This window comes from Streptomyces bicolor (assembly GCF_000719285.1).
GTDB lineage: Bacteria > Actinomycetota > Actinomycetes > Streptomycetales > Streptomycetaceae > Streptomyces > Streptomyces bicolor.
The window spans coordinates 171,490-229,160 of record NZ_JOFS01000030.1; the positions used below are offsets into that span (position 1 = coordinate 171,490).

53 protein-coding genes and 1 tRNA gene (2 of these 54 only partly in view) are annotated in these 57,671 nt (G+C 69.9%); 46 read left to right on the top strand and 8 right to left on the bottom strand.

The features are described 5' to 3' along the window. On the bottom strand, window positions 1–878 hold the 5' portion of the coding sequence (locus IF78_RS0132450; protein WP_031486788.1) for an SCO7613 C-terminal domain-containing membrane protein. The gene continues 1,573 nt to the left of window position 1, outside the view; only the first 878 of its 2,451 coding nucleotides appear in the window; it begins with the start codon at window positions 876–878; its stop codon lies off the left edge, out of view. A 101-nt stretch (window positions 879–979) separates the two neighbouring features. On the opposite strand from IF78_RS0132450, the gene IF78_RS0132455 reads away from it, so the two are divergent. Both IF78_RS0132455 and IF78_RS0132460 read left to right on the top strand, forming a co-directional pair. After that, window positions 980–1,438: an SRPBCC family protein gene (locus IF78_RS0132455; protein WP_031486789.1), complete on the top strand. Its 459-nt coding sequence runs from the start codon at window positions 980–982 to the stop codon at window positions 1,436–1,438. Window positions 1,439–1,477: 39 nt separating this feature from the next. After that, window positions 1,478–1,549: transfer RNA gene (locus tag IF78_RS0132460), tRNA-Val, on the top strand. Window positions 1,550–1,680: 131 nt separating this feature from the next. Here the strand turns inward: IF78_RS0132460 and IF78_RS0132465 are convergent. Beyond that, window positions 1,681–2,406: a 3'-5' exonuclease gene (locus IF78_RS0132465; RefSeq protein ID WP_031486790.1), complete on the bottom strand. Its 726-nt coding sequence runs from the start codon at window positions 2,404–2,406 to the stop codon at window positions 1,681–1,683. Between the two features lie 167 nt (window positions 2,407–2,573). Between IF78_RS0132465 and IF78_RS0132470 the strand changes: the two genes are divergently transcribed. The 3 genes from IF78_RS0132470 to thrS all read left to right on the top strand — a co-directional run bounded on the left by IF78_RS0132470 (window position 2,574) and on the right by thrS (window position 6,579). Then, the gene (locus IF78_RS0132470) at window positions 2,574–3,194 is read left to right on the top strand and encodes a DUF4365 domain-containing protein (RefSeq protein ID WP_031486791.1); all 621 of its coding nucleotides are present in this window, start codon (window positions 2,574–2,576) and stop codon (window positions 3,192–3,194) included. Beyond that, complete coding sequence (locus IF78_RS0132475; protein WP_031486792.1) at window positions 3,191–4,420, top strand: hypothetical protein; 1,230 nt, start codon at window positions 3,191–3,193, stop codon at window positions 4,418–4,420. The genes IF78_RS0132470 and IF78_RS0132475 overlap by 4 nt, the downstream gene beginning before the upstream one ends. A gap of 182 nt (window positions 4,421–4,602) precedes the next feature. After that, on the top strand, window positions 4,603–6,579 hold the full coding sequence (gene thrS, locus IF78_RS0132480) for a threonine--tRNA ligase (protein ID WP_031486793.1): 1,977 nt from the start codon (window positions 4,603–4,605) through the stop codon (window positions 6,577–6,579). A gap of 27 nt (window positions 6,580–6,606) precedes the next feature. Here the strand turns inward: thrS and IF78_RS0132485 are convergent, their stop codons facing one another. Continuing rightward, window positions 6,607–7,266 (bottom strand): potassium channel family protein, encoded by a 660-nt coding sequence (locus tag IF78_RS0132485; RefSeq protein ID WP_031486794.1) that lies wholly within the window; start codon window positions 7,264–7,266, stop codon window positions 6,607–6,609. 78 nt (window positions 7,267–7,344) lie between these two features. Between IF78_RS0132485 and IF78_RS0132490 the strand changes: the two genes are divergently transcribed. After that, window positions 7,345–7,893 (top strand): HIT family protein, encoded by a 549-nt coding sequence (locus tag IF78_RS0132490; protein WP_031486795.1) that lies wholly within the window; start codon window positions 7,345–7,347, stop codon window positions 7,891–7,893. Window positions 7,894–7,966: 73 nt separating this feature from the next. On the opposite strand, the gene IF78_RS0132495 is transcribed toward IF78_RS0132490, so the two are convergent. Next, window positions 7,967–9,628 carry a hypothetical protein gene (locus IF78_RS0132495; RefSeq protein WP_031486796.1) on the bottom strand — a complete coding sequence of 554 codons (1,662 nt, stop codon included), beginning with the start codon at window positions 9,626–9,628 and terminating at the stop codon, window positions 7,967–7,969. 228 nt (window positions 9,629–9,856) lie between these two features. After that, window positions 9,857–12,055, bottom strand: a complete 2,199-nt coding sequence (locus IF78_RS0132500) for an elongation factor G-like protein EF-G2 (protein WP_031486797.1) — start codon at window positions 12,053–12,055, stop codon at window positions 9,857–9,859. Window positions 12,056–12,333: 278 nt separating this feature from the next. On the opposite strand from IF78_RS0132500, the gene pgsA reads away from it, so the two are divergent. From pgsA to IF78_RS0132575, 15 genes are all read left to right on the top strand, one after another. Further along, window positions 12,334–13,068, top strand: coding sequence for a phosphatidylinositol phosphate synthase (gene pgsA, locus IF78_RS0132505; protein WP_031486798.1), 735 nt, complete (start codon window positions 12,334–12,336; stop codon window positions 13,066–13,068). Continuing rightward, the gene (locus IF78_RS0132510; protein ID WP_031486799.1) at window positions 13,065–13,973 is read left to right on the top strand and encodes a phosphatidylinositol mannoside acyltransferase; all 909 of its coding nucleotides are present in this window, start codon (window positions 13,065–13,067) and stop codon (window positions 13,971–13,973) included. The genes pgsA and IF78_RS0132510 overlap by 4 nt, the downstream gene beginning before the upstream one ends. Next, window positions 13,970–15,148 carry a glycosyltransferase family 4 protein gene (locus IF78_RS0132515; RefSeq protein WP_031486800.1) on the top strand — a complete coding sequence of 393 codons (1,179 nt, stop codon included), beginning with the start codon at window positions 13,970–13,972 and terminating at the stop codon, window positions 15,146–15,148. The genes IF78_RS0132510 and IF78_RS0132515 overlap by 4 nt, the downstream gene beginning before the upstream one ends. A gap of 140 nt (window positions 15,149–15,288) precedes the next feature. Continuing rightward, the gene (locus IF78_RS0132520) at window positions 15,289–15,831 is read left to right on the top strand and encodes a LemA family protein (RefSeq protein ID WP_031486801.1); all 543 of its coding nucleotides are present in this window, start codon (window positions 15,289–15,291) and stop codon (window positions 15,829–15,831) included. 126 nt (window positions 15,832–15,957) lie between these two features. Next, window positions 15,958–16,863 carry a pyridoxal 5'-phosphate synthase lyase subunit PdxS gene (gene pdxS / locus IF78_RS0132525; RefSeq protein WP_031486802.1) on the top strand — a complete coding sequence of 302 codons (906 nt, stop codon included), beginning with the start codon at window positions 15,958–15,960 and terminating at the stop codon, window positions 16,861–16,863. 17 nt (window positions 16,864–16,880) lie between these two features. After that, window positions 16,881–17,486, top strand: coding sequence for a pyridoxal 5'-phosphate synthase glutaminase subunit PdxT (pdxT, locus tag IF78_RS0132530; protein WP_031486803.1), 606 nt, complete (start codon window positions 16,881–16,883; stop codon window positions 17,484–17,486). 48 nt (window positions 17,487–17,534) lie between these two features. After that, window positions 17,535–18,287, top strand: a complete 753-nt coding sequence (locus IF78_RS0132535) for a YebC/PmpR family DNA-binding transcriptional regulator (RefSeq protein WP_031486804.1) — start codon at window positions 17,535–17,537, stop codon at window positions 18,285–18,287. Between the two features lie 115 nt (window positions 18,288–18,402). Further along, the gene (ruvC, locus tag IF78_RS0132540) at window positions 18,403–18,942 is read left to right on the top strand and encodes a crossover junction endodeoxyribonuclease RuvC (RefSeq protein WP_031486805.1); all 540 of its coding nucleotides are present in this window, start codon (window positions 18,403–18,405) and stop codon (window positions 18,940–18,942) included. Continuing rightward, on the top strand, window positions 18,939–19,544 hold the full coding sequence (gene ruvA / locus IF78_RS0132545; RefSeq protein ID WP_031486806.1) for a Holliday junction branch migration protein RuvA: 606 nt from the start codon (window positions 18,939–18,941) through the stop codon (window positions 19,542–19,544). Before ruvC ends, ruvA begins: the two co-directional genes overlap by 4 nt. 25 nt (window positions 19,545–19,569) lie before the next feature. Continuing rightward, entirely contained in the window at window positions 19,570–20,640 is a 1,071-nt protein-coding gene (ruvB, locus tag IF78_RS0132550; RefSeq protein WP_031486807.1) for a Holliday junction branch migration DNA helicase RuvB, read from the top strand. Window positions 20,641–20,815: 175 nt separating this feature from the next. After that, window positions 20,816–21,313 (top strand): preprotein translocase subunit YajC, encoded by a 498-nt coding sequence (gene yajC, locus IF78_RS0132555; RefSeq protein WP_031486808.1) that lies wholly within the window; start codon window positions 20,816–20,818, stop codon window positions 21,311–21,313. 133 nt (window positions 21,314–21,446) lie between these two features. Next, complete coding sequence (secD, locus tag IF78_RS0132560; protein WP_031486809.1) at window positions 21,447–23,198, top strand: protein translocase subunit SecD; 1,752 nt, start codon at window positions 21,447–21,449, stop codon at window positions 23,196–23,198. Window position 23,199: 1 nt separating this feature from the next. Next, window positions 23,200–24,324: a protein translocase subunit SecF gene (gene secF, locus IF78_RS0132565; RefSeq protein WP_031486810.1), complete on the top strand. Its 1,125-nt coding sequence runs from the start codon at window positions 23,200–23,202 to the stop codon at window positions 24,322–24,324. Then, window positions 24,321–24,860 (top strand): adenine phosphoribosyltransferase, encoded by a 540-nt coding sequence (locus tag IF78_RS0132570; RefSeq protein WP_031486811.1) that lies wholly within the window; start codon window positions 24,321–24,323, stop codon window positions 24,858–24,860. Before secF ends, IF78_RS0132570 begins: the two co-directional genes overlap by 4 nt. A 507-nt stretch (window positions 24,861–25,367) precedes the next feature. Next, complete coding sequence (locus IF78_RS0132575) at window positions 25,368–27,902, top strand: RelA/SpoT family protein (RefSeq protein WP_031486812.1); 2,535 nt, start codon at window positions 25,368–25,370, stop codon at window positions 27,900–27,902. An 81-nt stretch (window positions 27,903–27,983) separates the two neighbouring features. Here IF78_RS0132575 and IF78_RS0132580 read toward each other — a convergent pair whose 3' ends face one another. Both IF78_RS0132580 and IF78_RS0132585 read right to left on the bottom strand, forming a co-directional pair. Further along, complete coding sequence (locus IF78_RS0132580; protein ID WP_031486813.1) at window positions 27,984–29,213, bottom strand: DUF349 domain-containing protein; 1,230 nt, start codon at window positions 29,211–29,213, stop codon at window positions 27,984–27,986. Window positions 29,214–29,348: 135 nt separating this feature from the next. Then, window positions 29,349–30,194, bottom strand: coding sequence for a peptidylprolyl isomerase (locus tag IF78_RS0132585; protein ID WP_031486814.1), 846 nt, complete (start codon window positions 30,192–30,194; stop codon window positions 29,349–29,351). Window positions 30,195–30,374: 180 nt separating this feature from the next. On the opposite strand from IF78_RS0132585, the gene IF78_RS0132590 reads away from it, so the two are divergent. The 19 genes from IF78_RS0132590 to nusB all read left to right on the top strand — a co-directional run bounded on the left by IF78_RS0132590 (window position 30,375) and on the right by nusB (window position 49,304). Further along, on the top strand, window positions 30,375–31,082 hold the full coding sequence (locus IF78_RS0132590) for an MBL fold metallo-hydrolase (RefSeq protein WP_031486815.1): 708 nt from the start codon (window positions 30,375–30,377) through the stop codon (window positions 31,080–31,082). Window positions 31,083–31,094: 12 nt separating this feature from the next. Next, complete coding sequence (gene hisS / locus IF78_RS0132595; protein ID WP_031486816.1) at window positions 31,095–32,357, top strand: histidine--tRNA ligase; 1,263 nt, start codon at window positions 31,095–31,097, stop codon at window positions 32,355–32,357. A 198-nt stretch (window positions 32,358–32,555) separates the two neighbouring features. Continuing rightward, the gene (locus IF78_RS0132600) at window positions 32,556–33,212 is read left to right on the top strand and encodes a vitamin K epoxide reductase family protein (protein WP_031486817.1); all 657 of its coding nucleotides are present in this window, start codon (window positions 32,556–32,558) and stop codon (window positions 33,210–33,212) included. 80 nt (window positions 33,213–33,292) lie between these two features. Next, the gene (locus tag IF78_RS0132605) at window positions 33,293–34,648 is read left to right on the top strand and encodes a replication-associated recombination protein A (RefSeq protein WP_031486818.1); all 1,356 of its coding nucleotides are present in this window, start codon (window positions 33,293–33,295) and stop codon (window positions 34,646–34,648) included. A 294-nt stretch (window positions 34,649–34,942) separates the two neighbouring features. Continuing rightward, window positions 34,943–35,557 (top strand): 30S ribosomal protein S4, encoded by a 615-nt coding sequence (gene rpsD / locus IF78_RS0132610; protein WP_015661793.1) that lies wholly within the window; start codon window positions 34,943–34,945, stop codon window positions 35,555–35,557. Between the two features lie 217 nt (window positions 35,558–35,774). Beyond that, window positions 35,775–36,203, top strand: a complete 429-nt coding sequence (locus IF78_RS0132615; protein WP_031486819.1) for a DUF948 domain-containing protein — start codon at window positions 35,775–35,777, stop codon at window positions 36,201–36,203. 16 nt (window positions 36,204–36,219) lie between these two features. Further along, window positions 36,220–36,567, top strand: a complete 348-nt coding sequence (locus IF78_RS0132620) for a hypothetical protein (RefSeq protein ID WP_031486820.1) — start codon at window positions 36,220–36,222, stop codon at window positions 36,565–36,567. Continuing rightward, complete coding sequence (gene alaS / locus IF78_RS0132625) at window positions 36,567–39,239, top strand: alanine--tRNA ligase (RefSeq protein WP_031486821.1); 2,673 nt, start codon at window positions 36,567–36,569, stop codon at window positions 39,237–39,239. Before IF78_RS0132620 ends, alaS begins: the two co-directional genes overlap by 1 nt. Before the next feature lie 35 nt (window positions 39,240–39,274). After that, window positions 39,275–39,739, top strand: coding sequence for a Holliday junction resolvase RuvX (ruvX, locus tag IF78_RS0132630; protein WP_051828336.1), 465 nt, complete (start codon window positions 39,275–39,277; stop codon window positions 39,737–39,739). A gap of 124 nt (window positions 39,740–39,863) precedes the next feature. Beyond that, window positions 39,864–41,570 carry an endolytic transglycosylase MltG gene (gene mltG, locus IF78_RS0132635; protein WP_037641770.1) on the top strand — a complete coding sequence of 569 codons (1,707 nt, stop codon included), beginning with the start codon at window positions 39,864–39,866 and terminating at the stop codon, window positions 41,568–41,570. Beyond that, window positions 41,551–42,390, top strand: a complete 840-nt coding sequence (locus IF78_RS0132640; protein ID WP_031486824.1) for a shikimate dehydrogenase — start codon at window positions 41,551–41,553, stop codon at window positions 42,388–42,390. Before mltG ends, IF78_RS0132640 begins: the two co-directional genes overlap by 20 nt. Before the next feature lie 54 nt (window positions 42,391–42,444). Next, window positions 42,445–42,843: a hypothetical protein gene (locus IF78_RS0132645; RefSeq protein ID WP_031486825.1), complete on the top strand. Its 399-nt coding sequence runs from the start codon at window positions 42,445–42,447 to the stop codon at window positions 42,841–42,843. A 184-nt stretch (window positions 42,844–43,027) separates the two neighbouring features. After that, a complete protein-coding gene (gene aroC, locus IF78_RS0132650; RefSeq protein ID WP_031486826.1) occupies window positions 43,028–44,212 on the top strand; it encodes a chorismate synthase in 1,185 nt (394 codons plus the stop codon). Further along, window positions 44,209–44,727 (top strand): shikimate kinase, encoded by a 519-nt coding sequence (locus IF78_RS0132655; RefSeq protein ID WP_031486827.1) that lies wholly within the window; start codon window positions 44,209–44,211, stop codon window positions 44,725–44,727. The genes aroC and IF78_RS0132655 overlap by 4 nt, the downstream gene beginning before the upstream one ends. Then, window positions 44,724–45,815, top strand: a complete 1,092-nt coding sequence (aroB, locus tag IF78_RS0132660) for a 3-dehydroquinate synthase (protein WP_031486828.1) — start codon at window positions 44,724–44,726, stop codon at window positions 45,813–45,815. The genes IF78_RS0132655 and aroB overlap by 4 nt, the downstream gene beginning before the upstream one ends. Window positions 45,816–46,015: 200 nt before the next feature. Further along, window positions 46,016–46,927, top strand: coding sequence for a Pro-rich N-terminal domain-containing protein (locus IF78_RS0132665; RefSeq protein ID WP_031486829.1), 912 nt, complete (start codon window positions 46,016–46,018; stop codon window positions 46,925–46,927). A 216-nt stretch (window positions 46,928–47,143) separates the two neighbouring features. Next, window positions 47,144–48,250 carry an aminopeptidase P family protein gene (locus IF78_RS0132670; RefSeq protein WP_031486830.1) on the top strand — a complete coding sequence of 369 codons (1,107 nt, stop codon included), beginning with the start codon at window positions 47,144–47,146 and terminating at the stop codon, window positions 48,248–48,250. A gap of 51 nt (window positions 48,251–48,301) precedes the next feature. Continuing rightward, the gene (gene efp, locus IF78_RS0132675) at window positions 48,302–48,868 is read left to right on the top strand and encodes an elongation factor P (RefSeq protein WP_031486831.1); all 567 of its coding nucleotides are present in this window, start codon (window positions 48,302–48,304) and stop codon (window positions 48,866–48,868) included. Window position 48,869: 1 nt separating this feature from the next. Next, a complete protein-coding gene (gene nusB, locus IF78_RS0132680; protein ID WP_031486832.1) occupies window positions 48,870–49,304 on the top strand; it encodes a transcription antitermination factor NusB in 435 nt (144 codons plus the stop codon). Window positions 49,305–49,491: 187 nt separating this feature from the next. Here nusB and bldD read toward each other — a convergent pair whose 3' ends face one another. Then, a complete protein-coding gene (bldD, locus tag IF78_RS0132685) occupies window positions 49,492–49,995 on the bottom strand; it encodes a transcriptional regulator BldD (RefSeq protein WP_019757325.1) in 504 nt (167 codons plus the stop codon). 256 nt (window positions 49,996–50,251) lie between these two features. Here bldD and pyrR point away from each other — a divergent pair, with 256 nt between their 5' ends. The 6 genes from pyrR to carB all read left to right on the top strand — a co-directional run. Continuing rightward, window positions 50,252–50,824 carry a bifunctional pyr operon transcriptional regulator/uracil phosphoribosyltransferase PyrR gene (gene pyrR / locus IF78_RS0132690; RefSeq protein WP_031486833.1) on the top strand — a complete coding sequence of 191 codons (573 nt, stop codon included), beginning with the start codon at window positions 50,252–50,254 and terminating at the stop codon, window positions 50,822–50,824. Window positions 50,825–50,927: 103 nt separating this feature from the next. Continuing rightward, entirely contained in the window at window positions 50,928–51,905 is a 978-nt protein-coding gene (locus IF78_RS0132695; RefSeq protein ID WP_031486834.1) for an aspartate carbamoyltransferase catalytic subunit, read from the top strand. Between the two features lie 5 nt (window positions 51,906–51,910). Continuing rightward, entirely contained in the window at window positions 51,911–53,197 is a 1,287-nt protein-coding gene (locus IF78_RS0132700) for a dihydroorotase (RefSeq protein ID WP_031486835.1), read from the top strand. After that, a complete protein-coding gene (locus IF78_RS0132705) occupies window positions 53,194–53,781 on the top strand; it encodes a PH-like domain-containing protein (protein WP_031486836.1) in 588 nt (195 codons plus the stop codon). The genes IF78_RS0132700 and IF78_RS0132705 overlap by 4 nt, the downstream gene beginning before the upstream one ends. After that, window positions 53,778–54,920 (top strand): glutamine-hydrolyzing carbamoyl-phosphate synthase small subunit, encoded by a 1,143-nt coding sequence (gene carA / locus IF78_RS0132710; RefSeq protein WP_031486837.1) that lies wholly within the window; start codon window positions 53,778–53,780, stop codon window positions 54,918–54,920. Before IF78_RS0132705 ends, carA begins: the two co-directional genes overlap by 4 nt. Then, window positions 54,913–57,671, top strand: the 5' portion of a protein-coding gene (gene carB, locus IF78_RS0132715) for a carbamoyl-phosphate synthase large subunit (RefSeq protein ID WP_031486838.1). 550 nt of this gene lie beyond the right edge of the window; the window shows 2,759 of its 3,309 coding nt (coding positions 1–2,759); it begins with the start codon at window positions 54,913–54,915; its stop codon lies beyond the right edge, outside the window. The genes carA and carB overlap by 8 nt, the downstream gene beginning before the upstream one ends.

Sequence of the window (57,671 nt, forward strand, 5' to 3'; positions counted from 1 at the left end):
GTGACCGTGAGGCCGCCCGCGTGCTTCTCGGCGGCCTGCTGCCGGGCCGCCGTCAGCGCGACGCCCGCCGCGAAGAGGAGGAGCGCCGCCGCACGGGCGGCGGCGCTCGGGCCGGTGGCCGTCCAGGACAGCCAGCCGGCGGCCCACACACCCCAGGCGCCCATGCCGTACGCACCGATCGCGGCGGTGATGCGCACGGACCCGGCGGGCACCCGGAGCGCCACGCCCGTGTCGAACCCGGCGGTCACGAGCACGGCGGCCGTGATCCAGTACGGGCCCGCGTCGGCCGCCACCGCCCAGAGGGCGAGGGGCAGTTGGGCCACGACCAGTGCGGCGGGCAGGGGCAGACGCAGCCCGGACGTGCGCGGCAGCAGGCCGTACGCCGTCCACAGGGCCGCCAGTACGGCGGAAGCGGCCGCCACGTAGCCCGTGGCGTCCACGTCGGCGAGCCCGACCTGGTGCAGCGCGTACGCGTCGAGCACGGTCAGGGCGAGCCCGATGCCTGCCACCGACTCGGCCGTCGACCGCAGTCCGCGCTTCAGCAGCGGCACCGGCACGGCGAGCACCGCCACCGTGACTCCGCCGAGCACCACAGCCCGCCCGGCGATCCCCATGTGCCCCCAACTGACCAGCGTGAACGCCATCGCGGCGATGGTGAGCAGGACACCGCCGAGCACCAGCAGGACGTTCTGGACCCGGGGTGCCGAGGCCTCCGGGCGTGGCGGTGCGACGGGCGCCGGGGTCGGTCGTGCCGCAGTGTGCAGCGCGGTGACCAGCCAGGCCCGGCGGTGCAGCAACTGGGCCCGGCGGGCGTCCAGTTGGCGCAGCTCGAGGTCGAGGAGCCGCAACTCCTCGGCCGGTGGCGGAAAGTGCGTCATGCCTGGAGTGTGGCCCGCGTCACGTCGTACGGCATGAGTGCGCGTACTCAGAACGTACTCAGGTGCGGCGGAAACCCGCCGCACGCGGGCAGACTCGGCCCATGGACTGGAGCCACTACCGCTTCCGCAGCCTGTGGGCCCTGCCCGCGGCGCCGGCCGCCGTCTACGACGTGCTGGAGCAGGCCGAGGACTACCCCCGCTGGTGGCCCCAGGTGCGCGAGGTGAACAAACTCAGTGACACCACCGGCGTGATCACGATCCGCTCCGTACTGCCGTACGGCATGGTCTTCAGCGCACGTGAGGTGCGGCGGGACCGGGAGGCCGGAGTGCTGGAGATCGCGCTGTCCGGGGACATCGACGGCTGGGCGCGCTGGACTCTCACGCCGCACGGTGCCGGGACCATGGCCCGCTACGAGCAGGTCGTCGATGTGAACAAGCCGCTGCTGAGGCGGTTCGCGGTGCCGGGGCGGCCGGTCTTCCGGGCCAATCACTGGCTGATGATGCGGTCCGGGCGGCGAGGCCTGGTGGCCTACTTGGCCGGCGGTCATCAAGCGGTTTGATGGAGACCCGCCGGGACCTGTATTGTTCAGTCCGTTCCCGGGCGATTAGCTCAGTGGGAGAGCGCTTCGTTCACACCGAAGAGGTCACTGGTTCGAACCCAGTATCGCCCACGATCGCGAGAGCGACGTGTGTCCGCAGACAGCGCGGACCACGTCGCTCTCTTCGTGTTGTGCACGGCTTCGCCGCGCGGTGTGGGGGCTCCGCCCCACAGCGGCGTTGTCGTCGGCCGGAGCCGGAAGGCCTACGCCGCCGCCGGCAGATCAGGTCGCAGTGGCCACGCCGGGTCCACCGCCTCCTCGCTGCCGCTGCGGGCGAACCACGCCTGCAGGCCACGTGCCTGTGCCGCGTGCCACACCGCCTGGAGCGTGTGCAGCTCCGCGGGGGACAGGCGCTCCAGACGGCCTGCGAAACGGCGGCCCACTGCCCGTACGACCTCCAGCGAGGCCAGTGCGTCGGCCCCCGCGTCGTGCGCGCCGTCCAGCGTGACGCCGTAGTGCGCGCACAGGTCGGTCAGGGTGCGACGGCCCTTGCGATAGCGGTCCAGATGCTTGTCGAGGACGCGCGGGTCGAGCACCAACATGGGCGACGTCTCGAACCATCGGTCCAGGGACGACGCGCGATGGCGCCGCAACTCGCGGTCCAGCAGCGTCAGATCGAACGGCGCGTTCATCACCACTATCGGCCGGCCCACCGCCGCCTGACCGGCCAGTTCCTCGACTATCTCCTGCATCACCGGCGCCGGCCAGCGGCCGTTGCGCTGGAGATGTTCCTCCGTCAGTCCATGCACTGCCGTCGCCGCTTCCGGCACCGGCACGCCCGGGTTCACCAGCCACCGGGTCACCCGTGGCCGGGTGCCCGGGGCGTCCTGGACGACGACGGCCGCCGAAACGATCCGGTCGGTCTCGACGTCCACGCCTGTCGTCTCCGTGTCGAATGCCGCCAGCGGGCCTTCATACCAGCACGCCATACCTACACAACCCCTCGTTCACCCACGGCAGCTGACGTACCGTCTTCTGCCCGTTTGGTGATACCCGGGCCGTTTGCGGCGTACGCCGGGAGGACACAACAGGAGTGCGGGTCTTTGCAGTTCAGCGGCCCGGACGGGGATTCACTTGGCGTGGAAGGCTGTTCGTCATGGCGATAGCGCAGCCCGAGCGGGGCGGGCTGCTGCCCGAACGCACGGGCCCCCATCGCGGTTCACTCGCCACCACCGCCTGCATGGAGACACTGCAGGTGGGTTATCTGCATGCCGTCGCGGCGGCGGCCGGATGCTCGCTGTCCCAGCCGTTCCCGGACAACGGCATCGACTGGCACGTCAGCCACAGCGCGCCCGGCCACACGGTCGACGACGAGGTCACCATCAAGGTCCAGCTCAAGGCGACGTACCAGCTCGCGCCGAACCCGCCCGCCCGTCTCCCACCACCCTCAACGGAGGGGGCTGCGCCCCCGCCCCTCCAGTTCCGCCGCTTCTTCTCGTTCACGCTCGACAACGACCACCTGGCGAAGCTCGCCCGCACCCCGGTCTCGGTGCACAAGATCCTGGTCGTGATGATCGTTCCGCGGTCGCAGGAGCAGTGGCTGCGGGCCGGCCACGACCGGCTCGATCTGCGGCACTGCTGCTACTGGGTCAACCTGGCCGGGCACCCGATCACCGGGCGGCGCCGCACCACCGTGCGGATACCGACCTCACGCATCTTCGACGACCGGGCGCTCTGCGAGATCATGACGCGGGTCGGAACGGGAGGCAAACCGTGACGCATCGCCCCCTGGAGGAGCCGGTACGACCAGTGCGGCCGCACCCGGTCGACGCGTCCTGGGACCGTCCCCCCGAGCCCGGCGAGGTCGACCCCGCCGTGCTGAGCGCCCTGCTGCACCGGCACGGCTGGCAGCGGCGCGGCGGAGCGGCGGGCCGCTACGGCCGCTGGACCCCGCCGGGGCCGGGCGGCAACGGCACGAGTCTGCTCGTCCCCGAGTCCCGCGCCTTCCCCGACAGCGACGACCTGCTAGGCGAGGCGCTCGTCGCCCTGTCCCGCAGCGGCATGCCCTCCGCACGTGAGGTGCTGGTCGGGCTCGCCGTGCCCAGCGACGAGATCCGCTGGTGGCGGGACGCGCCAAGCGGGCCGGCCGGGGCCGCGCCCTGGACCGTCGAGGAGGAACAGCGCAGCGCCGCCCGCCAGATGCTCCTCGCCGCGGCGCTCGCCACGCGCGCGCGTGCCGGCTACTACGGCGCCCGGCACCGCCGCTCGGCCGCCGCGATGCTGGAGAGCGTGCTCGTCGGCCCCGCCGCGGCCGGGCACGGCCTCACCGCCTTCGTGCCCGTCAGTACGGGGCGCCCGCTCGCCGTACGCCTCCACCAGGCGCTGTACGCCGCCCGCGAGGCCATCGACTACCAGCGGGCCACCGGCGGCATGGACGCCTTCGACGGCGCCGTCGAGGCAGGCGTCAGCCGCGAGCTCACCGAAGCGCTGGTGGCGTTGGTGCGCGGCACCGAGGGCGCCCGCATCGCCGTCGAGTGGGCGCCCGCCGCCGGGGTGCCCGAGGACTGCGCGGCCGGTGTCGAGCCGGTCGAGTTCTCGCCGGGCGACCTGCCCGCGCTGCGCGAGGCCGGGGCCCGCTATCTGCGCGAGGAGCCGTCCGTGCCGGTCAGGCTCACCGGCGCGGTCGTACGGATGCGCAGGTCGGGGCCGCGCGGAGAGGGCACCGTACGGCTGCGCGTCCTCGCGGGCGCCGAGGTGCCGCACGTCCGGCTGACCCTGGACGAGGAGGCGTACCGCATAGCCGGCCACGCGCACCTCGTCGGGCTGCCGGTGCGGGTGCACGGCCGTCTGGAGAGCCGAGGCGGCTTCCGCAAGGTCACGGGGGCCTCTGGCGTCGTACCGGTACAGGTGGACGACGCCGAGCGGGACCGGCTGATGAAGTCGCTGCAGGAGGATCTGGACTTCTTTGAGGAGGCTTGCGGCGCGGAGGAGCGGGACGACTGAGGGGCGGTCTCCCGAGAACTGGGGGAGGTCGGGCGGGACCGGGGATGCGCCCCGGTACTGCGGGGATGCGTGCCGGTACTGAAGGTGACCGTTTCGCGGTCAGCCGTCCTGGGTCGGTACGATCGCGTAATGCGCGCGCTCCTGGTATGGCGCCGCACCCCACCTTCAGTCAGGAGAGACCGGTGTCAGACGTCCGTGTGATCATCCAACGCGATTCCGAGCGGGAAGAGCGCGTGGTGACGACGGGCACTACGGCCGCCGACCTCTTCGCCGGCGAGCGCTCGATCATCGCCGCGCGCGTGGGCGGCGAGCTCAAGGACCTGTCGTACGTGCTCTCCGACGGCGAGGAGGTCGAGGGCGTCGAGATCTCCTCCGAGGACGGTCTGGGCATCCTGCGCCACTCCACCGCGCATGTGATGGCGCAGGCCGTGCAGGAGCTCTTCCCCGAGGCCAAGCTGGGCATCGGCCCGCCCGTCAAGGACGGCTTCTACTACGACTTCGACGTCGAGAAGCCGTTCACGCCCGAGGATCTCAAGGCCATCGAGAAGAAGATGCAGGAGATCCAGAAGCGGGGGCAGCGCTTCTCCCGCCGTGTCGTGACCGACGAGGCGGCTCGTGAGGAGCTGGCTTCCGAGCCGTACAAGCTGGAGCTGATCGGCCTCAAGGGCTCCGCCTCCTCCGAGGACGGCGCGGACGTCGAGGTCGGCGCCGGTGAGCTGACGATCTACGACAACCTGGACGCCAAGACCGGCGACCTGTGCTGGAAGGACCTGTGCCGCGGTCCTCACCTGCCGTCGACCCGCGCGATCCCGGCGTTCAAGCTGATGCGCAACGCGGCCGCCTACTGGCGCGGCAGCGAGAAGAACCCGATGCTCCAGCGCATCTACGGCACCGCCTGGCCGTCCAAGGACGAGCTGAAGGCGCATCTCGACTTCCTCGCCGAGGCCGAGAAGCGCGACCACCGCAAGCTGGGCAACGAACTCGACCTCTTCTCGATCCCCGAGCAGATCGGTTCCGGCCTCGCCGTCTTCCACCCCAAGGGCGGCATCATCCGCCGCGTGATGGAGGACTACTCGCGGCGCCGCCACGAGGAGGCGGGCTACGAGTTCGTCTACACCCCCCACGCGACCAAGGGGAAGCTCTTCGAGACCTCAGGTCACCTGGACTGGTACGCCGAGGGCATGTACCCGCCCATGCAGCTCGACGAGGGCGTGGACTACTACCTCAAGCCCATGAACTGCCCGATGCACAACCTGATCTTCGACGCGCGCGGTCGCTCGTACCGTGAACTGCCGCTGCGCCTCTTCGAGTTCGGGACCGTGTACCGGTACGAGAAGTCGGGCGTCGTGCACGGCCTCACGCGCGCGCGTGGCTTCACCCAGGACGACGCGCACATCTACTGCACCCGCGAGCAGATGTCCGACGAGCTCGACAAGCTGCTCACCTTCGTCCTCGACCTGCTGCGGGACTACGGACTGACCGACTTCTACCTGGAGCTGTCCACCAAGGACCCGGAGAAGTTCGTCGGCTCCGACGAGGTCTGGGAGGAGGCGACCGAGACCCTGCGCCAGGTCGCCGAGAAGCAGGGCCTGCCGCTGGTCCCGGACCCGGGTGGCGCCGCCTTCTACGGTCCGAAGATCTCCGTCCAGGCCAAGGACGCCATCGGCCGCACCTGGCAGATGTCGACCATCCAGCTCGACTTCAACCTGCCGGAGCGCTTCGACCTGGAGTACACCTCCGCGGACGGCTCCAAGCAGCGTCCGGTCATGATCCACCGGGCCCTCTTCGGCTCGATCGAGCGGTTCTTCGCCGTGCTCCTGGAGCACTACGCGGGCGCCTTCCCGGCGTGGCTGGCCCCGGTCCAGGCGATCGGCATCCCGATCGGCGACGGGCACGTGGACTATCTGGAGAAGTTCGCCGCGGCCGCCAAGAAGAAGGGCCTGCGCGTCGAGGTCGACTCGTCCTCCGACCGTATGCAGAAGAAGATCCGCAACGCCCAGAAGCAGAAGGTGCCCTTCATGGTCATCGCGGGCGACGAGGACATGGCCAACAACGCCGTCTCCTTCCGCTACCGTGACGGCTCGCAGGAGAACGGCATCCCGTTCGACGAGGCCATCGCGAAGATCGCGCAGGTGGTCGAGGAGCGGGCGCAGGTCTGATCGCACCTGACGGGGCCCTCGGGGAGTTCAGCTTCCCGGGGGCCCTTCGTCGTCGTCGCGGGAGAAGGCCTGCAACAGCCACGAGGCGAAGGTGCCGGTCACCGCACCGAGCAGGCCGAGCCCTACGGCCATGACCCCGACGCCGACCAGCCGCCCGCGCGGCGTGACCGGGGTGATGTCGCCGTAGCCGACCGTGGCGAGGGTCGAGCAGGTCCACCACACGGCGTCCCCGAAGGTCCGCATGGTCGCCCCCGGTGCGCCGCGCTCCTGGTGGTAGACCGACAGGGCACCGGTGAAGCCGAGAAGCACGGTGGACAGACCGGCGTAGACGATCACGCGCGCGTGCACGGTGAGCCGGGCCCGCCCGTGCCGGCGCTGAATGGCGTCGTGCGCCTTCACAATCTGGAGTGGCCGCAGCAGGGGCAGAAACAGAACCAACGTGTCCAGCGGGTGCTTCCGTACGAAGCTCCACCGTTGCCTGCTGAGCAGCCAGCGCCCGGCGTAGTCGACAACGAACAACGCCCAGGCGGCGAACGTCAGCGCGAGGCAGAGGTCGAGCACGGTGTCCGTGAGCTGACCATGGCCCAGGACGCGAATCGCGTACGAGGCGAGGAAGATCATCGACGCCACGCCGAGAGGGATCTCGGCGCGCTGCTGCCAGCGGGCCAAACGGCTGTCATCGTCCACCGGCCCAGCTTGGCGCGGGCCGACCGGAGGCGAGCCCCGGCGACACGCCGCGAACGGACGAAGCCATATGCTGCACGCATGACGAGTGAGCCGGAGCAGCAGTGGGGAGTGGGGATCCAGGACGCGTTCCAGCGCCTGTGGACGCCCCATCGGATGGCCTACATCCAGGGTGAGAACAAGCCGACCGGCCCCGGAGCCGAAGACGGCTGCCCCTTCTGCTCGATCCCGGCCAAGTCCGACGAGGACGGGCTGATCGTCAAGCGCGGCCAGCAGGTGTACGCGGTCCTCAACCTGTACCCGTACAACGGCGGCCACCTCATGGTCGTGCCCTACCGTCACGTCGCCGACTACACCGACCTCACCGAGCCGGAGACCATCGAGCTCGCCGCCCTGACCAAGCAGGCGATGACGGCCCTGCGCACCGCCTCCGGCGCCCACGGCTTCAACATCGGCATGAACCAGGGCACGGTCGCCGGCGCCGGCATCGCGGCCCATCTCCACCAGCACATCGTCCCGCGCTGGGGCGGCGACACGAACTTCATGCCGGTGGTGGGGCACACGCGGGTGCTGCCGCAGCTGCTTGCCGATACGCGGAAGATGCTGGCGGAGGCCTGGCCGACGGTTTGAGCCTGGGGAACGCTCTCGAGCCAGCCTGAGCCTGCGGGCAGTCGTGCCGCTGGGGGCACGGCTGGGCGCAGGCCTACGCGTCGTACACGTCCGCCTTCCGCGGTGACGGATCCTGCACTGCCGTACTCAGGAACGCCGACCGCGTACCGAACTTCTCGGTGTCCACGCCGTTCTCCTCCAGCACCTTGATCGCCGAGGCATGCACCACCCGCAGCACCGGCGTAGCAGCCCGCAGGGCATCGTCGGCCATGAACCGGTGCCGCCACGGCTGATCCGCCCACGCGTGCCGCAGCCCGAACGGCTCGGGCAGCCCTATCGTCCCGCCGAGCCAGTTCAGCAGCGGCGGATACCAGGAGATCGGGGCGCGCACCGCAAGCCGCACCACCTCGTCGGTGTTCACCAGCGGAAGCTTCACCTTGCGGGTCTCCCACGGCTTCAGCGACTTGCTGACCTCCTTGGTCGGCGCCTCGGGCTTCTCCTGGAAGAGCCCGTTCACCGGGCCGAGCGCATGCCCCGTCACCTCGATGCGCAACGTCTCGTGCAGCACGGTCACCGTGATCAGCATGGTGATGATCAACTGCCCGTCCCAGAGCGTCCACTGGACGCCCAGGTAGTGCCGGTCGCCGCTGCCGAACTGCTGCTTGTTGCAGATGTCCTGTATCGCGTGCGACTTGACGACATACGCCTCGACGTCCGTGCCCTCCGGCCGGGACACCGCCTTCGCGCCCTCGGCGATCGGCGTGACCACCCAGTGGCGTATCGAAGGCTTGGGAAAACCGCCGGTGTTGAGCGGACCGCGCTCCAGCATGCGCAGCTGGTCGTGGATCGAGCGGATGACGTCCCAGCTGCGGAAGGGGTGGATCTCCCGGGTCGGGTCGGCGGGCACCAGGTCCTCGGCCAGCTGCCAGCTGCCCCAGCGGGTGCCCATGCCGAGTATCCCCTTGGGGCCGGCGTAGAAGACGGAGTTGGACTGCTGCTCGGCGCTCAACTTGGCGAGAGACTGGCGCAGTTGCTCGGCCGCGGTCTCGCCGGGGCTGCTCGGCACCGCCTCCGGGACCTTCGCGCCGACGCTGCTGCCGGCCAGCAGACTGTCCCACCGCTCCCGCAGGTCCCTCGCCGTGCGCTCGCAGACCTGCTTCGCCCAGAACCAGCCGACCACGGGCATGAGGACCGAGGCCCGCGCATACCAGGCCCAGAAGCCGGTGAACGGCATACGGATCAGGAAGATCACGGCGAGCGCGCCCGCTGCGACGAGCAGCGCGGAGGCGAGCGCGCCGCCCCGCTTCTCGTCCCGCTTGACGATGGTGGTGCGCAGTTGGAAGATCAGCAGCCACACCAGCAGGCCGGGCAGGAACAGCACGCCGCAGAGCACCATGATGGCGCTGAGCATCCGGTCGCGGGCCTTGCGGATGTTGTTGGCCGCCAGACAGTGCTCGACGACGACCTGCGGCTCGGTGCCGAATGACTGGATCAGGGGCTTGCGGCCGCTGCCGAGCATGCGGTCGACCACGGCCCGTGAGAAGGCCTCACCCAGGTTGGGACGGAAGATCTTCGCCCAGCTGCGGCCTGCCTTGACCTCGGTCTGATGCCATTCGTTGTCGGCCTTCTTGATGTCCTCGTACGGATTGTCCCGATAGGCCGCCGAGGCCAGCGCGAAGGTAGCCGTCTGCCCCTCGCCGGCCGTGCGAGGCACCTGCGGACCGAAGATGTCCGCGTAACCGCTCTCAACGGTCATTCCCGCCCCCGATCGCCGCACTGTCGCTTCTGCGGCCTTTCCCGACTTCCGTACTGCGCACACCTGTTGATCAATGATCAGAGTATCTCCCGCCACCGACAATCGTCGGCGGACGGCCGAAGCCGCCCGCCGACGGGAGGGGAGCGTTCCACAAGGGCCGGTTGGTGGCGCCGGCGCCAACCGCCGGGCGCCGCGCGCCTGTTCCCTTGAGGCGCTGCGCGCCTGTACCTACGAGGCGGCGCGCGTCTCTTCACGAATCCTTTCGGCGACCTGCGGCGGCATCGGTTCGTGCCGCGCGTAGGAACGGTTGAAGCGAGCGGTGCCGTGCGACAGCGACCGCAGATCGACGGCGTACCGGCCGATCTCGATCTCGGGCACCTCGGCCTTGATGACCGTGCGGCCACCGCTGGTCTGCTCGGTGCCGAGGACACGCCCACGCCGCCCGGACAGATCGCTCATCACGGCGCCGACGTAGTCGTCGCCGACGAGGACGGAAACCTCGGCCACCGGCTCCAGCAGATGGATCTTCACGTCGGCCGCCGCCTCCCGCAGCGCGAGCGCGCCGGCCGTCTGGAACGCGGCGTCGGAGGAGTCCACGGAGTGCGCCTTGCCGTCGAGCAGCGTCACCCGGATGTCGACGAGCGGGTAGCCGGCCGCGACTCCCTTGGCCGCCTGGGCCCGTACGCCCTTCTCCACCGAGGGGATGAACTGCCGCGGCACCGCCCCGCCGACGACCTTGTCGACGAACTCGATGCCCGAGCCGCCCGGCAGCGGCTCCACCTCGATCTCGCAGATGGCGTACTGCCCGTGCCCGCCGGACTGCTTCACATGCCGCCCGCGTCCCGCCGACTTGCTCGCGAACGTCTCCCTCAGGGAGACCTTGTGCGGCACGACGTCGACCTGGACGCCGTAGCGGCTGCGGAGCCGTTCGAGGGCGACGTCCGCGTGCGCCTCTCCCAGGGCCCACAGCACGACCTGGTGGGTGGCCTGGTTCTGTTCCAGTCGCATGGTCGGGTCCTCGGCGACGAGCCGGGACAGTCCCTGCGACAGCTTGTCCTCGTCGGCCTTGCTGTGCGCCTGGATGGCGAGCGGCAGGAGCGGGTCGGGCATCTGCCAGGGCTCCATCAGCAGCGGGTCGTCCTTGGCCGAGAGCGTGTCGCCGGTCTCCGCGCGGCTCAGCTTCGCCACGCACGCCAGGTCACCGGCGATGCAGTGGCTGAGCGTGCGCTGCTGCTTGCCGAAGGGCGCGGACAGGGCGCCGATCCGCTCATCGACGTCATGGTCCTCGTGCCCGCGGTCGGCCAGCCCGTGCCCGGAGACGTGCACCGTCTCGTCGGGGCGCAGGGTGCCGGAGAAGACGCGCACCATCGACACCCGGCCGACGTACGGGTCGGACGCCGTCTTCACGACCTCCGCGACCAGCGGTCCGTTCGGATCGCACAGCTTCAGCTCGCGCGGCTTGCCGTCCACGGTGGTGACCCGGGGCGCCTCGCGTTCCAGCGGTGTCGGGAAGCCCCGCGTGATCAGCTCCAGCACCTCGACCGTGCCGAGGCCCTGCCGGGCACCGTCGGCGGCGGGAGCGGCGGCCAGGACCGGGAAGAACGTGCCGCGCGCGACGGCTCGCTCCAGGTCCTCGATCAGCGTCTTGACGTCGACCTGCTCGCCGCCCAGATACCGGTCCATGAGGGTCTCGTCCTCGCTCTCGGCGATGATCCCCTCGATCAGCCGGTTGCGGGCCTCCTCGATCTCCGGCAGCTGGTCCTCGCCGGGCTCGGACTCCTTGCGCTCCCCGGACGAGTAGTCGAACAGCTTCTGCGACAGCAGCCCGGTCAGGCCGGTCACGGGCGCGTGCCCGTCCGGGCCCTGCGGGCCGTGCAGCGGCAGATACAGCGGGAGCACGGCGTCGGGGTCGTCCCCGCCGAAGGCCTCCGCGCAGATCCGCGTCATCTCCTCGTAGTTCGCCCGGGCGGCCTCGAGGTGCGTGACGACGATCGCGCGCGGCATGCCGACGGCCGCGCACTCCTCCCACACCATGCGGGTCGAGCCGTCCACGCCGTCCGAGGCGGAGACGACGAAAAGGGCCGCGTCCGCCGCACGCAGACCGGCCCTGAGCTCCCCGACGAAATCGGCGTATCCGGGGGTGTCCAGAAGGTTGACCTTGATGCCGTCCCATTCGACCGGCACCAGGGAGAGCTGCACCGAGCGCTGCTGCCGGTGCTCGATCTCGTCGTAGTCGGAGACGGTGCCGCCGTCCTCCACACGGCCCGCCCGGTTCACTGCCCCCGCGGTGAGCGCGAGAGCTTCCACCAGAGTCGTCTTGCCCGATCCGGAGTGGCCGACCAGCACCACATTCCGTACGGACGCGGGGTGGTCGGCCGCCGTAGCCCTGCCGGCGGCTCCGGGATGTGCGTTCGCCTTGTCGCCCATGATCCTGCCTCCCGTGCACGGTGAGGTCACTGTGGGCGCGGACATACGGATCCGCGTGCGATTGGCGGCTCCGTTGACGCCCGCGGTTCTTCGAGCTTTCCACTCCCGTCACGGTGCGTCCATACGGCGGACGTGATCGCGCCGTCCGACCGTGGTGAACCGGGCCGCCCGACCCGGGTACGAGTGCCCGGCGGTCGCACTCACGCGCGCGTGGCTACGATGGGCCAGCCGGTGGCCAGCAAGGGCCGCACGGCGCCACACCGACCCTCGGGAAGGCCATGCTGAACAAGTACGCGCGTGCGTTTTTCACGCGTGTCCTCACGCCGTTCGCCGCATTTCTGATCCGGCGGGGCGTCAGCCCCGACACCGTGACGCTGATCGGCACCGCCGGTGTGGTCGCGGGCGCGCTGGTCTTCTACCCCATGGGCGAGTTCTTCTGGGGCACGGTCGTGATCACGCTCTTCGTGTTCTCCGACCTCGTCGACGGCAACATGGCCCGCCAGCTCGGCCGCTCCAGCCGCTGGGGCGCCTTCCTGGACTCGACACTCGACCGGGTCGCCGACGGCGCGATCTTCGGCGGGTTCATCCTCTGGTACGCCGGTGGGGGCGACGACCTCGTCCTGTGCGCCGTCTCGATCTTCTGCCTGGCCAGCGGCCAGGTGGTGTCGTACACCAAGGCCCGTGGCGAATCGATCGGCCTGCCCGTCGCGGTCAACGGCCTCGTCGAGCGCGCCGAGCGCCTGGTGATCTCGCTGGTCGCGGCCGGTCTCGCGGGGCTGCACAAGTTCGGGGTACCCGGCATCCAGTACCTGCTGCCCGTCGCCCTGTGGATCGTCGCCGTCGGCAGCCTCGTCACGCTGATCCAGCGGGTCGTCACGGTCCGTCGCGAGTCCGCGGAGGCGGAGGCCGCGGCGGCCGCGCAGGAGACGCCGCAGAACACCTCTCAGCAGAACACCTCTCAGCAGAACACCTCTCAGCGGAACGCCTCTCATGGGAGCGAGGCAGCGAAGTGAGTGCCCAGGAGCGGCTCACGGACGCGCTGTACGGCCTCGGCTGGGGCACCGTCAAGAAGCTTCCCGAACCGGTCGCCGTACGGCTCGGCCGCACCATCGCCGACCTCGCGTGGAAGCAGCGCGGCAAGGGCGTCCAGCGGCTCGAGAGCAACTACGCGCGCGTGGTGCCCGACGCGAGCCCGGAGCGCCTCGCCGAGCTCTCGCACGCGGGCATGCGCTCGTACCTGCGCTACTGGATGGAGTCCTTCCGGCTGCCCGCCTGGAGCGCCGAGCGCGTCAAGGGTGGCTTTGAACCCAAGGACATCCACTATCTGACCGACGGCCTGGCCGCCGGCAACGGCGTGATACTCGCCCTGCCGCACCTGGCCAACTGGGATCTCGCGGGCGCCTGGGTCACCACCAAGCTCGAGACGCCGTTCACCACCGTCGCCGAACGTCTCAAGCCCGAGACGCTCTACGACCGCTTCGTCGCCTACCGCGAGGGCCTCGGCATGGAGGTCCTGCCGCACAGCGGCGGCACCGCCTTCGGCACGCTGGCCCGCAGGCTGCGCGACGGCGGCCTGGTCTGCCTGGTCGCCGACCGCGACCTGTCCGCCTCCGGCGTCGAGGTGGACTTCTTCGGCGACACGGCCCGCATGCCCGCGGGACCGGCGCTGCTGGCCCAGCAGACCGGGGCGCTCCTGCTCCCCGTGACGCTCTGGTACGACGACTCCCCGGTGATGCGCGGCCGGGTTCATGCCCCGGTCGAGGTCCCCGAGACAGGTACCCGGGCCGAGAAGACGTCTGTCATGACACAGGCGCTGGCCGATGCCTTCGCCTCGGGGATCGCCGAACATCCGGAGGACTGGCACATGCTTCAGCGTCTGTGGCTCGCTGATCTGGACCCCACGAAGGGATCCTCGTGAGGATCGGCATCGTCTGCCCGTACTCCTGGGACGTCCCAGGAGGCGTCCAGTTCCACATCCGCGATCTCGCCGAGTACTTCATCCGGCTCGGCCACGAGGTGTCCGTCCTCGCCCCCGCCGACGACGACACGCCCCTGCCGCCGTACGTGGTCTCGGCGGGTCGCGCCGTCCCCGTCCCGTACAACGGCTCGGTCGCCCGCCTGAACTTCGGCTTCCTGTCGGCGGCCCGCGTACGCCGCTGGCTGCACGACGGCCGGTTCGACGTGGTGCACATCCACGAGCCGGCCTCGCCGTCGCTCGGCCTGCTGACCTGCTGGGCGGCACAGGGCCCGATGGTCGCCACGTTCCACACCTCCAACCCCCGGTCCAAGGCGATGATCGCCGCGTACTCGATCCTCCAGGCCGCCCTGGAGAAGATCAGCGCGCGGATCGCGGTGAGCGAGTACGCCCGCCGCACGCTGGTCGAGCACCTCGGCGGCGACGCGGTCGTCATCCCGAACGGCGTCGACGTCGACTTCTTCGCCAAGGCCGAGCCGAACCCGGAGTGGCAGGGCGACACGATCGGCTTCATCGGCCGCATCGACGAGCCCCGCAAGGGCCTACCGGTGCTGATGAGGGCCCTGCCGAAGATCCTCGCCGCCCGCCCGCAGACGAGGCTGCTGGTGGCGGGCCGGGGCGACGAGGAGGAGGCGGTCGAGTCCCTGCCCGCCGAGCTGCGCTCCCGCGTCGAGTTCCTCGGCATGATCAGCGACGAGGACAAGGCCCGCCTCCTGCGCAGCATCGACCTGTACGTCGCCCCCAACACGGGCGGTGAGAGCTTCGGCATCATCCTGGTCGAGGCGATGTCGGCCGGTGCCCCGGTCCTCGCCTCGGACCTGGACGCCTTCGCCCAGGTCCTCGACCGGGGCGCGGCCGGCGAACTCTTCACCAACGAGGACGCCGACGCCCTGGCCGAGACCGCGGTACGCCTCCTGGAGGACCCTGCCCGCCGAGCGGAGCTGCGGGAGCGCGGGAGCGTGCATGTGCGCCGCTTCGACTGGTCCACGGTCGGCGCGGACATCCTGTCGGTGTACGAGACGGTGACGGCGGGGGCGGCCGCGGTGGCGGCGGACGAGCGGGCCGGTGGTGGCGGGGCCGGCGGGCTGCGCGCGCGGTTGGGGTTGGCGCGGGACTGACGGCCACGGCTGCACCGGTGACATCGCAGCACTGGTGACATCGCAGCACCGGTGATACGTAGGCACCAGTGCTGCGGCGGACCGTGGCACTCCAGGGCAAGTGGTCCACCTCATTTGGCGCCCCCGTAGGCTTTCCGCCCGTGACCGCAACCCTCATCTGGATCCTCGTCGCCCTCGTCGCCATCGGTCTCTACCTGAGCTGGACCGCCGGCCGCCTCGACCGGCTGCACGCCAGGATCGACGCGGCCCGCGCCGCGCTCGACGCACAACTGCTGCGTCGCGCCTCCGTGGCCCAGGAACTGGCCACCTCAGGGGTACTGGATCCAGCCGCGTCGATCGTCCTGTACGAGGCCGCCCACGCCGCCCGGCAGGCCGAGGAGGAGCAGCGGGAGGTCGCCGAGAGCGAGCTGAGCCAGGCGCTGCGGGCCGTGTTCGCCGAGTCCCAGCAGGTGGAGGTGGTACGGGAGGCACCCGGGGGAGAGGAGGCGGCCCGAGAGCTGACCGAGGCCGTCCGCCGGGTACCGATGGCCCGCCGCTTCCACAACGACGCCGTACGCGCGGCCCGCGCTCTGCGCCGGCACCGCAAGGTCCGCCTGTTCCGCCTGGCCGGGCACGCGCCGTTCCCGATGGCGTTCGAGATGGACGACGAGCCGCCCATGGCACTGGTCGACAGGGCCGCCTGACCAGCGTGTTCACGCCCGGAGCCAGGAAAAGGATCCACCGGCTCCCTATTGGCCCTTGCAGTGGACTGGTCCACTCCCGTTTCCTCGGTGCTTGCAGTAACCCTTCTTCACCGTGTGAGGTCACCCGTGTCCATCTCCGAAAACCAGGCTCCCGAGACTGGCACCGCGCGCGTGAAGCGCGGCATGGCCGAGCAGCTCAAGGGCGGCGTGATCATGGACGTCGTCACGCCGGAGCAGGCGAAGATCGCCGAGGATGCGGGCGCCGTCGCCGTCATGGCCCTGGAGCGGGTCCCCGCCGACATCCGCCAGGACGGCGGCGTGGCCCGGATGTCCGACCCGGACATGATCGAGGGCATCATCGACGCCGTCTCCATCCCGGTCATGGCGAAGTCCCGTATCGGCCACTTCGTCGAGGCCCAGGTCCTGCAGTCCCTCGGCGTCGACTACATCGACGAGTCCGAGGTCCTCACCCCGGCCGACGAGGTCAACCACTCCGACAAGTGGGCCTTCACGACCCCCTTCGTCTGTGGCGCCACCAACCTGGGCGAGGCCCTGCGCCGTATCGCCGAGGGCGCGGCCATGATCCGCTCCAAGGGCGAGGCCGGCACCGGCAACGTCGTCGAGGCCGTCCGCCACCTGCGCCAGATCAAGAACGAGATCGCCAAGCTGCGCGGCTTCGACAACAACGAGCTGTACGCCGCCGCCAAGGAGCTGCGCGCCCCGTACGAGCTGGTCAAGGAAGTCTCCGAGCTCGGCAAGCTCCCGGTGGTGCTGTTCTCCGCCGGCGGTGTCGCCACCCCGGCCGATGCCGCGCTGATGCGCCAGCTCGGCGCCGAGGGCGTCTTCGTCGGCTCCGGCATCTTCAAGTCCGGCGACCCGGCCAAGCGCGCCGCCGCCATCGTCAAGGCGACCACCTTCTACGACGACCCGAAGATCATCGCGGACGCGTCCCGCAACCTCGGCGAGGCCATGGTCGGCATCAACTGCGACACCCTCCCCGAGGCCGAGCGCTACGCCAACCGCGGCTGGTAAGCACAGGTAACCCACCCATGAACACTCCTGTCATAGGCGTCCTGGCCCTCCAGGGCGACGTACGGGAGCACCTCATCGCCCTGGCCGCGGCCGACGCCGTGGCCAGGCCGGTGCGGCGCCCCGAAGAGCTCGCCGAGGTCGACGGCCTGGTCATCCCCGGCGGCGAGTCCACGACCATCTCCAAGCTGGCCGTCCTGTTCGGCGTGATGGAGCCGCTACGCGCGCGCGTGCGGGCCGGCATGCCGGTCTACGGCACCTGTGCCGGCATGATCATGCTCGCCGACAAGATCCTCGACCCGCGCTCGGGTCAGGAGACGATCGGCGGCATCGACATGATCGTGCGCCGCAACGCCTTCGGACGACAGAACGAGTCCTTCGAGGCAGCGGTCGACATCAAGGGCGTGGACGGCGATCCTGTGGAGGGCGTCTTCATCCGCGCCCCCTGGGTCGAGTCCGTCGGCGCCGAGGCAGAGGTCCTCGCCGAGCACGACGGCCACATCGTCGCGGTCCGCCAGGGCAACGCGCTGGCCACGTCGTTCCATCCGGAACTGACCGGTGACCACCGTGTGCACGGCCTGTTCGTCGACATGGTGCGCGCCAACCGGACAGCGGAGTCCTTGTAGGATCTCTGGCGTTCGTTCATAGATGGGTTACGCGAAGGAGACAGGCAGATGTCCGGCCACTCTAAATGGGCCACGACGAAGCACAAGAAGGCCGTGATCGACGCCAAGCGCGGCAAGCTCTTCGCGAAGCTGATCAAGAACATCGAGGTCGCGGCGCGCATGGGCGGCGTCGACCTCGACGGCAACCCGACGCTCTATGACGCCGTCCAGAAGGCCAAGAAGCAGTCGGTGCCGAACAAGAACATCGACTCCGCGATCAAGCGCGGTGGCGGTCTCGAGGCCGGTGGCGCCGACTACGAGACGATCATGTACGAGGGCTACGGCCCGAACGGCGTCGCCGTGCTCATCGAGTGCCTGACGGACAACCGCAACCGCGCCGCCTCCGACGTCCGCGTCGCCATGACCCGCAACGGCGGCAACATGGCCGACCCGGGCTCGGTGTCGTACATGTTCAGCCGCAAGGGCGTCGTCATCGTCCCCAAGGGCGAGCTGACCGAGGACGACGTTCTGGGTGCCGTCCTTGACGCGGGTGCCGAGGAAGTCAACGACCTCGGCGAGTCCTTCGAGGTCATCAGCGAGGCCACCGACCTGGTCGCGGTCCGCACCGCCCTCCAGGAGGCCGGCATCGACTACGACTCCGCCGACTCCAGCTTCGTGCCGTCCGTCCAGGTCGAGCTGGACGAGGAGGGCGCCAAGAAGATCTTCAAGCTGATCGACGCGCTCGAGGACAGCGACGACGTGCAGAACGTCTTCGCCAACTTCGATGTCAGCGACGAGATCATGGAGAAGGTCGACGCGTAGCGCTGCCGCGAGCTCAGCAGGCTCAACGGGCCGACGGGACACACCCCGTCGGCCCGTCGCGTTGTCGGTGGCACCCGATAGCCTGCACAAACAGGCGATCGAAAGGGAGGGCGGGGTGCGCGTACTGGGGGTGGACCCGGGGCTGACGCGATGCGGTGTCGGTGTGGTGGAGGGCGTCGCCGGACGCCCGCTCACCATGATCGGCGTCGGCGTCGTCCGTACGCCCGTGGACGCCGAGTTGGGGCAGCGCCTCGTCGCCATCGAACGGGGCATCGAGGAGTGGCTGGAGGCGCACCGGCCCGAATTCGTCGCCGTGGAGCGGGTGTTCAGCCAGCACAACGTCCGTACGGTGATGGGCACCGCCCAGGCCAGCGCCGTTGCCATGCTCTGCGCCGCCCGCCGCGGGATTCCCGTCGCCCTGCACACCCCCAGCGAGGTCAAGGCCGCCGTCACCGGCTCCGGCCGCGCCGACAAGGCACAGGTCGGCGCCATGGTCACCCGCCTGCTCCGGCTCAGCGCACCGCCCAACCCGGCCGACGCCGCCGATGCCCTCGCGCTTGCCATCTGCCACATCTGGCGGGCCCCCGCGCAGAACCGACTCCAGCAGGCCGTCGCCCTGCACAACGCCAAAGCACCGAAAGGCCGTACGGCATGATCGCCTTCGTCAGCGGCATGGTCGCCGCGCTCGCCCCGGACGCTGCTGTCGTCGAGGTCGGCGGCGTCGGTATGGCCGTCCAGTGCACACCGAACACGCTGTCCACGCTGCGCGTCGGCCGGCCCGCCAAGCTGCACACCTCGCTGGTGGTCCGCGAAGACTCGCTGACCCTGTACGGATTCGCGGAGGACGACGAGCGTCAGACCTTCGAACTGCTCCAGACCGCGAGCGGAGTCGGCCCGCGCCTCGCCCAGGCGATGCTGGCCGTGCACTCGCCCGACGCCCTGCGCAGGGCCGTGGCGACCGGGGACGAGAAGGCGCTCACCGCGGTCCCCGGCATCGGGAAGAAGGGTGCCCAGAAGCTGCTCCTGGAGCTGAAGGACCGCCTCGGCGAACCCATCGGCGCACCTGCCGTGGGCACCCCTGTCACCCAGAGCTGGCGCGACCAACTGCACGCGGCACTGATCGGCCTGGGGTACGCGACGAGGGAAGCCGACGAGGCCGTATCCGCCGTGGCCCCGCAGGCGGAGGCGGCCGAGGGCACGCCCCAGGTCGGCCAGTTGCTGAAGGCTGCCCTGCAGACCCTGAACCGAGCCCGCTGACCCACCGGAACCCGAGGCACATCACATGAACTGGGACGACACCACCGACAGCTCCGCCCCCGAGCGGCTCGTCGGTGCGTCCGCCGACCGTGAGGACCAGGCCGTCGAGGCCGCGCTGCGCCCGAAGGACCTGGGCGAGTTCATCGGCCAGGAGAAGGTCCGCGAACAGCTGGACCTCGTCCTGCGCGCCGCCCGCGCGCGTGGCGCCACCGCCGACCATGTGCTGCTCTCCGGCGCCCCCGGCCTCGGCAAGACCACCCTGTCGATGATCATCGCGGCCGAGATGGGCGCCCCCATCCGGATCACCAGCGGCCCCGCAATCCAGCACGCCGGCGACCTCGCCGCGATCCTCTCCTCCCTGCAGGAGGGCGAGGTCCTCTTCCTCGACGAGATCCACCGCATGTCCCGGCCCGCCGAGGAGATGCTCTACATGGCGATGGAGGACTTCCGCGTCGACGTGATCGTCGGCAAGGGCCCCGGCGCCACCGCCATCCCGCTCGAGCTGCCGCCTTTCACCCTGGTCGGCGCCACCACGCGCGCGGGCCTGCTGCCGCCCCCGCTGCGCGACCGCTTCGGCTTCACCGCGCACATGGAGTTCTACGAGCCCGCCGAGCTGGAGCGCGTCATCCACCGCTCCGCGAACCTCCTCGACGTCGAGATCGACGCCGAGGGCGCCGCCGAGATCGCCGGCCGCTCGCGGGGCACGCCCCGTATCGCCAACCGCCTGCTGCGCCGCGTCCGTGACTACGCCCAGGTCAAGGCCGACGGGATCATCACCAGGGACATCGCCGGGGCGGCCCTCGCCGTCTACGAGGTCGACGCCCGCGGCCTCGACCGGCTCGACCGTGCCGTGCTGGAGGCACTGCTGAAGCTGTTCGGCGGTGGCCCGGTCGGCCTGTCCACGCTCGCCGTCGCGGTGGGGGAGGAGCGCGAGACCGTCGAGGAGGTCGCCGAGCCCTTCCTGGTACGGGAGGGGCTGCTCGCGCGCACCCCGCGCGGCCGGGTCGCCACTCCCGCCGCATGGGCGCATCTCGGCCTCACCCCGCCCCGCTCGCAAGCTGCGGGAAACGGACAACAGGACCTGTTCGGGGCGTGATGGCATCGTGACGGCGAGCTCTGTGGCCGCAGAGGGAACGCCGGTGCCATGCTGAGCGTTGTTCCATGCGCGGAGACTCGCTTAGACTCCGCCGATGCCGCCTTTGTCGGCGGCACACATACCCCCAACCATCAGGCCGCTCACCGTCGCGGTCGTGTGAAGGAAGTTCCGACCCGTGAGTCTCGTGACCCTCCTCCCGTTCATCGTGCTCATCGGGGCCATGTTCCTGATGACCCGGTCGGCCAAGAAGAAGCAGCAGCAGGCCGCCGACATGCGGAACCAGATGCAGCCCGGATCCGGTGTCCGCACCATCGGTGGCATGTACGCCACTGTCAAGGAGGTCAGCGAGGACACCGTCCTTCTTGACGCCGGCCCGGGCGTGGAGCTCCTCTTCGCCAAGAACGCGATCGGTGCCGTCCTCTCCGACGACGAGTACAACCGCATCGTGCACGGCATCGAGCACGACCTGAAGTCCGACGTCGTCCCGGACGACGCCTCCTCCCTCACCGAGGACGACGAGCCCGCCGCTGCCGCCGCCTCCGACGAGAAGCCCGTCGACTTCGGTAAGAAGGACGAGAAGGACGAGGCCGAGGAGCCGTCCGACGCCGTGGCCGCCGAGGCGAAGGCGGACGACGAGCCGAAGAAGACCGACGGCGACTCCGAGTCGAAGTAGCCATGTGCCGGGGCGCGCGGGCCACGCCTGCGCGCCCCCGGGCATGCCGATCTCGCACGGGGATCCCTACACCATGTCATGGCCGCCCGCCCGCTGATCCGGCGCGAGGCGGCCCGAGAGGGAGTACGAGAAGGTGGCAGCACCTAAGAAGGGCCGGAACGCGAGCGCCCAGAGCAAGCCGGGGCGCTCGCTGGCCCTCATCCTGATCGCCATCGCGGCGCTCACCGGAGGGATGTTCGCCTCGGGGCACACCACTCCGCGTCTTGGTATCGACTTGGCCGGCGGCACGAGCATCACGCTCCGGGCGGATGCCGAGCCCGGCCAGGAATCCGCGATCAACCAGACCAACATGAACACCGCGGTCCAGATCATGGAGCGCCGGGTCAACGGTCTGGGCGTCTCCGAGGCCGAGGTACAGACCCAGGGCGATCGCAACATCATCGTCAACATCCCCAAGGGCACGAACTCCAAGGAAGCCCGGGACCAGGTCGGTACCACCGCCAAGCTCTACTTCCGCCCGGTAATCGCCACCGAGATCTCCGGCGCCGACGCCGCGGCCACCCCCTCGCCGAGCGCCTCCAGCAGCGCGTCGGGCGACTCCACCGAGAAGGCGACCGACAAGGCGACGCCCTCCGGCTCGACCAGCCCCTCGGCGACCTCCACCACGCAGGGACGCGCGGTCACCGACGCACTGAAGGCCGACCCCACGCCGTCCACGAGCGCCACCTCCAGCGCCTCCCCGTCCGCGAGCGGCAGCCCCACCGGCGACACGGGCAGCAGCAAGCTCCAAGCGCAGTACGCCGCGCTGGACTGCACGAACAAGAAGGCCCGCGCCACGGCCGGTGACGGCGCCAAGCCCGAGGAATCCACCGTCGCGTGCGGTCAGAACTCGTCGGGACAGTGGCAGAAGTACATCCTCGGCCCCGCCGAGGTCGACGGCACGGACGTCGACAAGGCCGAGGCCGTCTTCCAGACGCAGACCGGCGCCGGCTGGACCGTGACCATGAAGTTCACGGACGCGGGCAGCAAGAAGTTCGCCTCCATCACCGGCAAGCTGGCCCAGAACCAGCAGCCGCAGAACCAGTTCGCCATCGTGCTGGACAACGACGTCGTCTCCGACCCGTCCGTCCGCGAGGCCCTGACCGGCGGCAGCGCCGAGATCTCCGGCAACTTCACCCAGGAGTCGGCCCAGAGCCTCGCCAACATGCTGTCGTACGGCGCGCTGCCGCTGTCCTTCAGCGAGGACAGCGTCAACACGGTGACCGCCGCACTCGGCGGCGAGCAGCTCAAGGCCGGTCTGATCGCCGGCGCCATCGGTCTCGCCCTGGTCGTGATCTACCTGCTGGTCTACTACCGCGGCCTGTCGATCATCGCGATCCTCTCGCTGCTGGTCTCCGCGGCCCTGACCTACACGATCATGTCGCTGCTCGGCCCGACCATCGGCTTCGCGCTGAACCTGCCGGCCGTCTGCGGTGCCATCGTCGCCATCGGCATCACCGCGGACTCGTTCATCGTGTACTTCGAACGCGTCCGCGACGAGGTCCGTGAGGGCCGCTCCCTGCGCCCCGCCATCGAGCGGGCCTGGCCGCGCGCCCGGCGCACCATCCTCGTCTCGGACTTCGTGTCGTTCCTCGCCGCCGCGGTGCTGTTCGTCGTCACCGTCGGCAAGGTCCAGGGCTTCGCGTTCACGCTCGGCCTGACCACCCTGCTCGACGTGGTCGTCGTGTTCCTGTTCACCAAGCCGCTGCTGACCATCCTGGGCCGCACGAAGTTCTTCGGAAACGGTCACCCCTGGTCCGGCCTCGATCCCAAGCGACTGGGTGCCAGGCCGCCGCTGCGCCGCACCCGCCGTCCCTCCGCCCCCGTCGAGACGAAGGAGGCGTGAGATGTCGAAGCTCGGCAACCTCGGCGCCCGACTGCACCGTGGCGAGGTCGGCTACGACTTCGTCGGCAACCGCAAGATCTGGTACGGCCTGTCCATCCTGATCACCATCACGGCCATCGTCGGCCTGGCGGTACGCGGCCTGAACATGGGCATCGAGTTCCAGGGCGGAGCGGTCTTCAACACCCCGAAGACCAGCGTCTCGGTGTCCCAGGCGCAGGAGTACGCGGAAGAGGCGTCCGGCCACGACGCGATCGTCCAGCAGCTCGGCAAGGGCGACGACGCCAAGCTGCGCATCCAGATCGCGGGCATCGACACCAAGCAGGCCGACAAGGTCTCGGCGGAGCTGGCCGAGAAGCTGGACGTCGCCGAGAAGGACGTCACCGGCGAGCTGGTCGGCCCCAGCTGGGGTGAGCAGATCGCCAACAAGGCCTGGCAGGGTCTCGGGATCTTCCTCGTCCTCGTGGTGATCTATCTGGCGATCGCATTCGAGTGGCGCATGGCACTCGCCGCGTTCGTCGCCCTGATCCACGACATCACCATCACGGTGGGCATCTACGCCCTCGTCGGCTTCGAGGTCACGCCGGGCACCGTGATCGGTCTGCTGACGATCCTCGGTTACTCGCTCTATGACACGGTCGTCGTCTTCGACAGCCTCAAGGAGCAGACGAAGGACATCACCAAGCAGACCCGCTGGACCTACAGCGACATCGCCAACCGCTCGATCAACAGCACCCTGGTCCGCTCCATCAACACCACGGTGGTCGCGCTGCTGCCGGTGGCGGGCCTGCTGTTCATCGGTGGCGGCTTCCTCGGCGCCGGCATGCTCAACGACATCTCGCTGTCGCTGTTCGTCGGCCTCGCGGCCGGTGCGTACTCCTCGATCTTCATCGCCACGCCGCTCGTCGCCGACCTCAAGGAGCGCGAGCCGCAGATGAAGGCCCTGAGGAAGCGCGTGCTCGCCAAGCGCGCCCAGGCCGCCACCCAGGGCGAGTCCCAGGACGCCCCGGTCGGCGACGAGTCGCTCGCCGACGAGCCGGAGGACGCGGCCCCCGCGGTCGTCGGCCCGCGCAACCAGCCCTCGTCCCGAGGCCGCGGCCGCGGCCGACCCTCCGGGAAGCGCCGATGACCGACATCAAGGAACTCCTGCTCAGCCGTATCCGGGACGTCGCGGACTACCCGGAGCCGGGCGTGATGTTCAAGGACATCACCCCGCTCCTGGCGGACCCGGCGGCGTTCACGGCCCTCACCGACGCGCTGGCCGAGATCGCCGGGAACACCGGCGCCACGAAGATCGTCGGCCTGGAGGCCCGGGGCTTCATCCTCGGAGCGCCGGTCGCCGTCCGCGCGGGCGTCGGCTTCATCCCCGTACGCAAGGCGGGCAAGCTCCCCGGGGCGACGCTCAGCCAGGCGTACGACCTGGAGTACGGCTCGGCCGAGATCGAGGTGCACGCCGAGGACCTGACCGGCGGTGACCGCGTCCTGGTCATCGACGACGTCCTGGCGACCGGCGGCACCGCGGAGGCCTCGATCCAGCTGATCCGCCGGGCCGGCGCCGAAGTGGCCGGCCTGGCCGTCCTCATGGAACTGGGCTTCCTCGGGGGCCGGGCCCGCCTGGCCCCGGCCCTGGACGGAGCCCCGCTGGAGTCGCTGCTCACCGTCTGAGCCGGTGCGCTCCGCACGGATCGGCCACCCGAGCACAGGCTCTTACCAACCGCAGCACCCGATGCCGCGCGCCTGCACGCCAGGCGCGCGGCATCTGCGCATCAGAGACGCGGCATCGGGGCGCCAGGGGCGGGCCCTTCCCCGCATTCATGCCTCGCGCGCCCCCAAAAAGCCCCAGCGGCCCCGCCCCGCGCCCCGCCGCATAGCGCTCCCTCCCTCAACCCGAGGGCACCCGGATGGCGCGAAACCGACGGTTCACCGCGCGCAGCCCGCACATCGCAGCCCGTACGGGAAGGCCGTGGGCAAGGTTCTCGACAGCCACAGGAAACGCTCCCGCCACCCCCGGGACACGGCAGGCACAGCACAGCGGAATCTCGCTGAGGCCCCTCGTGTTTCTCCGGTAGACGTCCCTCACATCGGACTGAAGGCGATCCTGGGGCGCAGGATCGCTACCATGGGTTCTCCGGAGCCTGACCGGGGGACCCGGATCGCGCACGAGGAGCCCTCTTGCCAGACGAGGCCCAGCACCTGACCGCCGCCAAGCCCGAGTCCGCCTCGGCGCCCGCGGCGAAGCCCGCGCCGAACGCGTCGCACGCGAAGAACGACCCGCGCGGGACGGTCGAGCATGCCCAGTCCGCGCCCGTCGACAAGCCGGCCGAGCAGACGCGACCCAAGCCTGCCCCGGCCGAGCGGCCCGTCAACTCGCCCGCGCCCCGCCCGAACGCCGGTCAGCCCGCCCGCTCCGGCTCCTCCAACCGCGTCCGCGCCCGCCTCGCCCGTCTCGGCGTCCAGCGCTCCAACCCGTACAACCCGGTGCTGGAGCCCCTGCTGCGCATAGTCCGCAGCAACGACCCGAAGATCGAGACCGCCACGCTCCGCCAGATCGAGAAGGCCTACCAGGTCGCCGAGCGCTGGCACCGCGGCCAGAAGCGCAAGAGCGGCGACCCGTACATCACCCACCCGCTCGCGGTGACCACGATCCTCGCCGAGCTGGGAATGGATCCGGCCACCCTGATGGCCGGCCTGCTGCACGACACCGTCGAGGACACCGAGTACGGCCTGGACCAGCTCCGCCGCGACTTCGGCGACTCCGTCGCCCTGCTCGTCGACGGCGTCACCAAGCTGGACAAGGTCAAGTTCGGCGAGGCCGCGCAGGCCGAGACCGTGCGCAAGATGGTCGTCGCCATGGCCAAGGACCCGCGCGTCCTGGTCATCAAGCTCGCCGACCGCCTGCACAACATGCGCACCATGCGCTACCTCAAGCGCGAGAAGCAGGAGAAGAAGGCGCGCGAGACCCTCGAGATCTACGCGCCCCTCGCCCACCGCCTCGGCATGAACACCATCAAGTGGGAGCTGGAGGACCTCGCCTTCGCGATCCTCTACCCCAAGATGTACGACGAGATCGTACGGCTGGTGGCCGAGCGGGCACCGAAGCGTGACGAGTACCTGGCCATAGTGACCGACGAGGTCCAGCAGGACCTGCGCGCCGCCCGCATCAAGGCGACGGTCACCGGCCGCCCGAAGCACTACTACAGCGTCTACCAGAAGATGATCGTCCGCGGTCGCGACTTCGCGGAGATCTACGACCTGGTGGGCATCCGCGTCCTCGTCGACACCGTCCGCGACTGTTACGCCGCCCTCGGCACCGTGCACGCGCGATGGAACCCGGTCCCCGGCCGGTTCAAGGACTACATCGCGATGCCCAAGTTCAACATGTACCAGTCGCTGCACACGACGGTCATCGGCCCCAACGGCAAGCCGGTCGAACTCCAGATCCGCACGTTCGACATGCACCGCCGCGCCGAGTACGGCATCGCCGCGCACTGGAAGTACAAGCAGGAAGCCGTCGCCGGCGCCTCCAAGGTCCGAACCGACGTGCCCAAGGCCGGCAAGGACAAGGACGCCATCAACGACATGGCGTGGCTGCGGCAGCTCCTCGACTGGCAGAAGGAGACCGAGGACCCCAGCGAGTTCCTGGAGTCGCTGCGCTTCGACCTCTCCCGCAACGAGGTCTTCGTCTTCACCCCGAAGGGCGACGTCATAGCGCTCCCGGCGGGCGCCACCCCGGTCGACTTCGCCTACGCCGTCCACACCGAGGTCGGCCACCGCACGATAGGCGCCAGGGTCAACGGACGCCTGGTGCCGCTCGAATCCACCCTGGACAACGGCGACCTGGTCGAGGTCTTCACCTCCAAGGCGGCCGGCGCGGGCCCCTCCCGCGACTGGCTGGGCTTCGTGAAGTCGCCGCGCGCCCGCAACAAGATCCGCGCGTGGTTCTCCAAGGAGCGCCGCGACGAGGCGATCGAGCAGGGCAAGGACGCCATCGTCCGCGCGATGCGCAAGCAGAACCTGCCGATCCAGCGCATCCTGACCGGCGACTCACTGGTCACGCTCGCACACGAGATGCGGTACCCGGACATCTCCGCCCTGTACGCGGCGATCGGCGAGAGCCATGTCTCCGCCCAGAGCGTCGTGCAGAAGCTCGTACAGGCGCTCGGCGGCGAGGAGGCCGCCACCGAGGAGATCGACGAGGCGGTCCCGCCGACCCGCACCCGCGGCCGCAAGCGCCGCTCCAGCGCCGACCCGGGCGTCATCGTCAAGGGTGTCGAGGACGTGTGGGTCAAGCTGGCCCGCTGCTGTACTCCCGTACCCGGCGACCCGATCATCGGCTTCGTCACCCGCGGTAGTGGCGTATCGGTTCACCGCAGCGACTGCGTGAACGTGGAGTCACTGTCCCGCGAGCCCGAGCGCATCCTCGAAGTCGAATGGGCGCCCACGCAGTCCTCGGTCTTCCTGGTCGCCATCCAGGTCGAGGCCCTGGACCGCTCCCGGCTGCTGTCGGACGTCACCCGCGTCCTGTCCGACCAGCACGTCAACATCCTCTCCGCGGCCGTCCAGACCTCCCGCGACCGCGTCGCCACCTCCCGCTTCACCTTCGAGATGGGCGACCCGAAGCACCTCGGGCACGTCCTGAAGGCGGTCCGGGGCGTCGAGGGCGTGTACGACGTGTACCGCGTGACCTCGGCGCGCAGCCGGGCGTAGGACGCACAAGGCATACGACGAGAAGGGCCCCGTACGCGAGGTACGGGGCCCTTGCCTTCGTCAAGGCTGGCGAACGGCCCGTCAGCCGCCGAACTCCTGCAGGCCCTTCAGCGCCTGGTCGAGGAGCGCCTGGCGGCCCTCGAGCTCACGCTCCAGCTTGTCGGCCTTCGCGTTGTTGCCCTGGGCGCGTGCCTGCTCGATCTGGCCCTTCAGCTTGTCCACGGCGGCCTGGAGCTGACCGGTCAGGCCCTCGGCACGCGCGCGTGCCTCCGGGTTGGTCCGGCGCCACTCGGACTCCTCGGCCTCCTGGATGGCCCGCTCGACGGCGTGCATCCGGCCCTCGACCTTCGGGCGGGCGTCGCGCGGCACATGACCGATGGCCTCCCACCGCTCGTTGATCGAGCGGAAGGCGGCACGCGCACCCTTCAGGTCACCGATCGGCAGGAGCTTCTCGGCCTCCTCGGCCAGCTCCTCCTTCAGCTTCAGGTTCTCGGCCTGCTCGGCGTCGCGCTCGGCGAAGACCGAGCTGCGAGCCGCGAAGAAGATGTCCTGGGCACCGCGGAAGCGGTTCCACAGGTCGTCCTCGTGCTCGCGCTGCGCGCGGCCCGCGGCCTTCCACTCCGCCATCAGCTCGCGGTAGCGCGCCGCGGTCACACCCCAGTCCGTCGAACCGGACAGCGACTCGGCCTCCGCGACCAGCCGCTCCTTGGTCTTGCGGGCCTCCTCGCGCTGCGCGTCCAGCTGCGCGAAGTGTGCCTTGCGGCGCTTGGAGAACGCCGACCGGGCGTGCGAGAAACGGTGCCACAGCTCGTCGTCCGACTTGCGGTCCAGCCGCGGCAGGCCCTTCCAGGTGTCCACCAGGGACCGCAGCCGCTCACCGGCGGCCCGCCACTGGTCGGACTGGGCCAGCTCCTCCGCCTCCTTGACCAGCGCCTCCTTGGCGTGGCGCGCCTCGTCGGACTGCTTCGCCCGCTGCTGCTTGCGCTCCTCGCGACGCTTCTCGACGGTCTCGACCAGCTTGTCCAGGCGGGTCCGCAGGGCGTCCAGGTCACCGACCGCGTGGTGGGCGTCGACCTGCTCCCGGATGTGGTCGATCGCGGCCTGGGCGTCCTTCGCCGACAGGTCGGTGGTCTTCACTCGCTTCTCGAGGAGGCCGATTTCGACGACCAGGCCCTCGTACTTGCGCTCGAAGTAGGCCAACGCCTCCTCAGGGGAGCCGGCCTGCCAGGAACCGACGACCTGCTCGCCGTCGGCCGTACGCACGTACACGGTCCCCGTCTCGTCGACGCGGCCCCACGGGTCGCTGCTCACAGCGCCTCCTCCACATGATGCCTGCGAGGGGCTTGTGTTCCCCCGGGCATCGTCCACAGTTTCGTCACGGCCAACATAGGCGACCGGCGGGTTGCCTGTCCGCATCCCGCGCGACCGAAATTTCGCAGTTGGCGGTCAGGATTTCGTGACTGTCGCCTTGTTGATGACGACCGTCGCATTGGGGGCGGTGTTGCCGGTCGTGGGATCGGCGGGCTCGGCTCCGGCGTCCGCGATCTTCTTCAGGACCTTCATGCCCGCCTCGGACACAGTGCCGAACGGTGTGTAGTCGGCCGGCAGCTGACTGTCCTGGTAGACGAGGAAGAACTGGCTGCCTCCGGTGTTGCGGCCCTCCTTCGTCTGCGCGTTGTACTGGTTTGCCATCGCGACCGTGCCCGCCGGGTAGACACCGCCCTTGAGGCTCGTGTCCTTGAGGTTCTCGTCGGGAATCGTGTACCCGGGACCGCCCATTCCGGTGCCCTGCGGGTCACCGCACTGCAGCACGTAGATGTTGGCGTCGGTGAGCCGGTGGCACTTGGTGTGGTCGAAGAAGCCCTTGCCGGCGAGGAAGTTGAACGAGTTCACGGTGTGCGGGGCGGCCGACGCCTTGAGCGCGATGTCTATGTCACCGCACGTCGTCGCGAGCTTCATCGTGTACTTCGCCGACTTGTCGATGGTCAGCTCCGGCTCCTTCTTCCAGGTGGCCGTCTTGACCTTGCCCGCGGCGGGCTTCTCGCACGGGTCCGGAGCCTCGCTGGTCGGGCTCGGCGTGACCTCCGCGTTCGCGTTGCTCTTGCTGCCGTCGTCGCCCTTGAGGACCCCGGTCGTGTACAGCGCGAGGCTGCCGATGACGGTGACGCCGAGCACCGACGCGACCACCGAGTTGCGCATGCGCGCCTTGCGCCGGGCGTCCGTACGCCGCTGCTGCTGCCGCAAGAACTTCTCCCGGGCGAGCTGACGCCGCCGCTGTTCCTGGCTGACCACCGGGTTCTCTCCTCATGCGTCGTATGTGTCGACCGGTACGCGTGCGTCCATTGAGCCGATCGCCCGCGTGTGCCCCGTACCGTATATGGGTTCGCTGAGGAATCGGCAGCGCCGGTAGGCTCTGACGACAGGCGAAGCCTGCCGACAAACCACCTGTGTCGACACAAACGAAGGACGATCGTGCTCATTGCCGGGTTCCCCGCCGGGGCCTGGGGGACGAACTGTTATCTCGTCGCCCCCGCCGCCGGTGAGGAGTGCGTGATCATCGACCCGGGCCACGAAGCGGCCCCCGGAGTCGAGGAAGCGCTGAAGAAGCATCGGCTCAAGCCCGTCGCCGTCGTCCTCACCCACGGCCACCTCGACCACGTGGCCTCGGTCGTCCCCGTGTGCGGCGCGCACGACGTACCGGCCTGGATCCACCCGGAGGACCGGTACATGATGAGCGACCCCGAGAAGGCGCTCGGCCGCTCCATCGGCATGCAGCTGATGGGTGAGCTGACCATCGGGGAGCCGGACGACGTCAAGGAGCTGACCGACGGCGCGAAGCTGGAGCTGGCCGGCATGGAGCTGACCGTCGCGCACGCGCCGGGCCATACCAAGGGGTCGGTGACCTTCGGCCTGCCCGAGGCGGCGGACATCCCGCCGATCCTCTTCTCGGGCGACCTGCTGTTCGCCGGCTCCATCGGACGCACCGACCTGCCCGGCGGTGACATGGCCGAGATCCTCGACTCGCTGGCCCGCGTGTGCCTGCCGCTCGACGACTCGACCGTGGTGCTGTCCGGCCACGGCCCCCAGACGACCATCGGCCAGGAGCGCGCCACCAACCCGTATCTGCGGCAGGTGGCCGCCGGCCAGGGAGCTCAGCCGGCTCCCCGACGAGGAATGTGACGAGAGACCTCCGTGAGCACCTTTCAGGCCCCCAAGGGCACGTACGACCTGATCCCGCCGGACTCCGCCAAGTACCTGGCCGTCCGTGAGGCGATCGCGGCTCCCCTGCGCAACTCCGGCTACGGCTATATCGAGACGCCCGGCTTCGAGAGCGTCGAACTGTTCGCACGCGGCGTGGGCGAGTCCACCGACATCGTGACCAAGGAGATGTACGCCTTCGAGACCAAGGGCGGTGACAAGCTCGCCCTGCGTCCCGAGGGCACGGCCTCGGTCCTGCGCGCGGCCCTGGAGGCCAACCTGCACAAGTCGGGCAACCTCCCGGTCAAGCTCTGGTACTCGGGCTCCTACTACCGCTACGAGCGCCCGCAGAAGGGCCGTTACAGGCACTTCTCCCAGGTCGGCGCGGAGGCCATCGGCGCCGAGGACCCGGCGCTCGACGCCGAGCTGATCATCCTGGCCGACCAGGCCTACCGCTCGCTGGGCCTGCGCAACTTCCGGATCCTGCTCAACAGCCTGGGCGACAAGGAGTGCCGCCCGGTCTACCGAGCGGCCCTGCAGGACTTCCTGCGCGCCCTGGCGCTGGACGAGGACACGCGCCGCCGCGTCGACATCAACCCGCTGCGCGTCCTGGACGACAAGCGCGAGTCGGTCCAGAAGCAGCTCACCGGCGCCCCGCTCCTGCGCGACTACCTCTGCGACGCCTGCAAGGCGTACCACGAGGAGGTCCGCGAGCTGATCACGGCGGCGGGCGTCTCCTTCGAGGACGACCCGAAGCTGGTCCGTGGCCTGGACTACTACACGCGGACGACCTTCGAATTCGTCCACGACGGACTGGGCTCCCAGTCCGCGGTGGGCGGCGGCGGCCGTTACGACGGCCTGTCCGAGATGATCGGCGGCCCCGCGCTGCCGTCCGTCGGCTGGGCGCTCGGCGTCGACCGCACGGTGCTCGCCCTGGAGGCGGAGGGCGTGGAGCTCGAACTCCCGGCGTCCACCAGCGTGTTCGCGGTGCCGCTCGGCGAGGAGGCCCGCCGGGTCCTGTTCGCCAAGGTGACCGAGCTGCGCAAGGTCGGCATCGCGGCGGACTTCTCCTACGGCGGCAAGGGCCTCAAGGGCGCCATGAAGAACGCCAACCGCAGTGGCGCCCGCTACACGATCGTGGCCGGCGAACGCGACCTCGCCGAAGGTGTCGTCCAGCTCAAGGACATGGAGTCCGGCGAGCAGACGGCCGTCGGCGTCAACGAGATCGTGGCGGAGCTGGAAGCCCGACTGGGCTGATTGCCGGAGCGCTGATTCCAGGGGGCGGGGACCGCATGGTTCCCGCCCCCTTCGTGTCCCGTCGGTGTCCTGAACCGAACGCCTTTACCCGGTCGCGCGCCTTTGCTTATGTCCCGTGAACGGCGGGCGAGTGGGGGTGTACGGCACAATGTGCCGTGCCCGGAGAAGGTCCAACTCTCAAGTGACGGAATCGGCGTGATGAGCAAGACGACAGTCAAAGACGTCTCCACCGAGCCCGAGCCGGAGCGTGCCGAGGCGGCGCCGCGGTCGACGGGCGGCAGCCGTGCGTTCGCCCTGATGCTGGTGATCACCGGCGCGGCGGGACTGCTTGCCGCGTGGGTCATCACGATCGACAAGTTCAAGCTGCTCGAGGCCAAGGTCGAGGGCAGGACGTTCACGCCGGGCTGCAGCCTGAACCCCATCGTCTCCTGCGGCAGCGTCATGGAGAGCAAGCAGGCCGCCGCCTTCGGGTTCCCCAACCCGATGCTCGGCCTCATCGCCTACGCCATCGTCATCTGCGTCGGCATGAGCCTGCTCGGCCGCGCCCGCTTCCCGCGCTGGTACTGGCTCACCTTCAACGCCGGCACCCTCTTCGGTGTGGTCTTCTGCGCCTGGCTGATGTACCAGTCGCTGTACCGGATCAACGCGCTGTGCCTGTGGTGCTCGCTGGCCTGGGTCGCGACGATCATCATGTTCTGGTACGTGACGTCGTTCAACATCCGCAGCGGCTTCCTGCCCGCTCCGAACTGGCTCAGGAGCTTCTTCGGCGAGTTCACCTGGGTCATGCCCGTCCTGCACATCGGCATCATCGGCATGCTGATCCTGACCCGCTGGTGGGACTTCTGGACCAGCTGAGCCAGGACCTCCCGCCGGGATCGAGGCCCAGCCTCCCGGGCCCGGCTGGATTGTCAGTGCGGTGATTTAGGGTTTCCCACGTGGAGCCCGACCTGTTCACCGCCGCCGCAGAAGAACGCCAGGAGAAGGACCCCGCCGGCAGTCCCCTGGCGGTGCGCATGCGCCCGCGCACCCTGGACGAGGTGGTGGGCCAGCAGCACCTGCTCAAGCCCGGCTCACCCCTGCGCCGACTGGTCGGCGAAGGCGCCAAGGGCCCGGCGGGCCCGTCGTCGGTGATCCTCTGGGGCCCGCCGGGCACCGGCAAGACCACCCTGGCGTACGTCGTCTCGAAGGCCACCAACAAGCGCTTCGTCGAGCTGTCCGCCATCACCGCCGGAGTGAAGGAGGTCCGCGCGGTCATCGACGGCGCCCGCCGCGCCACCGGTGGCTACGGCAAGGAGACCGTCCTCTTCCTCGACGAGATCCACCGCTTCAGCAAGGCCCAGCAGGACTCCCTCCTCCCGGCCGTCGAGAACCGCTGGGTGACCCTGATCGCGGCGACCACCGAGAACCCGTACTTCTCGGTCATCTCCCCGCTCCTGTCCCGCTCCCTCCTCCTCACCCTCGAACCCCTCACCGACGACGACCTGCGCGACCTCCTCAAGCGCGCGCTCACCGACGAGCGCGGCCTCAAGAGCGCCGTCACCCTCCCCGAGGACACCGAGGCCCATCTGCTGCGCATCGCAGGCGGTGACGCCCGCCGCGCCCTGACCGCCCTCGAGGCGGCCGCCGGGGCAGCGCTCGACAAGGGCGAGCGGGAGATCGGTCTGCAGACGCTGGAGGAGACGGTCGACCGGGCCGCCGTGAAGTACGACCGCGACGGCGACCAGCACTACGACGTGGCCAGCGCCCTCATCAAGTCGATCCGCGGCTCCGATGTCGACGCCGCCCTGCACTACCTGGCCCGGATGATCGAGGCCGGCGAGGACCCCCGCTTCATCGCCCGCCGCCTGATGATCTCCGCCAGCGAGGACATCGGCCTCGCGGACCCGAACGCCCTGCCGATCGCGGTCGCCGCCGCCCAGGCCGTCGCCATGATCGGCTTCCCCGAGGCGGCCCTGACCCTCAGTCACGCCACCATCGCCCTCGCCCTCGCCCCCAAGTCCAACTCCGCGACCACCGCGATCGGCGCCGCCCTGGACGACGTACGCAAGGGACTGGCCGGCCCTGTCCCGCCCCACCTGCGCGACGGGCACTACAAGGGCGCCGCCAAGCTCGGGCACGCGCAGGGGTACGTGTATCCGCACGACCTGTCCGAGGGCATCGCCGAGCAGCAGTACGCCCCGGATGCCCTCAAGGACCGCGAGTACTACAGCCCGACCCGGCACGGCGCCGAGGCGCGGTACGCGGACGCCGTGGAGTGGACCAGGAAGCACCTCGGGCGCAAGCGGTCCTGAGCACCCTGTAAACTGTGCCGAAGTGCTGTGTCCCGTGCTGTCAGAACGGGACGGTCAGCCGGAACCCCCAGGGGGTTCCAGGAGCGTCGCGCACCGTTCGAATGGTGTCGCGGGCAGCCCACCACCACTCGTCGCACGACGGGATCGGTCGGTGGGCCACTCGCGTGCTGCACATATGTGCCCAGACCAGGGGAGCGGCTGCCCACCCCGTCCGCAAGGGCGAGGAGGGTTTCCCCGGCTGCGGATGCGACCTCCCTCAACCCTGACAAGCCGAACACTGAGAAATGAGAGATCGTGGCGAACCAGTCCCGCCCCAAGGTCAAGAAGTCGCGTGCCCTCGGCATCGCGCTGACCCCGAAGGCCGTCAAGTACTTCGAGGCCCGTCCCTACCCGCCGGGTGAGCACGGCCGCGGCCGCAAGCAGAACTCGGACTACAAGGTCCGTCTGCTGGAGAAGCAGCGTCTGCGCGCGCAGTACGACGTGTCCGAGCGTCAGCTCGTCCGCGCCTACGAGCGTGCCTCCAAGGTTCAGGGCAAGACCGGTGAGGCCCTGATCATCGAGCTCGAGCGCCGTCTCGACGCCCTGGTCCTGCGTTCGGGCATCGCCCGCACCATCTACCAGGCCCGTCAGATGGTCGTTCACGGCCACATCGAGGTCAACGGCCAGAAGGTCGACAAGCCGTCGTTCCGCGTCCGTCCCGACGACGTCGTGATGGTCCGCGAGCGCAGCCGCGAGAAGACCCTCTTCTCCATCGCCCGCGAGGGTGGCTTCGCCCCCGAGGGTGAGACCCCGCGCTACCTCCAGGTGAACCTCAAGGCCCTGGCGTTCCGCCTGGACCGCGAGCCGAACCGCAAGGAGATCCCGGTGATCTGCGACGAGCAGCTCGTCGTCGAGTACTACGCCCGTTGATCCGTCAGCGGCCGTAGGACTTCTGCGCCCGAGCCCGCCGTTCCTCCTGCCCTTCGGGGCGGGCGGGGCGGCGGGCTTTCGCATACGGGCACGCTCATCGGGCACCGCCCTTGATCCGGTATCGCACACCGCCCCGAATCCGGTACGGAGCGCCGCCCCCGGCGCGATAGGCTCGCCCTCGAAGATACGTGTTCACACTTCAGGGAGCGGGTGCGCAGTGTCCGGTGGAGAGGTTGCCGGGATCCTGGTGGCCGTCTTCTGGGCGATCCTGGTCTCCTTCCTCGCCGTCGCGCTGGCGAGGCTGGCCCAGACGCTCAAGGCGACCACCAAGCTTGTCGCGGATGTGACCGACCAGGCCGTCCCGCTCCTGGCAGAGGCCTCCACCGCGGTGCGCTCCGCGCAGACCCAGATCGACCGGGTCGACGCGATCGCCTCCGACGTCCAGGAGGTCACGTCGAACGCCTCCGCCCTGTCGACGACCGTCGCCTCCACCTTCGGCGGCCCCCTCGTCAAGGTCGCCGCCTTCGGCTACGGCGTGCGCCGGGCCCTCGGTGGCCGCAAGCAGGAGGACGCGCCCGCCAGGTCGCCCCGGCGTACCGTGATCGTGGGCCGGACGGTCCCTGCCGCACGACGCAAGCGGAAGTAAGGACTGAGACCGAGCGATGTTCCGCCGTACGTTCTGGTTCAGCACGGGTGTCGCCGCCGGTGTGTGGGCCACCACCAAGGTCAACCGCAAGCTCAAGCAGCTCACCCCGGAGAGCCTTGCCGCCACCGCCGCGAACAAGGCCCTGGAGACGGGGCAGCGGCTGAAGGAGCGCGCGGTGGACTTCGCTCTCGACGTCCGCGACAACATGGCCCAGCGGGAGGCCGAGCTGGAGGACGCGCTCGGCATCCAGGAGAGTCCCGAACTCCCCGCGACCCGGCGGTACACCGCCATCGAGAACAACCGCAGCAACCCGAAGTACGTCGACAACCCGACGCACTCGTACAACCGGAATGAGGACCACTGATGGAGTCGGCCGAGATTCGCCGCCGCTGGCTGAGCTTCTTCGAGGAGCGCGGGCACACCGTCGTCCCTTCGGCGTCGCTCATCGCGGACGACCCGACTCTGCTCCTCGTCCCGGCCGGCATGGTGCCCTTCAAGCCCTACTTCCTGGGTGAGGTCAAGCCGCCCTTCGACCGCGCCACCAGCGTCCAGAAGTGCGTGCGCACGCCGGACATCGAAGAGGTCGGCAAGACCACCCGGCACGGCACGTTCTTCCAGATGTGCGGCAACTTCTCCTTCGGCGACTACTTCAAGGAAGGCGCCATCAAGTACGCCTGGGAGCTGCTCACCACGCCCCAGGACAAGGGTGGTTACGGCCTGGAGCCGGAGAAGCTCTGGATCACCGTCTACAAGGACGACGACGAGGCCGAGCGCATCTGGCACGAGGTCGTCGGCGTGCCGAAGGAGCGCATCCAGCGCCTCGGCATGAAGGACAACTACTGGTCCATGGGCGTCCCCGGCCCCTGCGGCCCCTGTTCCGAGATCAACTACGACCGCGGCCCCGAGTTCGGCGTCGAGGGCGGCCCCGCCGTCAACGACGAGCGGTACGTGGAGATCTGGAACCTCGTCTTCATGCAGTACGAGCGCGGCCAGGGCACCGGCAAGGACAACTTCGAGATCCTCGGTGAACTGCCCAGCAAGAACATCGACACGGGCCTCGGCCTGGAGCGACTCGCCATGATTCTGCAGGGCGTGCAGAACATGTACGAGATCGACACCTCCATGGCCGTCATCAAGAAGGCCACCGAGCTGACCGGTGTCGCCTACGGCGACGCCCACGCCTCGGACGTCTCCCTGCGCGTGGTCACCGACCACATGCGTACGGCCACGATGCTCATCGGCGACGGCGTCAGCCCCGGCAACGAGGGCCGCGGCTACGTGCTGCGCCGCATCATGCGCCGCGCCATCCGCAACATGCGTCTGCTCGGCGCCACCGGCCCGGTCGTCAAGGACCTGATCGACGTCGTGATCGGCATGATGGGCCAGCAGTACCCGGAGCTCATCACCGACCGCGAGCGCATCGAGAAGGTCGCCCTCGCCGAGGAGAACGCCTTCCTCAAGACGCTGAAGGCCGGCACCAACATCCTCGACACCGCAGTCACCGACACCAAGGCCGCCGGTTCGACCGTGCTGCCCGGCGACAAGGCGTTCCTGCTCCACGACACCTGGGGCTTCCCGATCGACCTCACCCTGGAGATGGCCGCCGAGCAGGGCCTTTCCGTGGACGAGGACGGTTTCCGCCGCCTGATGAAGGAGCAGCGGGAGCGCGCCAAGGCCGACGCCCAGGCCAAGAAGACCGGCCACGCCGGCGCCGGCGCCTACCGGGAGATCGCCGACAAGGTCGGCGAGACCGACTTCATCGGCTACAGCGACACCGAGGGCGAGTCCACCGTCGTCGGCATCCTCGTCGACGGCGCCTCGTCCCCGGCGGCCACGGAGGGCGACGAGGTCGAGATCGTCCTCGACCGCACCCCGTTCTACGCCGAGGGCGGTGGCCAGATCGGCGACACCGGCCGCATCAAGGTCGACACCGGTGCCGTCATCGAGGTCCGCGACTGCCAGAAGCCCGTCCCGGGCGTCTACGTCCACAAGGGCGTCGTCCAGGTCGGCGAGGTGACGGTCGGTGCCAAGGCCCACGCCTCGATCGATTCGCTCCGCCGCCGGGCCATCGCCCGCGCCCACTCGGCCACCCACCTCACCCACCAGGCCCTGCGCGACGCCCTCGGCCCGACGGCCGCCCAGGCCGGTTCCGAGAACCAGCCCGGCCGCTTCCGGTTCGACTTCGGCTCGCCGTCCGCCGTTCCCACGGCCGTGATGACCGACGTCGAGCAGAAGATCAACGAGGTGCTTGCCCGAGACCTCGACGTGCATGCCGAGGTCATGGGCATCGACGAGGCCAAGAAGCAGGGCGCCATCGCCGAGTTCGGCGAGAAGTACGGCGAGCGGGTGCGGGTCGTGACCATCGGCGACTTCTCCAAGGAGCTGTGTGGTGGCACGCATGTGCACAACACCGCCCAGCTCGGCCTGGTGAAGCTGCTCGGCGAGTCGTCCATCGGCTCCGGCGTGCGCCGCATCGAGGCCCTGGTGGGCGTGGACGCCTACAACTTCCTCGCCCGTGAGCACACGGTCGTCGCCCAGCTCCAGGAGCTGATCAAGGGCCGCCCGGAGGAGCTCCCGGAGAAGGTCTCCGCCATGCTCGGCAAGCTGAAGGACGCCGAGAAGGAGATCGAGAAGTTCCGCGCGGAGAAGGTGCTCCAGGCCGCCGCCGGTCTCGCCGAGTCCGCCAAGGACGTCCGCGGCATCGCCGTCGTCACCGGCCAGGTTCCGGACGGCACCACGCCGGACGACCTGCGCAAGCTGGTCCTCGACGTCCGTGGCCGTATCCAGGGCGGCCGGGCCGCCGTGGTGGCCCTCTTCACCGTCAACAACGGCAAGCCGCTGACGGTCATCGCCACCAACGACGCCGCCCGCGAGCGCGGCCTCAAGGCCGGCGACCTGGTCCGTACGGCCGCCAAGACGCTCGGCGGCGGCGGTGGCGGCAAGCCGGACGTCGCCCAGGGCGGCGGCCAGAACCCGGCCGCCATCGGTGACGCCGTGGACGCGGTCGAGCGGCTCGTGACGGAAACGGCCAAGTGAGCGACGACACACCCGCGAGTGGCGACGGCCGGGGCATGCGCCGCGGCCGCCGCCTGGCGATCGACGTCGGCGACGCCCGGATCGGCGTCGCCTCGTGCGACCCCGACGGGATCCTCGCCACTCCGGTGGAGACGGTCCCGGGCCGGGACATCCCGGCAGCTCAGCGCCGCCTCAAGCAACTCGTCGAGGAGTACGAGCCGATCGAGGTCGTCGTCGGTCTCCCCCGCTCCCTCAAGGGGGGCGAGGGCCCGGCCGCGGTCAAGGTCCGGGGCTTCGCCCAGGAACTGGCGCGCATGATCGCGCCCGTACCGGTCAGGCTCGTGGATGAGCGGATGACGACCGTGACGGCCAGTCAGGGGCTGCGCGCCTCGGGCGTGAAGTCGAAGAAGGGCCGGTCGGTGATCGACCAGGCAGCCGCTGTGATCATCTTGCAGCAGGCGCTCGAATCCGAACGAGTGTCAGGTAAAGCTCCGGGCGAGAGCGTCGAAGTGGTTATCTGATCGCGATACGGTAACGTTCCGCGCGATGTACCGGTGTTCGAACAGCCGGCGCACACAAAGAGGCGGGACGGGAACCGGATCTTCGACAGCCGCGTGACCGCCGCCTCGCGGCTCTAGGGGATCGATGACTGAGTATGGCCGGGGCCCAGGCTCCGAACCGTGGCATCCGGAGGACCCGTTGTTCGGGGACGGCGGATGGGAAGGGCAGCAGCAGGCCCATGCGGGCCAGCAGGCTGCCTACGGCGGCCAGCCGCAGCACTATCCGGAGCAGCCGCAGCAGCCACAGCACTACGGCGACTGGGGCAACGGCCAGCAGGCCGCATACGGTCAGGCGCAGCAGCAGTACCAGCAGCAGGGTCAGGAGCAGGGCCAGCAGTACCAGCAGCAGTACGACCAGCAGCAGTACGCGGCTCAGGGGCAGCAGCAGTACGACAGCAACGGCTGGGCCACCGGCACATCCCCGCAGGCCCAGTACCCCGACCCGGCGGACCACTACGGGCAGCAGACCGCGGCGTACGGCGGTGAGCATGCCGACTACTACGGCACGCCCGACGCATACCCGCCGCCGCAGCCGCCGAGCCGGCGGCAAGCCGAACCGGAGCCTCCCCAGACCGACTGGGACCCCGGTCCTGACCAGGGCGAGCATGCTTTCTTCGCCGGGGGCGGCGACGATGACGACGACTCCGACGACGAGTCGGGCGACGGCCGGGGGCGCGGCGATCGACGGGGCCGGGGCGGTAAGCCCAAGAAGCGCCGCAGCGGTTTGGCCTGTCTGGTCGTCGTGCTCGTGTTCGCCGGAGGCGTGGGCGGTATCGGGTATTTCGGGTACCAGTTCTACCAGGATCGTTTCGGCCCGGCGCCGGACTACGCGGGCGACGGCACCAGCGAGACAGTAACCGTCGAGATTCCCAAGGGTGCGGGTGGATACGAAATCGGCCAACGCCTGAAGGATGCCGGTGTCGTCAAGAGCGTCGACGCGTTCGTCGCCGCACAGGCGGAGAAAAACTCCGAGGGGAAGATCATCCAGGCGGGTGCCTACCTGCTGAAGAAGCAGATGTCCGCCGCGAGCGCCGTCGAGATGATGCTCGATCCCAAGAGCCAGAACAACGTCATGGTCAGGCCGGGCGAGCGCAACGTGGACGTCTACAAGGCGATCGACAAACAGCTCGAATTGTCGTCCGGCACGACCAAGAAGGTCGCCAAGGAGAAATACAAGAGCCTCGGACTTCCGAGCTGGGCGAACGACAACAGCGAGATCAAGGACCCGTTGGAGGGCTTCCTCTACCCGGGCACCTATGCCGCCGCCAAGGGCATGAAGCCAGAGGCGGTCCTGAAGGAAATGGTGACCCAGGCCGCGAACAAGTACGACGCGCTCGACCTGGAGGCCAAGGCCAAGGCACTCAAGTTGGACAGCCCGCTGCAGATCGTGACGGTCGCCAGCCTCGCCCAGGCCGAGGGCAAGACCGACGACGACTACCGCAAGATGGCGGAAGTCGTCTACAACCGTCTCGACCTCGCGAATCCCGAGACCTATGGTGCCCTGCAGTTCGACTCGACCTTCAATTACCTGAAGGGTCAGAGCAATATCGACATCAGTGAGTCGGAGATCAAGAGCAACCCGGACCCGTACAACACGTACTACCACAAGGGTCTGCCGCCCGGCCCGATCGGAAACCCGGGGGACGGTGCGATGAAGGGGGCGCTCAATCCGACTGACCAGGGTTGGTACTACTTCGTCGCGGTCGACGGTGTGAGCAAGACCGAATTCGCCAAGACCCACGATGAGTTCCTCAAGCTCAAGGACAAGTTCAATGAGAGCAGGGGCAACTGACGCCCGCAGGGCCGCCGTCCTCGGTTCGCCCATCGCCCACTCCCTCTCCCCGGTGCTGCACCGCACCGCCTATGAGGAACTGGGGCTCGTGGACTGGTCGTACGACCGGTTCGAGATCGACGAAGCCGCGCTGCCCGGGTTCCTCGCGGAACTCGGGCGCGAGTGGGCCGGGTTGTCGCTGACCATGCCTCTCAAGCGGGCCGTCATTCCCCTGCTCGACGAGATCAGCGAGACGGCGGCCTCCGTCGAGGCGGTCAACACGGTCGTCTTCACCGAGGACGGGCGCCGCGTCGGCGACAACACCGACATCCCCGGGATGGTCGCCGCACTGCGGGAGCGCGGCATCGAACAGGTCGACTCGGCGGCCATTCTCGGCGCGGGCGCCACGGCGTCCTCCGCGCTGGCCGCGCTCGCACGGATCTGCACCGGTGAGGTCGTGGCCTACGTACGCAGCGAGGCGCGCGCCGCCGAAATGCGGCAGTGGGGCGAGCGGCTCGACGTGGAGGTGCGGACCGCCGACTGGGCGGACGCGGACCGGGCGCTGCACGCGCCGCTGGTGATCGCGACCACCCCGGCCGGTACGACGGACGCCCTCGCCGCCGCCGTACCGGAGCGCCCCGCCACCCTCTTCGACGTCCTGTACGACCCCTGGCCGACCGCTCTTGCCGCCCGCTGGTCCATGTACGGCGGGGCCGTCGTGAGCGGCCTCGACCTGCTGGTGCACCAGGCGGTGCTGCAGGTGGAGCAGATGACCGGCCGTGCTCCGGCGCCCCTCGACGCCATGCGAAAAGCGGGAGAGCGCGCTCTCGCGGCCCGCTAGTATCCGCTGGGTTCCGCAGGGGGCGGAGCAGGCAAGAGGGGGGTTCGACGAGCTGTGTCCACTGGTCTGCCGCTGGCGTCCGGCAAGAGCGAGATATTCGAGGTCGTCCTGCAGTTCATGCCGGACTGGGTGCAGATCACTGTGCTCGTCCTGGTCGTGCTGGCCGTCCTCGCTTCGTGGGGCGTCAAACTGAAGCGCAAGATCGCCCGGCGGGGCACGGCGCGGGCGGGGCGGCCCGCTCACACGGCGGCGCAGCACGGGCAGGGCAGGGGCGCGGACCATCTGGGGCCGTACGCCCCCCAGCAGCAGGCGCGGCAGCCGAGCGGCGCGGACTTCCTCGGCGCCTACGCACCTGCGCGGACGCAGGCCGCCCAGCCGGACGCGCAGGGCAGCGGCGCCGACCACCTCGGCTCGTACGCCCCGCAACAGCAGCCGGGCAACGGCCCCGCCTAGTCGATTCCGGCGCCCCGCGCTGTCCATCCGCCGTCCGCCTGGTGGACCGGCGGCCGGGCACCGGTCCCGGACGTGGGAGGATCGGAGGAGGCGGGCCGGGGCCGCGCACCCGGTCGCGCCGTCGCCGTACGCGAGGACGCGCGTACGCAGGGCAGTACGAGGGCGCGAGCATCGAGGAGCACCGTTGAGCAGGTTGCGCTGGCTGACCGCGGGGGAGTCCCACGGCCCCGCACTCGTCGCGACGCTGGAGGGCCTTCCCGCCGGCGTGCCGATCACCACGCAGATGGTGGCGGACCACCTGGCCAGGCGGCGGCTCGGTTATGGCCGCGGTGCGCGCATGAAGTTCGAGCAGGACGAGGTCACCTTCATCGGTGGCGTCCGGCACGGGCTCACCCTCGGTTCCCCGGTCGCGATCATGGTGGGGAACACCGAGTGGCCGAAGTGGGAACAGGTCATGGCGGCCGACCCGATCGACCCGGAGATCCTCGCCGGCCTTGCCCGCAACGCGCCGTTGACCCGCCCGCGCCCCGGCCACGCCGACCTGGCCGGTATGCAGAAGTACGGCTTCGACGAGGCCCGGCCGATCCTGGAGCGCGCCTCGGCCCGTGAGACGGCGGCCCGTGTGGCGCTGGGGGCGGTGGCCCGGTCGTACCTCAAGGAGACGGCCGGCATCGAGATCGTCAGCCACGTCGTCGAGCTGTGCTCCGTGAAGGCCCCGGCGGGTGTGTACCCCACCCCGGCCGACGTCGAGAAGCTGGACGCCGACCCGCTGCGCTGCCTGGATGCGGACGCGTCCAAGGAGATGGTCGCGGAGGTCGACCAGGCTCACAAGGACGGCGACACCCTCGGTGGCGTGGTCGAGATCCTGGCGTACGGCGTGCCGGTGGGCCTGGGCTCGCACGTGCACTGGGACCGCAAGCTGGACGCCCGGCTCGCCGGCGCGCTGATGGGCATCCAGGCGATCAAGGGCGTCGAGCTCGGCGACGGCTTCGAGCTGGCACGCGTGCCCGGCTCCAAGGCGCACGACGAGATCGTCAATACGCCTGAGGGCATCCGCCGTGTCTCCGGCCGCTCCGGCGGGACCGAGGGCGGCCTCACCACGGGTGAGCTGCTGCGGGTGCGTGCCGCGATGAAGCCGATCGCGACCGTGCCGCGGGCGCTGCAGACGGTGGACGTGGCGACCGGTGAAGCGGCGCAGGCGCACCACCAGCGCTCCGACGTCTCCGCGGTTCCGGCGGCGGGCATCGTCGCCGAGGCCATGGTGGCGCTCGTCCTCGCGGACGCGGTCGCGGAGAAGTTCGGCGGCGACAGCGTCACCGAGACCCGCCGCAATGTCCGGTCGTACCTCGAGAACCTGGCCATCCGATGAGCGCAGTACCTTCGGTGGTGCTGGTCGGGCCGATGGGTGTGGGCAAGTCCACGGTCGGGCAGCTGCTGGCCGAGCGGCTGGGCGTGGGCTACCGGGACACCGACGACGACATCGTGGCCGAGCAGGGCCGGACCATCGCCGAGATCTTCGTCGACGAGGGCGAGCCCGCCTTCCGGGCGATCGAGAAGCAGGCCGTGCGCCGGGCACTCGCCGAGCACGACGGGATCCTGGCGCTCGGCGGCGGCGCGATCCTCGACGCCGACACGCGGGCGCTGCTCGCCGGTCAGCGGGTCGTCTATCTCTCGATGGACGTCGAGGAGGCCGTCAAGCGCACCGGCCTGAACGCCGCCCGCCCGTTGCTCGCGGTCAACCCGCGCAAGCAGTGGCGTGAGCTGATGGAGGCTCGCCGGCACCTGTACGAGGAGGTCGCCACGGCGGTGGTGGCCACCGATGGCCGTACGCCCGAAGAAGTGACCCAAGCCGCCCTGGACGCACTGGAGTTGAAGGACGCATGACTGAGGCAGTGACGCGGATCCAGGTCGGCGGCACCGCGGGCAGTGACCCGTACGAGGTCCTGGTGGGCCGTCAACTCCTGGGCGAGCTCGGCGGGTTGATCGGCGGCAAGGCCAAGCGGGTCGCCGTCATCCACCCCGAGGCGCTGGCCGAGACCGGTGAGGCGCTGCGTGCCGATCTGGCCGGGCAGGGCTTCGAGGTGGTCGCCATCCAGGTGCCGAACGCCGAGGAGGCCAAGACAGCCGAGGTGGCCGCCTACTGCTGGAAGGCGCTCGGCCAGTCCGGCTTCACCCGCAGCGACGTCATCGTCGGTGTCGGCGGTGGCGCGACCACCGACCTGGCCGGGTTCGTGGCCGCGACCTGGCTGCGCGGCGTGCGCTGGATCGCGATCCCGACCACCGTGCTCGCCATGGTGGACGCAGCGGTCGGCGGCAAGACCGGCATCAACACCGCCGAGGGCAAGAACCTCGTCGGCGCCTTCCACCCGCCGGCCGGCGTGCTGTGCGACCTGGCCGCGCTGGAGTCCCTCCCGGTCAACGACTACGTGTCCGGTCTCGCGGAGATCATCAAGGCCGGTTTCATCGCCGACCCGGCGATCCTGGAGCTGATCGAGGCCGACCCCGAGGCCGCCCGCACCCCGGCCGGCCCGCACACCGCCGAGCTGATCGAGCGGTCGATCCGGGTCAAGGCCGAGGTCGTGTCCTCGGACCTGAAGGAGTCGGGTCTGCGGGAGATCCTCAACTACGGCCACACCCTCGGCCACGCCATCGAGAAGAACGAGCGCTACAAGTGGCGGCACGGCGCCGCGGTGGCCGTCGGTATGCACTTCGCCGCCGAACTCGGCCGTCTCGCCGGGCGGTTGGACGATGCAACGGCCGACCGCCACCGCACCATCCTCGAGTCGGTCGGCCTGCCGCTGCACTACCGCTACGACCAGTGGCCCAAGCTGCTGGAGAACATGAAGGTCGACAAGAAGTCCCGCGGTGATCTGCTGCGCTTCATCGTCCTGGACGGCCTGGCCAAGCCGACCGTCCTGGAGGGACCGGACCCGGCCGTCCTCCTCGCCGCGTACGGCGAAGTCGGCCAGTAGGTCCGGCGAACCACCCTTCCGTCCGATTCGCCTGTGGCGATGGGCACTTCAGACCGCCTCCGGCCGTTCACCAAACGGCGGCCGGGGGCGGTACCGTTCGGATGGGGTCCCCCTCGCCTTTCGGGTGGTGGGGGAGGAGCGGGGTTCGAGCCCTGCTGCCAGCGCCAATGGCCATGGAAGACGAGATGGAGTGGCACCGGATGCAGCACGCAGTGGGTTCTCCGCTGCCGCCGCCCCACCAGTCGGGGCACGGCTGGTCACCGGCCGCACAACACCCTGGTCCGCACCAACCGGGCGCACACCAGGGACCCCCACCGCCTCAGGGACCTGCCCCTCATCAAGGGCCTGCCCCGCACCTCGGATCCGCTCCCGTGCCTCCGCCGCCCCCGGCACCGGGCTTCACGCCGCCCGGCCAGGTCCCGCCCGCGCCGCTGCACGCCCCGGTCCAGCCGGGCCCGCCGGCCCCCGAGACCACCGGCCATGTCCAGCTCCCGCCGGGCGGCCCGGTCGCCATGCCGAGCACCCCGCCGGCCACGGCGTCGCCCGATCCGACGACCACGACCCTCGCGGTGCTGCTCATCGGGCCCGCGGGGGCCGGTAAGACGAGCGTCGCCAAGTACTGGGCGGACCACCGCCGGGTTCCCACGGCGCACATCAGCCTGGACGACGTACGCGAATGGGTCCGCTCGGGCTTCGCCGACCCCCAGTCCGGATGGAACGACAACTCCGAGGCCCAGTACCGCCTCGCCCGCCGCACCTGCGGATTCGCCGCGCGCAACTTCCTGGCCAACGGCATCTCGTGCATCCTCGACGACGCGGTCTTCCCCGACCGGCCGGTGGTCGGCCTGGGCGGCTGGAAGCGCCATGTCGGCCCCGGCCTCCTCCCCGTCGTCCTGCTCCCGGGCCTGGAGATAGTCCTGGAGCGCAACGCCGAACGCACCGGCAACCGCCGCCTCACCGACGAGGAGGTCGCCCGCATCCACGGCCGCATGGCGGGCTGGTACGGCTCGGGCCTGCCGATCATCGACAACTCCCAGCTCGACGTCCCGCAAACGGCCCAGGTCCTGAACGACGTACTGGCACGATCAATCGCAAGCCCTCCGAACTGGTAGCCCAGGGGGCCTGGGCCAACCAAAGGGGCGCGAGGCTGTATCGATATGCGGCTCCGCCGCGTGGGCGCGGCAAGCCCCCACGAGCCCGCAGACGGCACACACGCCGTGCGGCACCCCGTTCCCCGAACGGAACCCTCACAAAGAGGACAATCCAGGCGCCGCCCACTCAGCCGCCCTCAACCGGCGCCAACCCCGCGGAGCTCCTACGCTCGAGTCATGTCAGAGGTATACGCCGCTCGCCGATCACGCCTACGGGAGCAGTGCAACGCGGCCGGCAACGCGGCAGCGGTCGTCTCCCGCCCCGCCAACGTCCGCTACCTCGCGGGCGCCGCCCCGCAGGGCTCCGTGCTGCTCCTCGGCAAGACCGAAGACCTGTTGGTGTGCGTCGGCCCGCCCGACGACCGTTCCACCGAGGGCCGCCCCGACGAGGCGCTGCGGATCCACACCCTCCCCGGCTCCGCAGGCGACCCGGCCGTCGCCGCTGCCGACCTCGCGGCGGCGCAGGGCGGAGACTCCCTGGCCGTGGAGGAACACCACCTCACCGTGGCCCGCCACAGAGCCATCCGCTCGGTCGTCCCGCGACTGCGTCTCGCCGACCTGGGTGGAGCCGCTGAGCAGCTCAGGGTGGTCAAGGACGAGGAGGAGATCTCCTGCCTCAGGATCGGGGCCGAGATCGCCGACCAGGCCCTCGGCGAGCTCCTCGAATCCATCCTCGTCGGCCGGACCGAACGCCACCTCGCCCTCGAACTGGAACGGCGCCTGGTCGATCACGGCGCCGACGGCCCCGCCTTCGCCACCTCCGTCGCCACCGGCCCGAACGCCGGCCGGCGCGCCCACCGGCCCACCGACCGCCGGGTCGAGGAGGGCGACTTCCTCTCCGTCTGCCTGGGCGCCACCTACCGCGGCTACCGGTGCGAGATCGGCCGTACCTTCGTCATCGGTACGTCCCCAGCCGACTGGCAGATCGAGTTGTACGACGTCGTCTTCGCCGCCCAGCGCGCCGGACGGGAGTCGCTGGCACCCGGCGCGGCCTACCGTGATGTGGACCGTGCCGCACGTCAGGTGCTGGATGCCGCCGGGTACCACGAGGGACTGCCACCCCTCACCGGCCACGGCGTCGGACTCGAAATCGACGAGGACCCGCAGTTGGCTCCCGCGGCCATGGGTAAACTGGACGCTTGCGTGCCGGTCACCGTCGAACCGGGGGTCCACCTCCCGGGCCGGGGCGGCGTCCGGATCGATGACACGCTCGTCGTTCGCCCCGAGGCGGACGGCGGACCCGAGCTACTCACCATCACGACCAAGGAGCTGCTCGCCCTTTAGACAGGAGCGTGCGCCGGGGTCGTCCACGTCAGTCCAGGAGATTCCGCAACCGTGGCTTCCACGAACGACCTCAAGAACGGCATGGTGCTCAAGCTCGAAGGCGGCCAGCTCTGGTCCGTCGTCGAGTTCCAGCACGTCAAGCCCGGCAAGGGCCCGGCCTTCGTGCGCACCAAGCTCAAGAACGTGCTCTCCGGGAAGGTCGTCGACAAGACCTTCAACGCCGGCGTGAAGGTCGAGACGGCCACCGTCGACAAGCGGGACATGCAGTTCTCCTACATGGACGGCGAGTACTTCGTCTTCATGGACATGGAGACCTACGACCAGCTCATGGTCGACCGCAAGGCCGTCGGCGACGCCGCCAACTTCCTGATCGAGGGCTTCACCGCCACCGTCGCGCAGCACGAGGGCGAGGTGCTCTTCGTCGAGCTGCCCGCCGCCGTCGAGCTCGTCGTCCAGGAGACCGAGCCGGGTGTCCAGGGCGACCGCTCCACCGGCGGCACCAAGCCCGCCACCCTGGAGACCGGTCACCAGATCCAGGTCCCGCTCTTCATCACCACCGGTGAGAAGATCAAGGTCGACACTCGCACGAGCGACTACCTCGGCCGGGTGAACAGCTAAATTGGCTGCCCGCAACACGGCCCGCAAGCGCGCCTTCCAGATCCTCTTCGAGGGCGACCAGCGCGGCGCCGACGTCCTGACGGTCCTCGCGGACTGGATCCGGCTCTCCCGGACCGACACCCGGCAGCCGCCGGTGAGCGAGTACACGATGCAGCTGGTTGAGGGCTACGCGGCGCACGTGAAGCGGATCGACGAGCTGATCGCGCAGTACTCGGTCGGCTGGACGCTCGACCGGATGCCGGTCGTGGACCGCAACATCCTGCGCCTCGGCGCGTACGAGCTGATCTGGGTCGACGAGACCCCGGACGCGGTCGTGCTCGACGAGATGGTGCAGCTGGCGAAGGAGTTCTCCACGGACGAGTCGCCCTCGTTCGTCAACGGTCTCCTCGGCCGGCTCAAGGACCTGAAGCCCTCGCTGCGCCGAGAGGAAGCGTAAGAGTCTTCGCATACGCCGCAGGGCCCGCAGCATCGCCGCTGCGGGCCCTGCGGCGTCCCCCTGTCACCGGTCTGTCCCGGGGAAACCCATCAGGCCCGCAGAACGCCGCCGGGGTGGCCGGAACCGCAAAGTTCCGGCCACCCCGGCGGCACGTTTCTGCTGACTGGGTGCAACCCGTGTGGAATGCTCAGCTCTCCTCGGCGTGGGTCACCGCGCGACGCGCGTCCGCGTCCAGCACACCCCAGCTGATCAGCTGCTCTGTCAGGACCGAGGGCGACTGGTCATAAATGACGGCGAGCGTGCGCAGGTCGTCCTGACGGATCGAGAGCACCTTGCCGTTGTAGTCACCGCGCTGCGACTGGATGGTCGCGGCATAGCGCTGCAGGGGACCCGCCTTCTCGGCCGGCACGTGGGCCAGCCGCTCCAGGTCCAGGACCAGCTTCGGCGGCGGCTCCGCGGCGCCGCCCGGCGTGGTGCCCGGCAGCAGCTCCTGCACCGGAACGCCGTAGAAATCCGCCAGCTCGGCGAGGCGCTGCACGGTCACGGCGCGGTCGCCGCGCTCGTACGAACCGACCACGACGGCCTTCCAGCGTCCCTGGGACTTCTCCTCGACACCGTGAAGGGAAAGGCCCTGCTGGGTGCGGATGGCCCGGAGCTTGGCCCCGAGCTGTTTGGCGTATTCGCTGGACATATAGCTCCCCGGCACTGGGTCGACGCGACTGGCTTGGGTTCCATGCCGCGCGGTTGGTAACTCACTGTGAGGTTACGCAGCGTTACTCTGGCGCGTCAAGCCGAATGGTCCACACCGACTCTTCCGTGCTATCGGCGCCCGATTGGGCCAGGGGGGTGATGGGGGGGGGCGTGTCGGTGGCCTGCTACGGTGGATGGCGCAAACCAGACGTCCTTTAAGGTCCGTCCCGTGAGGCGGAGAAGGAGGTCCTTTTCGTATGGACAGGCAGCAGGACACGCAAGCGTCCGACGCCAGGCCCGTTCTCGAAGGCCCTGACATCGCGCGGGTGTTGACCCGCATCGCCCACGAGATCGTCGAGCGCGCCAAGGGCGCCGACGACGTGGTGCTCCTCGGGATTCCCACCCGAGGCGTCTTCCTCGCCCAGCGGCTCGCCGCCAAGCTCGAGGAGATCACCGAGCGCAAGATCCCGGTCGGGTCGCTGGACATCACCATGTACCGCGACGACCTGCGCATGCACCCGCCGCGTGCGCTGGCCCGCACCGACATTCCCGGTGACGGCCTCGACGGCCGCCTCGTCGTCCTCGTCGACGACGTCCTGTTCTCCGGCCGCACCATCCGCGCCGCCCTCGACGCCCTGAACGACATCGGTCGTCCGCGCGCGGTCCAGCTGGCGGTCCTCGTCGACCGAGGCCACCGAGAACTGCCCATCCGCGCCGACTACGTCGGCAAGAACATCCCCACGTCGTTGCGGGAGACGGTCAAGGTCCAGCTCGCCGAGGAGGACGGTCGCGACACCGTGCTGCTCGGTGCCAAGCAGACCTCCCAGTAGCGCCCACGGCGTACGGCCGCTGCCGTACGCCCGCTCAGTGCGCCCTCGCGCGCACCCGTCTGCCCGAATCCTCCTTCATGAACTGCCTTACGGAGCCTGAAAGATGCAGCGTCATCTCATCTCGGCCGCCGACCTCACCCGCGACGACGCCGTCCTGATCCTCGACACCGCCGAGGAGATGGCCCGGGTCGCCGACCGGCCGATCAAGAAGCTGCCGACCCTGCGCGGCCGGACCGTCGTGAACCTCTTCTTCGAGGACTCCACACGCACGCGGATCTCCTTCGAGGCCGCCGAGAAGCGGCTGTCGGCGGACGTCATCAACTTCTCCGCCAAGGGGTCGAGCGTGTCCAAGGGCGAGTCCCTGAAGGACACCGCCCAGACCCTGGAGGCCATGGGCGTCGACGCCGTCGTCATCCGGCACGGCGCCTCCGGAGCGCCGTACCGCCTCGCCAACTCCGGCTGGATCGACGCGGCCGTCATCAACGCCGGTGACGGCACCCACCAGCACCCCACCCAGGCCCTGTTGGACGCCTTCACGATGCGGCGCCGCCTCGTCGGACGGGACGCCGGGATCGGCCAGGACCTCTCCGGGAAGCGCATCACGATCGTCGGCGACGTGCTGCACAGCCGCGTCGCCCGCTCCAACGTCGACCTGCTGCACACCCTCGGCGCCGAGGTCACCCTCGTCGCGCCGCCGACCCTGGTGCCGGTCGGCGTCGAGACCTGGCCCTGCGAGGTGTCGTACGACCTCGACTCCACGCTGACGAAGTCCGACGCGGTGATGATGCTGCGCGTGCAGCGCGAGCGGATGAACGCCGCGTTCTTCCCGACCGAGCGCGAGTACTCGCGGCGCTACGGACTCGACGGCGACCGCATGGCGCGGATGCCCGAGCACGCCATCGTGATGCACCCCGGCCCGATGGTCCGCGGCATGGAGATCACTGCCGAGGTCGCCGACTCGGAGCGCTGCACCGCCATCGAGCAGGTCGCAAACGGAGTGTCCATCCGGATGGCCGTTCTGTACCTGCTGCTCGGAGGCAACGAGCCCGCCGTCACCAACACCCGTACCGAGGAGAAGTAAGACAGATGAGCAAGATCCTGATCCGTGGTGCGAAGGTGCTCGGCGGCGAGCCGCAGGACGTGCTGATCGACGGTGCCGTCATCGAGGCGGTCGGCACCGGGCTCTCGGAAGAGGGCGCCCAGGTCGTCGAGGCGGCGGGCAGGGTTCTGCTGCCGGGCCTGGTCGACCTGCACACCCACCTGCGTGAGCCGGGCCGCGAGGACTCCGAGACCGTGCTGACCGGCACGCGCGCGGCGGCGAGCGGCGGCTACACCGCCGTGTTCGCCATGGCCAACACCTTCCCCGTCGCCGACACCGCCGGCGTGGTCGAACAGGTCTACCGGCTCGGGCAGGAGCACGGCTACTGCGACGTTCAGCCCATCGGCGCCGTGACTGTCGGCCTGGAGGGCAAGAAGCTCGCCGAGCTGGGCGCCATGCACGAGTCGGCGGCGGGCGTCACCGTCTTCTCCGACGACGGCAAGTGCGTCGACGACGCGGTGATCATGCGCCGCGCCCTGGAGTACGTGAAGGCCTTCGGCGGTGTCGTCGCCCAGCACGCGCAGGAGCCGCGGCTGACCGAGGGCGCCCAGATGAACGAGGGTGTCGTCTCGGCCGAGCTGGGTCTCGGCGGCTGGCCCGCGGTGGCCGAGGAATCGATCATCGCCCGGGATGTCCTGCTCGCCGAGCACGTCGGCTCGCGCGTCCACATCTGCCACCTGTCGACCGCCGGCTCCGTCGAGATCGTGCGCTGGGCCAAGTCCCGCGGCATCGACGTCACCGCCGAGGTCACCCCGCACCACCTCCTCCTCACCGACGAGCTGGTGCGCACCTACAACCCGGTCTACAAGGTGAACCCGCCGCTGCGCACCGAGCGTGACGTGCTGGCGCTGCGCGAGGCCCTCGCGGACGGCACGATCGACATCGTCGCCACCGACCACGCCCCGCACCCGCACGAGGACAAGGACTGCGAGTGGGCCGCGGCCGCCATGGGGATGGTCGGCCTGGAGACCGCGTTGTCGGTGGTGCAGGAGACCATGGTGGACACCGGGCTCCTCACCTGGGCCGGGGTCGCCGAGCGCATGTCCTTCAAGCCCGCGCAGATCGGGCAGGCCAAGGGCCACGGCCGTCCCGTCTCGGCTGGTGAGCCCGCCAACCTCACGCTCGTCGACACGGAATACCGTGGGTCCGTGGACCCCGCGGGCTTCGCCTCGCGCAGCCGCAACACTCCGTACGAGGGGCGTGAGCTGCCGGGCCGTGTCACGCACACGTGGCTCCGGGGCAAGGCCACGCTCGTCGACGGGAAGCTCACGTGACACCTGCAACACTGCTCGCAGCCGGCACCGGACTCGCGGCCGACCAGAAGTCTGCCGAAGTGACCGACTGGGCCGCCCGCATCGGCTGGGTCGTCGGACTCGCCCTCTTCGTCGCGCTCGTCTACTGGCTGATGCGCGAGGGCTGGAAGTGGCGCGGCACCCTCCAGGGCGACCTGCCCGAGCTGCCCAGCGCGCCGGACGACCCCGGCCCGGCGACACTGAGCATGAGCGGCCGCTACCACGGCTCCACCACCGCCGGTCAGTGGCTGGACCGCATCGTGGCGCACGGCCTCGGTACCCGCAGCCGGGTCGAGCTCACGCTGACGGACGCGGGACTGGACGTCGTACGCCCCGGCGCGACCGACTTCTTCGTCCCGGCGGCGCAGCTGCGCGAGGCCCGGCTCGACAAGGGCATCGCCGGCAAGGTCCTGACCGAGGGCGGGCTGCTCGTGGTGACCTGGGCGCACGGCGAGCGGCTGATCGACTCCGGCTTCCGCTCGGACCACGCGGCGGAGCACAACGAGTGGGTCGACGTCATTAACTCCATGATCAACACCAACAGCACGGAAGGCGCCGAACGATGACGACCTCCACAAGGGGAGCCACCAAGGTTCCCGCGGTACTCGTCCTGGAGGACGGCCGGATCTTCCGCGGCCGTGCCTACGGGGCCGTGGGGGTGACCTTCGGCGAGGCCGTGTTCTCCACCGGCATGACCGGCTACCAGGAGACGCTCACCGACCCGTCGTACCACCGCCAGGTCGTCGTCATGACCGCCCCCCACGTCGGCAACACCGGCGTCAACGACGAGGACCCGGAGAGCAAGCAGATCTGGGTCGCCGGCTACGTCGTGCGCGACCCCGCGCGCGTGCCGTCCAACTGGCGCTCCCGGCGCTCGCTGGACGACGAGCTGCGCCACCAGGGCGTCGTCGGGATCTCCGGCATCGACACGCGCGCGCTGACGCGTCACCTGCGCGAGCGCGGCGCCATGCGCGTCGGCATCTTCTCCGGCAACGCGCTGCCCGACGAGGGCACCATGCTCGCCGAGGTGCGCCAGGCCCCCGAGATGAAGGGCGCCGACCTCTCCGCCGAGGTCGCCACCAAGGAGGCGTACGTCGTCCCGGCGATCGGTGAGAAGAAGTTCACCGTCGCCGCCGTCGACCTCGGCATCAAGGGCATGACCCCGCACCGCATGGCCGAACGCGGCATCGAGGTGCATGTGCTGCCCGCCACGGCGACCGCCGAGGACGTGTACGCCGTGAACCCCGACGGCGTGTTCTTCTCCAACGGCCCGGGCGACCCGTCCACCGCCGACCACCCGGTCTCCGTCATGCAGGCGGTCCTGGAGCGCGGCACCCCGCTGTTCGGCATCTGCTTCGGCAACCAGATCCTGGGGCGCGCGCTGGGCTTCGGCACGTACAAGCTGAAGTACGGCCACCGCGGCATCAACCAGCCGGTGCAGGACCGTACGACCGGCAAGGTCGAGGTCACCGCGCACAACCACGGCTTCGCCGTGGACGCCCCGCTCGACAAGGTCTCCGAGACCCCCTACGGCCGCGCCGAGGTCTCCCACGTCTGCCTCAACGACAACGTGGTGGAGGGCCTCCAGCTCCTCGACAAGCCGGCCTTCAGCGTCCAGTACCACCCCGAAGCGGCAGCCGGCCCGCACGACGCCGCCTACCTGTTCGACCGCTTCGTATCCCTGATGGAGGGCCAGCGTGCCTAAGCGCACCGATATCCAGTCCGTCCTGGTCATCGGCTCCGGCCCGATCGTCATCGGCCAGGCCGCCGAGTTCGACTACTCCGGCACGCAGGCGTGCCGCGTCCTCAAGGCCGAAGGCCTGCGCGTCATCCTCGTCAACTCCAACCCGGCGACGATCATGACCGACCCGGAGATCGCCGACGCCACCTACGTCGAGCCGATCACCCCGGAGTTCGTCGAGAAGATCATCGCCAAGGAGCGGCCGGACGCGCTGCTGCCCACCCTGGGCGGCCAGACGGCCCTCAACACGGCGATCTCGCTGCACGAGGCCGGCACGCTCGAGAAGTACGGCGTCGAGCTGATCGGTGCCAACGTCGAGGCCATCAACAAGGGCGAGGACCGCGACCTCTTCAAGGAGGTCGTCGAGGCCGTACGTCAGAAGATCGGCCACGGCGAGTCCGCCCGCTCCGTCATCTGCCACTCCATGGAAGACGTCCTCGCGGGCGTCGAGACGCTCGGCGGCTACCCGGTCGTCGTCCGCCCGTCCTTCACCATGGGCGGCGCCGGCTCCGGCTTCGCGCACGACGAGGAGGAGCTGCGCCGCATCGCCGGCCAGGGCCTGACCCTGTCTCCCACCACCGAGGTGCTCCTGGAGGAGTCCATCCTCGGCTGGAAGGAGTACGAGCTGGAGCTGATGCGCGACAAGCACGACAACGTCGTGGTCGTCTGCTCCATCGAGAACTTCGACCCCATGGGCGTGCACACCGGCGACTCGATCACCGTCGCACCCGCGATGACGCTCACCGACCGCGAGTACCAGATCCTGCGCGACATCGGCATCGCCGTGATCCGCGAGGTCGGCGTCGACACCGGTGGCTGCAACATCCAGTTCGCGGTGAACCCGGACGACGGCCGCGTCATCGTCATCGAGATGAACCCGCGCGTATCGCGTTCCTCCGCCCTCGCCTCCAAGGCGACCGGCTTCCCGATCGCCAAGATCGCCGCCAAGCTCGCCGTCGGCTACACCCTCGACGAGATCCCGAACGACATCACGCAGGAGACCCCGGCCTCCTTCGAGCCGACCCTCGACTACGTGGTCGTCAAGGCGCCGCGGTTCGCCTTCGAGAAGTTCCCGCAGGCCGACTCGACGCTGACCACGACCATGAAGTCGGTCGGCGAGGCCATGGCGATCGGCCGCAACTTCACCGAGGCCTTCCAGAAGGCGCTGCGCTCGCTGGAGAAGAAGGGCAGCCAGTTCACGTTCGTGGGCGAGCCCGGTGACAAGGCCGTTCTCCTCGAAGAGGCGGTCCGCCCGACCGACGGCCGCATCAACGCCGTCATGCAGGCCATCCGCGCCGGAGCCACGCCGGAGGAGGTCTTCGAGTACACGAAGATCGACCCCTGGTTCGTCGACCAGCTCTTCCTCATCAAGGAGATCGCCGACGAGATCGCCGAGGCCCCGGAGCTCACCACCGAACTGCTCGCCGAGGCCAAGCGGCACGGCTTCTCCGACCAGCAGATCGGCGAGATCCGCGGACTGCGCGAGGACGTGGTGCGCGAGGTGCGGCACGCGCTCGGCATCCGCCCGGTCTACAAGACGGTCGACACCTGCGCCGCCGAGTTCGCGGCCAAGACGCCGTACTTCTACTCCTCGTACGACGAGGAGACCGAGGTCGCGCAGCGCGAGAAGCCGGCCGTCATCATCCTGGGCTCCGGTCCCAACCGCATCGGCCAGGGCATCGAGTTCGACTACTCCTGCGTCCACGCCTCCTTCGCGCTGAGCGACGCCGGGTTCGAGACCGTGATGGTCAACTGCAACCCGGAGACCGTCTCCACGGACTACGACACCTCCGACCGCCTGTACTTCGAGCCGCTGACGCTGGAGGACGTGCTGGAGATCGTCCACGCGGAGCAGCAGGCCGGTCCGGTGGCGGGCGTCGTGGTCCAGCTGGGTGGCCAGACCCCGCTGGGTCTGTCGCAGGCGCTCAAGGACAACGGCGTGCCGATCGTGGGCACTTCGCCGGAGGCGATCCACGCGGCCGAGGACCGGGGCGCGTTCGGACGCGTCCTCGCGGAGGCCGGCCTCCCGGCCCCCAAGCACGGCACCGCCACCACCTTCGAGGAGGCCAAGGCCATCGCCGACGAGATCGGCTACCCGGTCCTGGTGCGGCCTTCGTACGTCCTCGGCGGGCGCGGCATGGAGATCGTGTACGACGAGACGCGACTGTCGTCCTACATCGCCGAGTCGACCGAGATCAGCCCCTCCCGGCCGGTGCTGGTCGACCGCTTCCTCGACGACGCGATCGAGATCGACGTCGACGCGCTCTACGACGGCCAGGAGCTGTACCTCGGCGGCGTCATGGAGCACATCGAGGAGGCCGGCATCCACTCCGGCGACTCGGCGTGCGCGTTGCCGCCGATCACCCTGGGCGGCTTCGACATCAAGCGCCTGCGGGCCTCCACCGAGGCCATCGCGAAGGGCGTCGGCGTACGCGGCCTGATCAACATCCAGTTCGCGATGGCCGGCGACATCCTGTACGTCCTGGAGGCCAACCCGCGCGCGTCCCGAACGGTCCCCTTCACCTCGAAGGCGACCGCGGTGCCGCTGGCGAAGGCCGCCGCCCGGATCTCGCTGGGCGCCACCATCGCCGAACTGCGCGCCGAGGGGCTGCTCCCGGCCAACGGCGACGGCGGTGAGCTCCCGCTCGACGCGCCGATCTCCGTCAAGGAGGCCGTCATGCCGTGGTCGCGCTTCCGCGACATCCACGGGCGCGG

Bases quoted from the DNA above. Each gene is read 5' to 3' on its own strand.
- IF78_RS0132570 (WP_031486811.1), top strand. From the start codon at position 24,321: ATGACCGACATCAAGGAACTCCTGCTCAGCCGTATCCGGGACGTCGCG.
- IF78_RS0132495 (WP_031486796.1), bottom strand. From the start codon at position 9,628: ATGACCGTTGAGAGCGGTTACGCGGACATCTTCGGTCCGCAGGTGCCT.
- ruvX (WP_051828336.1), top strand. From the start codon at position 39,275: ATGCGCCGCGGCCGCCGCCTGGCGATCGACGTCGGCGACGCCCGGATC.
- pyrR (WP_031486833.1), top strand. From the start codon at position 50,252: ATGGACAGGCAGCAGGACACGCAAGCGTCCGACGCCAGGCCCGTTCTC.
- IF78_RS0132490 (WP_031486795.1), top strand. From the start codon at position 7,345: ATGACGAGTGAGCCGGAGCAGCAGTGGGGAGTGGGGATCCAGGACGCG.
- pgsA (WP_031486798.1), top strand. From the start codon at position 12,334: ATGCTGAACAAGTACGCGCGTGCGTTTTTCACGCGTGTCCTCACGCCG.
- IF78_RS0132465 (WP_031486790.1), bottom strand. From the start codon at position 2,406: ATGGCGTGCTGGTATGAAGGCCCGCTGGCGGCATTCGACACGGAGACG.
- IF78_RS0132455 (WP_031486789.1), top strand. From the start codon at position 980: ATGGACTGGAGCCACTACCGCTTCCGCAGCCTGTGGGCCCTGCCCGCG.
- secF (WP_031486810.1), top strand. From the start codon at position 23,200: ATGTCGAAGCTCGGCAACCTCGGCGCCCGACTGCACCGTGGCGAGGTC.
- aroB (WP_031486828.1), top strand. From the start codon at position 44,724: ATGACTGAGGCAGTGACGCGGATCCAGGTCGGCGGCACCGCGGGCAGT.
- IF78_RS0132670 (WP_031486830.1), top strand. From the start codon at position 47,144: ATGTCAGAGGTATACGCCGCTCGCCGATCACGCCTACGGGAGCAGTGC.
- bldD (WP_019757325.1), bottom strand. From the start codon at position 49,995: ATGTCCAGCGAATACGCCAAACAGCTCGGGGCCAAGCTCCGGGCCATC.
- ruvB (WP_031486807.1), top strand. From the start codon at position 19,570: ATGAACTGGGACGACACCACCGACAGCTCCGCCCCCGAGCGGCTCGTC.
- IF78_RS0132665 (WP_031486829.1), top strand. From the start codon at position 46,016: ATGCAGCACGCAGTGGGTTCTCCGCTGCCGCCGCCCCACCAGTCGGGG.
- IF78_RS0132620 (WP_031486820.1), top strand. From the start codon at position 36,220: ATGTTCCGCCGTACGTTCTGGTTCAGCACGGGTGTCGCCGCCGGTGTG.
- IF78_RS0132700 (WP_031486835.1), top strand. From the start codon at position 51,911: ATGAGCAAGATCCTGATCCGTGGTGCGAAGGTGCTCGGCGGCGAGCCG.
- IF78_RS0132655 (WP_031486827.1), top strand. From the start codon at position 44,209: ATGAGCGCAGTACCTTCGGTGGTGCTGGTCGGGCCGATGGGTGTGGGC.
- carA (WP_031486837.1), top strand. From the start codon at position 53,778: ATGACGACCTCCACAAGGGGAGCCACCAAGGTTCCCGCGGTACTCGTC.
- ruvA (WP_031486806.1), top strand. From the start codon at position 18,939: ATGATCGCCTTCGTCAGCGGCATGGTCGCCGCGCTCGCCCCGGACGCT.
- IF78_RS0132640 (WP_031486824.1), top strand. From the start codon at position 41,551: ATGAGAGCAGGGGCAACTGACGCCCGCAGGGCCGCCGTCCTCGGTTCG.
- pdxT (WP_031486803.1), top strand. From the start codon at position 16,881: ATGAACACTCCTGTCATAGGCGTCCTGGCCCTCCAGGGCGACGTACGG.
- IF78_RS0132695 (WP_031486834.1), top strand. From the start codon at position 50,928: ATGCAGCGTCATCTCATCTCGGCCGCCGACCTCACCCGCGACGACGCC.
- IF78_RS0132470 (WP_031486791.1), top strand. From the start codon at position 2,574: ATGGCGATAGCGCAGCCCGAGCGGGGCGGGCTGCTGCCCGAACGCACG.
- alaS (WP_031486821.1), top strand. From the start codon at position 36,567: ATGGAGTCGGCCGAGATTCGCCGCCGCTGGCTGAGCTTCTTCGAGGAG.
- IF78_RS0132500 (WP_031486797.1), bottom strand. From the start codon at position 12,055: ATGGGCGACAAGGCGAACGCACATCCCGGAGCCGCCGGCAGGGCTACG.
- IF78_RS0132535 (WP_031486804.1), top strand. From the start codon at position 17,535: ATGTCCGGCCACTCTAAATGGGCCACGACGAAGCACAAGAAGGCCGTG.
- mltG (WP_037641770.1), top strand. From the start codon at position 39,864: ATGACTGAGTATGGCCGGGGCCCAGGCTCCGAACCGTGGCATCCGGAG.
- IF78_RS0132600 (WP_031486817.1), top strand. From the start codon at position 32,556: ATGAGCAAGACGACAGTCAAAGACGTCTCCACCGAGCCCGAGCCGGAG.